The organism is Nonomuraea montanisoli, from assembly GCF_013363975.1.
In the GTDB taxonomy this organism is placed as follows: domain Bacteria; phylum Actinomycetota; class Actinomycetes; order Streptosporangiales; family Streptosporangiaceae; genus Nonomuraea; species Nonomuraea montanisoli.
The window spans coordinates 564819-621682 of the sequence record NZ_JABWGN010000003.1 but is presented as its reverse complement, the minus strand read 5'-3'; the positions used below and the strand labels follow the sequence as shown (position 1 = coordinate 621682).

46 protein-coding genes and 1 tRNA gene (2 of these 47 cut by a window edge) are annotated in these 56864 nt (G+C 73.6%); 26 read left to right on the top strand and 21 right to left on the bottom strand.

What is annotated here, in order from left to right; translation table 11 throughout:
- On the bottom strand, nt 1-506 hold the 5' portion of the coding sequence (locus tag HTZ77_RS09685) for a M23 family metallopeptidase (RefSeq protein ID WP_328808504.1). Its footprint begins 319 nt before the window's first position; the window shows 506 of its 825 coding nt (coding positions 1-506); its start codon is at nt 504-506; its stop codon lies off the left edge, out of view.
- A gap of 230 nt (nt 507-736) precedes the next feature.
- Here HTZ77_RS09685 and dnaG point away from each other — a divergent pair, with 230 nt between their 5' ends.
- Entirely contained in the window at nt 737-2578 is a 1842-nt protein-coding gene (gene dnaG, locus HTZ77_RS09680) for a DNA primase (protein WP_175589130.1), read from the top strand.
- A 391-nt stretch (nt 2579-2969) separates the two neighbouring features.
- Nucleotides 2970-4073 carry an RNA polymerase sigma factor RpoD gene (gene rpoD / locus HTZ77_RS09675; RefSeq protein ID WP_328808503.1) on the top strand — a complete coding sequence of 368 codons (1104 nt, stop codon included), beginning with the start codon at nt 2970-2972 and terminating at the stop codon, nt 4071-4073.
- Nucleotides 4074-4133: 60 nt separating this feature from the next.
- Here rpoD and HTZ77_RS09670 read toward each other — a convergent pair whose 3' ends face one another.
- The 7 genes from HTZ77_RS09670 to HTZ77_RS09640 are packed head-to-tail and all read right to left on the bottom strand — an operon-like array spanning nt 4134 to nt 12787.
- The gene (locus tag HTZ77_RS09670) at nt 4134-4961 is read right to left on the bottom strand and encodes a glutamate ABC transporter substrate-binding protein (RefSeq protein WP_175589129.1); all 828 of its coding nucleotides are present in this window, start codon (nt 4959-4961) and stop codon (nt 4134-4136) included.
- Nucleotides 4958-6391, bottom strand: coding sequence for a hypothetical protein (locus tag HTZ77_RS09665; RefSeq protein ID WP_175589128.1), 1434 nt, complete (start codon nt 6389-6391; stop codon nt 4958-4960). The genes HTZ77_RS09670 and HTZ77_RS09665 overlap by 4 nt, the downstream gene beginning before the upstream one ends.
- Nucleotides 6388-7068, bottom strand: coding sequence for an FHA domain-containing protein (locus tag HTZ77_RS09660; RefSeq protein ID WP_175589127.1), 681 nt, complete (start codon nt 7066-7068; stop codon nt 6388-6390). Before HTZ77_RS09660 ends, HTZ77_RS09665 begins: the two co-directional genes overlap by 4 nt.
- A complete protein-coding gene (locus HTZ77_RS09655; RefSeq protein WP_175589126.1) occupies nt 7068-8360 on the bottom strand; it encodes a vWA domain-containing protein in 1293 nt (430 codons plus the stop codon). Before HTZ77_RS09655 ends, HTZ77_RS09660 begins: the two co-directional genes overlap by 1 nt.
- Nucleotides 8353-9210 carry a PP2C family protein-serine/threonine phosphatase gene (locus HTZ77_RS09650; protein WP_175589125.1) on the bottom strand — a complete coding sequence of 286 codons (858 nt, stop codon included), beginning with the start codon at nt 9208-9210 and terminating at the stop codon, nt 8353-8355. The genes HTZ77_RS09655 and HTZ77_RS09650 overlap by 8 nt, the downstream gene beginning before the upstream one ends.
- The gene (locus HTZ77_RS09645) at nt 9201-11537 is read right to left on the bottom strand and encodes a serine/threonine-protein kinase (RefSeq protein WP_175589124.1); all 2337 of its coding nucleotides are present in this window, start codon (nt 11535-11537) and stop codon (nt 9201-9203) included. Before HTZ77_RS09645 ends, HTZ77_RS09650 begins: the two co-directional genes overlap by 10 nt.
- The gene (locus HTZ77_RS09640; RefSeq protein WP_175589123.1) at nt 11534-12787 is read right to left on the bottom strand and encodes a hypothetical protein; all 1254 of its coding nucleotides are present in this window, start codon (nt 12785-12787) and stop codon (nt 11534-11536) included. The genes HTZ77_RS09645 and HTZ77_RS09640 overlap by 4 nt, the downstream gene beginning before the upstream one ends.
- Before the next feature lie 176 nt (nt 12788-12963).
- Here HTZ77_RS09640 and HTZ77_RS09635 point away from each other — a divergent pair, with 176 nt between their 5' ends.
- Genes HTZ77_RS09635 through HTZ77_RS09625 form a run of 3 tightly spaced genes read left to right on the top strand, consistent with a single transcriptional unit; the run spans nt 12964 to nt 14899 of the window.
- Nucleotides 12964-13122: a hypothetical protein gene (locus tag HTZ77_RS09635; RefSeq protein ID WP_175589122.1), complete on the top strand. Its 159-nt coding sequence runs from the start codon at nt 12964-12966 to the stop codon at nt 13120-13122.
- A gap of 32 nt (nt 13123-13154) precedes the next feature.
- Nucleotides 13155-14429 (top strand): amylo-alpha-1,6-glucosidase, encoded by a 1275-nt coding sequence (locus tag HTZ77_RS09630; RefSeq protein ID WP_175589121.1) that lies wholly within the window; start codon nt 13155-13157, stop codon nt 14427-14429.
- The gene (locus HTZ77_RS09625) at nt 14426-14899 is read left to right on the top strand and encodes a hypothetical protein (protein WP_175589120.1); all 474 of its coding nucleotides are present in this window, start codon (nt 14426-14428) and stop codon (nt 14897-14899) included. The genes HTZ77_RS09630 and HTZ77_RS09625 overlap by 4 nt, the downstream gene beginning before the upstream one ends.
- 157 nt (nt 14900-15056) lie before the next feature.
- Here HTZ77_RS09625 and HTZ77_RS09620 read toward each other — a convergent pair whose 3' ends face one another.
- On the bottom strand, nt 15057-15368 hold the full coding sequence (locus HTZ77_RS09620) for a YtxH domain-containing protein (RefSeq protein ID WP_175589119.1): 312 nt from the start codon (nt 15366-15368) through the stop codon (nt 15057-15059).
- 126 nt (nt 15369-15494) lie between these two features.
- On the opposite strand from HTZ77_RS09620, the gene HTZ77_RS09615 reads away from it, so the two are divergent.
- A tRNA-Asn gene (locus HTZ77_RS09615) sits at nt 15495-15566 on the top strand.
- Between the two features lie 874 nt (nt 15567-16440).
- On the opposite strand, the gene HTZ77_RS09610 is transcribed toward HTZ77_RS09615, so the two are convergent.
- On the bottom strand, nt 16441-16965 hold the full coding sequence (locus HTZ77_RS09610; protein ID WP_175589118.1) for a hypothetical protein: 525 nt from the start codon (nt 16963-16965) through the stop codon (nt 16441-16443).
- A 674-nt stretch (nt 16966-17639) separates the two neighbouring features.
- Here HTZ77_RS09610 and HTZ77_RS09605 point away from each other — a divergent pair.
- Both HTZ77_RS09605 and HTZ77_RS09600 read left to right on the top strand, forming a co-directional pair.
- A complete protein-coding gene (locus HTZ77_RS09605) occupies nt 17640-18773 on the top strand; it encodes a nitric oxide synthase oxygenase (RefSeq protein ID WP_175589117.1) in 1134 nt (377 codons plus the stop codon).
- A 45-nt stretch (nt 18774-18818) separates the two neighbouring features.
- The gene (locus tag HTZ77_RS09600) at nt 18819-19592 is read left to right on the top strand and encodes an enoyl-CoA hydratase-related protein (RefSeq protein WP_175589116.1); all 774 of its coding nucleotides are present in this window, start codon (nt 18819-18821) and stop codon (nt 19590-19592) included.
- Between the two features lie 62 nt (nt 19593-19654).
- On the opposite strand, the gene galK is transcribed toward HTZ77_RS09600, so the two are convergent.
- A complete protein-coding gene (gene galK, locus HTZ77_RS09595; RefSeq protein ID WP_175589115.1) occupies nt 19655-20779 on the bottom strand; it encodes a galactokinase in 1125 nt (374 codons plus the stop codon).
- A 44-nt stretch (nt 20780-20823) separates the two neighbouring features.
- Between galK and HTZ77_RS09590 the strand changes: the two genes are divergently transcribed.
- On the top strand, nt 20824-21687 hold the full coding sequence (locus tag HTZ77_RS09590) for a 1-aminocyclopropane-1-carboxylate deaminase/D-cysteine desulfhydrase (RefSeq protein ID WP_175589114.1): 864 nt from the start codon (nt 20824-20826) through the stop codon (nt 21685-21687).
- Nucleotides 21688-21711: 24 nt separating this feature from the next.
- Here HTZ77_RS09590 and HTZ77_RS09585 read toward each other — a convergent pair whose 3' ends face one another.
- Together HTZ77_RS09585 and HTZ77_RS09580 are read right to left on the bottom strand one after the other, a co-directional pair.
- The gene (locus HTZ77_RS09585; protein ID WP_175589113.1) at nt 21712-22383 is read right to left on the bottom strand and encodes a DUF6766 family protein; all 672 of its coding nucleotides are present in this window, start codon (nt 22381-22383) and stop codon (nt 21712-21714) included.
- Nucleotides 22384-22485: 102 nt separating this feature from the next.
- On the bottom strand, nt 22486-22875 hold the full coding sequence (locus HTZ77_RS09580; RefSeq protein WP_175589112.1) for a hypothetical protein: 390 nt from the start codon (nt 22873-22875) through the stop codon (nt 22486-22488).
- A 136-nt stretch (nt 22876-23011) separates the two neighbouring features.
- Here HTZ77_RS09580 and HTZ77_RS09575 point away from each other — a divergent pair, with 136 nt between their 5' ends.
- The 4 genes from HTZ77_RS09575 to HTZ77_RS09560 all read left to right on the top strand — a co-directional run bounded on the left by HTZ77_RS09575 (nt 23012) and on the right by HTZ77_RS09560 (nt 32528).
- Nucleotides 23012-28261, top strand: coding sequence for a tetratricopeptide repeat protein (locus HTZ77_RS09575; protein ID WP_175589111.1), 5250 nt, complete (start codon nt 23012-23014; stop codon nt 28259-28261).
- A gap of 61 nt (nt 28262-28322) precedes the next feature.
- Nucleotides 28323-29099 carry a TetR/AcrR family transcriptional regulator gene (locus HTZ77_RS09570; RefSeq protein ID WP_175589110.1) on the top strand — a complete coding sequence of 259 codons (777 nt, stop codon included), beginning with the start codon at nt 28323-28325 and terminating at the stop codon, nt 29097-29099.
- Nucleotides 29096-31591 (top strand): PEP/pyruvate-binding domain-containing protein, encoded by a 2496-nt coding sequence (locus HTZ77_RS09565; RefSeq protein ID WP_175589109.1) that lies wholly within the window; start codon nt 29096-29098, stop codon nt 31589-31591. Before HTZ77_RS09570 ends, HTZ77_RS09565 begins: the two co-directional genes overlap by 4 nt.
- Before the next feature lie 79 nt (nt 31592-31670).
- Complete coding sequence (locus tag HTZ77_RS09560) at nt 31671-32528, top strand: N-acetylmuramoyl-L-alanine amidase (RefSeq protein WP_175589108.1); 858 nt, start codon at nt 31671-31673, stop codon at nt 32526-32528.
- Here HTZ77_RS09560 and HTZ77_RS09555 read toward each other — a convergent pair.
- On the bottom strand, nt 32513-33607 hold the full coding sequence (locus HTZ77_RS09555; protein ID WP_175589107.1) for a macro domain-containing protein: 1095 nt from the start codon (nt 33605-33607) through the stop codon (nt 32513-32515). The genes HTZ77_RS09560 and HTZ77_RS09555 overlap by 16 nt on opposite strands.
- A gap of 183 nt (nt 33608-33790) precedes the next feature.
- On the opposite strand from HTZ77_RS09555, the gene HTZ77_RS09550 reads away from it, so the two are divergent.
- Nucleotides 33791-35023: an FxsB family cyclophane-forming radical SAM/SPASM peptide maturase gene (locus tag HTZ77_RS09550; protein WP_175589106.1), complete on the top strand. Its 1233-nt coding sequence runs from the start codon at nt 33791-33793 to the stop codon at nt 35021-35023.
- 47 nt (nt 35024-35070) lie between these two features.
- On the opposite strand, the gene fxsT is transcribed toward HTZ77_RS09550, so the two are convergent.
- On the bottom strand, nt 35071-37578 hold the full coding sequence (fxsT, locus tag HTZ77_RS09545; protein WP_175589105.1) for an FxSxx-COOH system tetratricopeptide repeat protein: 2508 nt from the start codon (nt 37576-37578) through the stop codon (nt 35071-35073).
- Between the two features lie 204 nt (nt 37579-37782).
- Between fxsT and HTZ77_RS09540 the strand changes: the two genes are divergently transcribed.
- The 5 genes from HTZ77_RS09540 (at nt 37783) to HTZ77_RS09520 (ending at nt 42892) form a co-directional block, all read left to right on the top strand.
- Nucleotides 37783-37941: a hypothetical protein gene (locus tag HTZ77_RS09540; protein ID WP_175589104.1), complete on the top strand. Its 159-nt coding sequence runs from the start codon at nt 37783-37785 to the stop codon at nt 37939-37941.
- Between the two features lie 24 nt (nt 37942-37965).
- Nucleotides 37966-38877 carry an SIR2 family NAD-dependent protein deacylase gene (locus HTZ77_RS09535; protein ID WP_175589103.1) on the top strand — a complete coding sequence of 304 codons (912 nt, stop codon included), beginning with the start codon at nt 37966-37968 and terminating at the stop codon, nt 38875-38877.
- A gap of 19 nt (nt 38878-38896) precedes the next feature.
- Nucleotides 38897-40852: a tetratricopeptide repeat protein gene (locus HTZ77_RS48115; RefSeq protein WP_175589102.1), complete on the top strand. Its 1956-nt coding sequence runs from the start codon at nt 38897-38899 to the stop codon at nt 40850-40852.
- Nucleotides 40853-40959: 107 nt separating this feature from the next.
- Nucleotides 40960-42360: an MFS transporter gene (locus HTZ77_RS09525; RefSeq protein ID WP_328808502.1), complete on the top strand. Its 1401-nt coding sequence runs from the start codon at nt 40960-40962 to the stop codon at nt 42358-42360.
- A gap of 61 nt (nt 42361-42421) precedes the next feature.
- Complete coding sequence (locus tag HTZ77_RS09520) at nt 42422-42892, top strand: PPOX class F420-dependent oxidoreductase (protein ID WP_175589100.1); 471 nt, start codon at nt 42422-42424, stop codon at nt 42890-42892.
- 73 nt (nt 42893-42965) lie between these two features.
- On the opposite strand, the gene kstD is transcribed toward HTZ77_RS09520, so the two are convergent.
- A complete protein-coding gene (gene kstD / locus HTZ77_RS09515) occupies nt 42966-44771 on the bottom strand; it encodes a 3-oxosteroid 1-dehydrogenase (protein ID WP_175589099.1) in 1806 nt (601 codons plus the stop codon).
- Between the two features lie 232 nt (nt 44772-45003).
- Here kstD and HTZ77_RS09510 point away from each other — a divergent pair, with 232 nt between their 5' ends.
- On the top strand, nt 45004-45651 hold the full coding sequence (locus tag HTZ77_RS09510; RefSeq protein WP_175589098.1) for an adenylate kinase family protein: 648 nt from the start codon (nt 45004-45006) through the stop codon (nt 45649-45651).
- Here the strand turns inward: HTZ77_RS09510 and HTZ77_RS09505 are convergent, their stop codons facing one another.
- On the bottom strand, nt 45652-46716 hold the full coding sequence (locus HTZ77_RS09505; protein ID WP_175589097.1) for a zinc-dependent alcohol dehydrogenase family protein: 1065 nt from the start codon (nt 46714-46716) through the stop codon (nt 45652-45654).
- A 127-nt stretch (nt 46717-46843) separates the two neighbouring features.
- The gene (locus HTZ77_RS09500; protein WP_175589096.1) at nt 46844-47110 is read right to left on the bottom strand and encodes a DUF1876 domain-containing protein; all 267 of its coding nucleotides are present in this window, start codon (nt 47108-47110) and stop codon (nt 46844-46846) included.
- A gap of 213 nt (nt 47111-47323) precedes the next feature.
- On the opposite strand from HTZ77_RS09500, the gene HTZ77_RS09495 reads away from it, so the two are divergent.
- Together HTZ77_RS09495 and HTZ77_RS09490 are read left to right on the top strand one after the other, a co-directional pair.
- On the top strand, nt 47324-48166 hold the full coding sequence (locus HTZ77_RS09495; RefSeq protein WP_175589095.1) for a universal stress protein: 843 nt from the start codon (nt 47324-47326) through the stop codon (nt 48164-48166).
- 114 nt (nt 48167-48280) lie between these two features.
- Nucleotides 48281-48949: a CBS domain-containing protein gene (locus tag HTZ77_RS09490; RefSeq protein WP_175589094.1), complete on the top strand. Its 669-nt coding sequence runs from the start codon at nt 48281-48283 to the stop codon at nt 48947-48949.
- Nucleotides 48950-49118: 169 nt separating this feature from the next.
- On the opposite strand, the gene HTZ77_RS09485 is transcribed toward HTZ77_RS09490, so the two are convergent.
- A complete protein-coding gene (locus HTZ77_RS09485; RefSeq protein WP_175589093.1) occupies nt 49119-49769 on the bottom strand; it encodes a CBS domain-containing protein in 651 nt (216 codons plus the stop codon).
- Between the two features lie 396 nt (nt 49770-50165).
- Between HTZ77_RS09485 and HTZ77_RS09480 the strand changes: the two genes are divergently transcribed.
- A complete protein-coding gene (locus tag HTZ77_RS09480) occupies nt 50166-50693 on the top strand; it encodes a DoxX family membrane protein (protein WP_175589092.1) in 528 nt (175 codons plus the stop codon).
- A 59-nt stretch (nt 50694-50752) separates the two neighbouring features.
- Here the strand turns inward: HTZ77_RS09480 and HTZ77_RS09475 are convergent, their stop codons facing one another.
- Complete coding sequence (locus HTZ77_RS09475) at nt 50753-52873, bottom strand: glycoside hydrolase family 65 protein (protein WP_175589189.1); 2121 nt, start codon at nt 52871-52873, stop codon at nt 50753-50755.
- A gap of 153 nt (nt 52874-53026) precedes the next feature.
- Here HTZ77_RS09475 and HTZ77_RS09470 point away from each other — a divergent pair, with 153 nt between their 5' ends.
- Nucleotides 53027-54052, top strand: coding sequence for a universal stress protein (locus HTZ77_RS09470; protein ID WP_175589091.1), 1026 nt, complete (start codon nt 53027-53029; stop codon nt 54050-54052).
- Between the two features lie 12 nt (nt 54053-54064).
- On the opposite strand, the gene HTZ77_RS09465 is transcribed toward HTZ77_RS09470, so the two are convergent.
- A complete protein-coding gene (locus HTZ77_RS09465; protein ID WP_175589090.1) occupies nt 54065-54526 on the bottom strand; it encodes a cupin domain-containing protein in 462 nt (153 codons plus the stop codon).
- Nucleotides 54527-54635: 109 nt separating this feature from the next.
- Between HTZ77_RS09465 and HTZ77_RS09460 the strand changes: the two genes are divergently transcribed.
- Together HTZ77_RS09460 and HTZ77_RS09455 are read left to right on the top strand one after the other, a co-directional pair.
- Nucleotides 54636-55202 (top strand): TetR/AcrR family transcriptional regulator, encoded by a 567-nt coding sequence (locus HTZ77_RS09460; RefSeq protein WP_175589089.1) that lies wholly within the window; start codon nt 54636-54638, stop codon nt 55200-55202.
- Between the two features lie 299 nt (nt 55203-55501).
- Nucleotides 55502-56864 carry the 5' end (the start) of a CARDB domain-containing protein gene (locus HTZ77_RS09455; protein WP_175589088.1) on the top strand. Its footprint extends 1721 nt past the window's final position, so 1363 of the gene's 3084 nt are visible here — the first part of the coding sequence; it begins with the start codon at nt 55502-55504; its stop codon lies beyond the right edge, outside the window.

The window sequence follows — 56864 nt, the reverse complement described above, 5'->3', positions numbered from 1 at the left end:
CCGGCGGTCACCCGCGTCCCGGGCCTGACGCCGGCGGCCACCGAGTCGAGGTGGCCGCCGAGGTAGCGGACGCCGTCGTCGCCGACGACCGTGACGAAGCGGCCCTCCCGGTCCCGGCCCCGGTCGGTGGCCGCGCTCCACCGGTCGGCGGTGCTCACCTCGTCCACGACGCCGCTCGTGGGCGAGACGAACGTGCAGCCCTTGCCCGTCCAGATCGTCGTCTTCGGCAGCACGAGGAGCTGACGCTGGTAGCTGACCTGGCAGCCGGTCACCGGGAAGGCGTAGGTGAAGTCGGACAGCCGCGGCGGCGGCACGTTGATCGGGGACTTGCCCTTCGGCGGGTCCATGGACGCCTCCGTCGTGGCGTCGGGGCCGGGGATGGTCCCGGTGACGACGGGCGTCGGCCCGGTCGCGGCCGGCGGTACGGTCTCGGGCGACTGGGCGCTGACCCCCGCCACCCCGGTCGACTGGGCGCAGGCGCCGGTCAGCAGCAGTGCGCCCGCCACGACGGCCCATCGTCCTAGAAGCCCCGATCGCATGATCTCCACCCGCGTCACCGTATCCAGCCCGAGCTTTACCTTTGTAGCCGACGTGGACAACAGGCTGGACACGTTTTCCGCTTTCCGGGCGCTGAGGTGATATCACCCTTCCCATCACCACAAAACGGGTGGCTGCGCCGGGCCGATCGCGGTCGCCGGGGTGGGGTCTGTCCGCCGGTCGCAATAGACTCACCGGCGTGGCTGGCCGCATCCGTGACGTCGACATCGCGCTCGTACGCGAGCGTTCTCCCATCGCCGAGGTGATCGGCGAGCACATCCAGTTGCGCAACGCCGGCGGCGGCAACCTCAAGGGCCTGTGCCCCTTCCACGACGAGAAGACCCCGTCGTTCAACGTCACGCCCGAGCGCGGCATGTACTTCTGCTTCGGCTGCTCCGAGGGCGGAGACGTGATCACGTTCGTGGAGCGGGTCGAGCACCTGACCTTCGGCGAGGCCGTCGAGCGGCTGGCGCAGCGGGCCGGGATCCAGCTCCAGTACGAGCAGGGCGGCTACGTGCCGCGGCGCGACCACGGCGAGCGGGCGCGGCTCATCGAGGCGCACCGCGCCGCCGCCGAGTTCTACGCCGCCAAGCTCATGAGCCCCGACGCGGCGCCCGGGCGGCGGTTCCTGTCCGAGCGCGGGTTCGAGCGGGCCGACGCCGAGACGTTCGGCGTGGGCTACGCGCCCGCCGAGTGGGAGGCGCTGGCCCGCCACCTCATGGGGCGCGGCTTCACCGCCGAGGAGCTGATCAAGGGCGGGCTGGTCCGGGAGGGCCGCCGGGGGCCGATCGACCGGTTCCGGGGCCGGCTCGTCTGGCCGATCCGCGACGCGACGGGCGACGTCATCGGGTTCGGCGCGCGCAAGCTGCTCGACTCCGACGACGGGCCCAAGTACCTCAACACCCCCGACTCGCCGCTGTACAAGAAGAGCCAGGTGCTCTACGGCATCGACCTGGCCAAGCGGGAGATCTCCAAGCGCTCCCAGGCGGTGATCGTCGAGGGCTACACCGACGTGATGGCCTGCCACCTGGCCGGGGTGCCGACGGCCGTGGCCACCTGCGGCACCTCGTTCGGCGAGGAGCACATCAAGGTGCTGCGGCGCTTCCTGCTCGACCAGGCCGAGTTCCGCGGCGAGGTGATCTTCACCTTCGACGGCGACGCCGCCGGGCAGAAGGCCGCCCTGCGGGCGTTCGCCGACGAGCAGAAGTTCGTCACCCAGACGTACGTGGCCGTGCAGGCCGACGGGCTCGACCCGTGCGACCTGCGGGTCAAGCAGGGCGACGCGGCCGTGCGCGATCTGATCGCCGGGCGCGAGCCGCTGTTCCAGTTCGCCATCCGCAGCACGATCGCCCGCTACGACCTGCGCAGCAACGAGGGCAAGATCGCGGCGCTCGACGCGGCGGCGCCGATCGTGGCCGGCATCAAGGACCCCGGTCTGCGCAAGCGCTACGCCATCGACCTCGACCGGTGGCTGGGCTTCATGGACGAGCGGTTCGTCATGCAGCGCATCGCCGAGGTGGGCAACGCCCAGGCGGGCCGCCCCCAGCGCGCGCCGCGGGCCGCGCCGGTCGACCCGCACACCCGGGTGGAGGCCGAGCTGCTCAAGCTGGCCGTGCAGCGTCCGGCGCTGCTCGGCCCGCGCTTCGACGCGCTCGACGCGCAGGCGTTCACCGTGGCCGACCACGTGACGCTGCGCCAGGTGGTCGCGGCGGCGGGCGGCACGGCGACGGCCGGGCACGGCGGGCGCGAGTGGGTCGACCGGCTGCTGGAGCAGGCGCCGGACGAGGCGGCGCGGGTGCTGGTGACGCGCTTCGCGGTGGAGGCGATCCAGGCCGACGCGCACGTCGAGGAGCGTTACGGCGCCGCCATGCTGGCCGCCATCGAGGCCATCGCGGTCGACCGGGCCATCGCCCAGGTCAAGTCCCGCATCCAGCGGCTCAACCCGGTGGACGAACAGCAGGAGTACAACAAGCTGTTCGGCGAGCTGGTGGCGCTGGAGCAGCAGCGGCGGGTGCTGAGAGAACGCGCCGCCGGAAGCTGAGCGACCGCCGCCGTACGCGCACGGAGAACGCGTACGGCATCGATCGACACAAAGCCGAGCTGTTGTGAAGGAAAGTGTTATTCGCATCAGTCGTGCGTCTGCCGGTCATACCGGGCAAGACGCACGCCGGGCGGCCCCGCAAGGGGCGTCCGGGCAGGCCGCGGCACGGACGCCGCCCGTCATCGTCGCGGCGCCCCGTTACCCGGTCGCGTAATTGACTTTTCTTTCCTGATCAATCTCCGGCTAAACCTTTAATGGATCTCAATTCGGTAAGGGCGAGAGCCTTACCTTCGGTGCCAAAAATGGGTCTGCCATTTTATGGAAGCAATACTGCAGACTGTCTCCCGTGGGTGCATCGGTGCTGCCAAGCGGGCCGCCAACGATCGATCAGGTGGCGGACCTCGTCGCGAAAGGAAGAGAGCGCGGAAGCGTCACCGTCGATGACGTCGCAGCCGCGCTCGACCGGTCAGAGATGCCGTCCGACGCGCTCGAACGCGTCGTGCGCATGCTCGCCGAGAACGGCGTGGAGGTGCTCGAGCCCCAGGGCGACGACGACACCTCCCGCGCCGATGAGGAGGACGTGGGCAAGCGGGCGCCGACCAGCGATCTGGTCCGCATCTACCTGCGGGAGATCGGCCGCGTGCCCTTGCTGACGGCTGAGGAGGAGGTGGAGCTCGCCAAGTCGATCGAAGCCGGCCTGTTCGCCGAGGACAAGCTGGCCAACGGGGTGTCGCGCCTGGCCTTCCCGGAGTTCAGGGAGCTCGTGTGGCAGGGCACGAGGGCCAAGCAGCGCCTCATCGAGGCCAACCTCAGGCTCGTGGTGTCGATCGCCAAGCGGTACGTGGGACGCGGCATGCTGTTCCTGGACCTCATCCAGGAGGGCAACCTCGGCCTGATCCGCGCCGTGGAGAAGTTCGACTACACCAAGGGCTACAAGTTCTCCACCTACGCCACCTGGTGGATCCGGCAGGCGATCACGAGGGCGATCGCCGACCAGGCCCGCACGATCCGGATCCCCGTCCACATGGTGGAGACGATCAACAAGCTCGTCCGGGTGCAGCGCCAGCTCCACCAGGACCTCGGCCGCGAGCCCGTGCCCGAGGAGATCGCCAAGGAGATGGACCTCCCGGTCGACAGGGTGGTGGAGATCCAGCGCATCGCCCAGGAGCCCGTGTCGCTCCAGTCGCCCATCGGCGAGGAGGACTCCGACCTCGGTGACTTCATCGAGGACGCGGACGCGGTCGTGCCCATGGAGGCCGCCGCCTTCATCATGCTGCAGGACCAGCTCGACGACATCCTGGCGACCCTGTCGGACCGCGAGCAGCGCATCATCCAGCTCCGCTTCGGCCTGGCCGACGGGCATCCGCGCACGCTGGAGGAGGTGGGCAGGGAGTTCGGCGTCACCCGGGAGCGCATCCGGCAGATCGAGTCCAAGACCCTGGCCAAGCTCCGCCATCCGACCAGGGCGCAGATGCTGCGCGACTACCTGGACTGACCGTTCCAGGCGTACGAGGGGCCCGGGGGCGAACCCCCGGGCCCCTCGTACGTGTGACGGCTACGAGCACCCCTCGAACTGGGGGACCGCCAGCGTGGACAGGTTCAGGCCCGCCTTGCCGAACCAGTCGTGCAGCAGCCGCGAGGCCGTGCCGTCCTGGTACATCTCGGTGATGGCCCGGTTGACCTCCTCGCAGCCCTCGACGTCGCCCTTGCGCATGCCCACCCCGGTCCGCTGCTCGTTGAACTGGGCGTGGGCCAGCCTGAGGCCGGAGCCGTCCCGGATGGCCAGGCCGGCCAGGATGACGTCGTTGGTCGTGATGGCGTCCACGCGGTCCTGCTTGAGCGCCGCCAGGCACCCCGCGTAGTCGGGGAACGGCACCACCTGCGCGGCGACCTTGCGCTCGGTGACCACCCGCTGGGCGGCGTTGGAGCCCTTCACCTCGCAGATGCGCCGCCCCTTGAGGTCGCGCACGTTGCGGATGCCGCCCTCGTCGGGCCGCACCAGGATGTCCTGGTAGGAGATGTGGTACGGCCCGGCGAACAGCACCTTCTGCTTGCGGTCCATGCTGATCGTGTACGTGGCCAGCACCAGGTCGGCCTTGCCCGAGGTGATGGCCTGCTCGCGCTCGGCGGCGAGCACCGGCTTGAAGCGGACGCCCTTGCCGAGCTTGCGGGCGATGTAGCGGGCCACGTCCACGTCGAAGCCCTCGAACGTGCCGTCGGCCCGGCGGAAGCCCACCGACGGCAGGTCGGGGCGCACCCCGATGACGATCGTGTCCGCGTCGAGGACCGACTTCCGCCCGCCCGCGGCGCACCCGCCCGCCAGCAGCCCGGTGACGGCCAGCAGGGCGGTCAGGCCGAGCGCGACGGGGAAGATCCGCTTCATCGGTACTCCTTCAGCCGGGGCCAGACACCCGCGAGGATCAGCAGCGCGATGCCGCCGATCGCGAACGGGAGCAGCCGCCACAGGTCGTCCAGCGCCCGCTCGCCGTCGCCGACGGCCCGCCGGAAGGCGTCCTCGTGGCCGCGCGACAGGGCCACCAGGGCGCCGTCGTAGGTGTCGAACGCCTGCCGGACCTCCCCGAGCCGCGCCGCCACGGCGTCGTCGGCCCGCCCGGCCGCGGCGAGCGCCCGGAAGCCGGTGTCGGCCCGCTGGAACGCCTGGTAGGCGCTCAGCGTCCGCTCGCCGTCCTGGCCGCCGAGGCGGTCGCCCATGAGGCCGAGGTAGCCCGTCCTGGAGGCGGTCACGGCGGCGTGGTAGGCGTCGAGGTTGCCCGCCGGCAGGTAGAACACCGTCTGCGCCTTGTCCAGATAGGTGTGCTCGTAGGTGTCGGCCCGGACCTTGTCCAGCAGGTAGCGGCTCTGGTCGCCCTGCATGCTGTTGCTGATCGCCCGGGCCCGCGCCACGTTGAGCACCGGGTCGAAGCCCTGCGTCTTGGCCGCCCGCAGGTCACGCTCGTCCTGCCCGAGCACGCTCGCCCCGGCCACGAGCGCGACCGCCGTGGCCAGCGTGGCCGCCAGCAGCGCGAGCCCGAACACGCGCCGGAAGCGCCGCGCCAGGTACACCTGGAGCCACACCAGGCAGGCCAGCGCCACCAGCCCGGTCACGATCACCACGACCCGCAGGGCGGGCACGACGACGCTCTTCTCGTCGTACGTGCGGCGCACGATCGTGCCGCTCTCCAGGGTCAGGTTGTACGCCTGGGGGAGCAGGACCAGCCGCATCAGGTCGGTGGCCTGCCGGTAGACCGCGACGACCCGCTCCGGCGGGGCGCCGGCCGGGTGGCGGGCCTGGGAGTCGAGCAGCAGCGCCTGCCCGACCAGCCGCTCGTAGCGGCCGAGGCCGTCGAGCACCGACTGGACGGTGCGCCGCTCGGCGGGATCGTCGCCGGACAGCTCGAATGCCTTCATCAGCGCGTCGTCGGCCTCGGAGCGCCGCCGCTCGTAGCGGGCCAGCGCCTCCTGCCGCCGTTCGCCGTACCCCTGGCCCATGAGCAGCGCGTCGGCGATCTGCGCGTCCATGTCGCTCAGCCCGAAGTACAGGCCGGCGGTGGCGAGCACCTGGGGGCCGGCGTCGCGCCCGATGACGCGCAGGCCGTCGCGGGCGGCGGCGCTGCCCACCGCGAGCGAGCCGAACAGCAGCGCCAGGGTCGTGACCGTGACACCCGTGATGACCTGGATCCTGCGGGGCACGCTGCGGCGCCGTGGCGCGGGCGGCCGCACCGCCGGGAGCGTGCCGACCGGGGCGGGCGGGGCGGACGGCGAGGAGGTGGACGGCGGCGGGGCGGACGGCGGCGGTGCCTGGACGGTGGTCACGGCGTTCCCTCCCTGATCGTGATGACCGTCCACGCGCCCACGTGGATGCGGTCGCCCGGCCCCACCGGGACGGGCACGTTGACGGCGACCGGCTTGCCGTTGACCCGCGTGCCGTTGGCGGAGCCGGGATCGACGAGTGTCCAGGACCCGTCGTGCTGCGCGAGCAGCACCGCGTGCAGGTGCGAGACGCCCGGGTCCTCCGGCGGCCCGGTCAGGTCGATCTCCGGCTTGACGGGGCGCTTGCTGCTGCCGCGCCCGATGCGCACCTGCTCGCCGGCGAGCGGGAAGGAGCGTTCCGGGCAGTACGGCGGGAAGGCGATCGTGTGCGCGTCGGGACCGCCCTGGCCGACGACCTCCTCGTAGTAGGCGCGGTCGGCGCCGGTGACGGCCTCCCAGCGGGCCGCGACCACCGGGACGCGGGGCGGCGCGCTGCCGGAGTAGTCGTGGCCGCACACCTCGCAGTACTGGCCGGCGCGCGGCGTCCGGCAGACCGGGCACTCCTCCACCGGCCCCTGGCCCGCCCCGGAGGGCGCGGGCGACCCGCCCGGGGCGGCGGGCGGAGCGCCGGGGGAGCCGGCTGAGCTCGGGGCGGCGCCCGGGGAGCCGGCCATCCGGGCCCCGCAGACGTCGCAGTAGTCGTCGTCGCCCGAGGCGTGTCCCTGCGGGCAGGTGGCCATCAGGAGCCCTCCCCGCCCTGCCGCAGCCGGCTCGTGCGGACCGAGCCGGTGTCCAGCTCGATCTCGTCGGCCTTGTCCACGTTGCGGCGCAGCCGCGCCGTGCCGTCGCGCGGATCGACCTCGACGACCTTGTCCAGCAGCCGCGCCGTGTCCTCGCGGCCCGACTCGGCCGCGATCTGCCGGGCCTTGGCCAGGCGGGCGGTCGCGACGTCCACGTGGCCCGCGGCCCGCGCGCTCAGCCCCTCCTGGATCAGCTCGTGCAGCTCGGCCTGGCCGGTGTAGTGGGCGACCTTGCCGTTGATCCGGGTGGACTGGGCCAGGTCGTCGGTCCACTGGGCGAGCACGTTGCCGCTGGCCAGCACCTCCTGGGTGTCGGGACGCACCAGCTTCACCCAGCCGGCGCGGATCTCGGTGCCGATCTGGCCGGGCGGCACCTCCACGCACAGGTGGTACTCGCGCTCCTCCGCGCCCCACGAGCCGGTGGGGTAGTCGCCGGTCAGCGGGTTGACGTCGGCGCGCTTGCCGGTCAGGTCGAGCAGCGTGGGGGAGACCTGCTTGACGAACGTGAGGGTCGCGGTCTGCGGCACCCACACCCGCAGCGCCAGCTCGGCCACGGTCTTGCTCATCGACTCCTGGGTGATGCGGTTGAAGAAGGCCGACAGGTCGCTCTGGTTGCGGACGAAGTCGAACGTGCCGAGCAGCGCCTCGGACACCTTGCGCAGCTCGGCCGGCACCCAGTCGGAGCCCACGCCCAGGCTGTCGCACACGAACCGGCCCGAGCAGGCCGACAGGGCGCGGGCGAAGGCGTCGCTGCTCTCGTTGTTCTGCCCGTCGGTCATCAGCAGGGCGTGCCGGATCGCGTCGGGGTGCGCGTCGAGCAGGTCGCGGGCCAGCAGCAGCCACTCGCCGATGGACGTGCCGCCGTTGGCCGACAGCCGGCCGATGGCGGTCTGCGCCTCGGCGCGGGTGGCGCGCGAGGCCCGCGCCATCGTGCGGCCGCGCGGGTAGATCACGCGGGCCGTGTCGGTGCCCGCGATCACCGCGAAGTTCACGCCGTCCCGCAGCGCCTGCACGGCGCTCGCGGCGGCCTGCCGCGCCTCGCGGATCTTGCCGCCGCTCATGGAGCCGGACGTGTCCACGATGATCACTTCGGCGGCCTCGGCCGGCACGGACGTCGTCGTCGTGACCGTCCCGGTGGAGGAGACGGTGAGGATGGCGTGGACCTCACGCCCGTCGAGCGGCAGGTACTTGTTCTGGTCGATCTGGAGCGTGAAGGCGGGCTGGTCACCCATGCTGTCCTCCTAGGGGGATCAGGACGATGGTCACGTTGTCGTGGCCGCCGCAGCCGAGCGCGTGGCGCAGCAGCTCGCGGGCCAGGTCGAGGGGGCGGCCGTCCGGGTGGACGGCCGTGCCGGGGACGGTGTGGCCGTCCAGGTAGCGCCACAGGCCGTCGCTGCACACCAGCAGCGACCCGGGGCCGGGCGGTTCGAAGACGCGGACGCTCGGCTTCCAGTCGCCGGCGTCGGCGCCGAGCCACGCGGTGATCTCGCCGGTGGACGTCGCGTGGTCGTCGGTCAGCCGCACCGCGCTCACCGGCCCGGCGCCGTGCGGGAGCCAGTAGACGCGCGAGTCGCCGGCCCAGGCGAGCGTCGCCCGGCCTCCGGCGACGACCGCCGAGACGTACGTGCAGGCCGGGGCGTCGTCCGGGGAGGAGCCCAGCTTGGCCACGGCCTTGCCCGCCAGCGCGAACGCCTCAGCCGGGCCCGTCCCGCGCGCCAGCGCCGGGGCCGCGATCTCCACCGCCACGGCCGACGCCTCGTCGGCGCGCGGCGAGCTGCCCACGCCGTCGCACACCACCGCCACGGTCACGTCGCCGGCCTCCAGCAGCGCCATCGCGTCCTCGTTGCGGGCCCGGCGCAGCCCCTTGTGCGTGACCGCCGCCGCGCCGCCGGGCAGCGTGAGCTCCGCCTCGTCCCTGCCGGTGGGCTGACGCAGCCCGCACCGCTCGCAGTAGCCGTCGGCGTCCACCGCCTGCGCCCCGCAAGCGGCGCAGGCCGGGGCGCCCAGCTCGTGGCCGCACGCCTCGCAGAAGGCGTGCTCGGCCAGCACCGGGGCCGCGCAGAGGGGGCAGGTCACAGCCACGTCCGGGGGCGTACGGCGTTGGCCCGGTCGATGAGGTCGTGGCGTTCCTGCCGGGTGTCCGCGGCGACGGCCAGGCGGCGGAGGATGCCCTCCAGCCGCTCGCGCAGGCCGCGGTCGGTGAACGGCGCGCCCGCCACGGTGAGCCCGCCCGGCGCCCCGGCTCCCGCCCCCGCCCCTGCGGCGGCTCCTGGCCCCGCGGCGGCTCCCGGTGGCGCGCCCGAGGCGCGCAGCCACGCCAGCGCCGCCTGGAGCAGCTCGGCGGTCATCGCCTCGCGGCGGCGCGGGTCGAGGTCGGTCAGGTCGTCCAGCCGGTCGGCCGCCGCCGCCGGCTCCTCCGGGCGCAGCGCCTCGGGCCGCGGCGCCCGCGCGACCGACGCGACCAGGGCGAGCTGCGCGGCCACCCGGTGCGAGGACGTGGGCGGCACCTCGTCCAGCACCGCGGTCCGGCCCGCCCGGGCCAGCCCGAAGGCCGCGCTCACGTACCCGTGGTCGGTCCGCCACACGCTGTCGTACCAGGGGGAGGCGTCCTTCCCCGAGCACTCCAGCGCGAAGGCCAGCGCCAGCTTGGGCGCGCACTCGCCCGGCAGCGTGGACAGGCACGCGTCGAACAGCGGCACGGCCCGCGCCGCCTGCCCGAGCGCGAGCTCCCGCACACCGCGATACCAGGTGATCCGCCAGTCGCCGGGCAGCGCGCGCTCGGCGTCGTCGAGGGCCTGGGCGGCCCCCTCGGAGCCCTGCTCGGCGAGCAGCCGGGCCCGGGTGAGCCAGGTCTCGGGGGTCTGCGGCATCGCCGCCACCTGCGTGACGAGCTGGGCGGGGTCGCGCCCGACCAGGCCCGCCAGCGCGCCCGCCGCCGGGTCCTCGGGGTCGGCGAGCGGCACGGGCAGCGCCGCGGCCGCCGCGTGGGGGTCGAGCGGGTCGAACACCCGGCCGGTGTCGGCCGACAGCGCCGCGCCCGCCGCGAGCCGTTCCGGGCCGAACAGCGGCGACAGCGCCGGGTACGGGCGGCCGTCGGCGAGCGCGCTGACCTCGCGCAGCACGCCGACGAGCTGCGCCTCCATCTCCTCGGCGCTCTGGAAGCGGGCGGCCGGGTCGGGGGCGGTGGCCCGGCGCAGCAGCCGGATGAACGACTCGGTGCCGAAGCTGTCGGGCAGCGGCGTCTCGACGCCGTTCCTGGCCGGGCTGAACGACGGGATGGCCATGACCGCCAGCGTCCGCCCCACCGTGTACAGGTCGGAGGCCACCGACGCGGGCCGGGTGTCCAGCTCGGGCGCGTGGTAGCCGAGCGTGGCCCACGACGAGCCCGGCGGGGAGCCGACGCGCTGGACCGCGCCCAGGTCGATGAGCCTGAGCTGCTTGCCGACCCGGATCACGTTGGCCGGCTTCAGGTCGCAGTAGACCAGGCCCTGCTCGTGCAGGTACGCGAACGCGCGCAGGATCTCGCGGCCGTACATGAGGGTCTCGCGCAGCGGCTGCGGCCCCTGGCGGCGCAGCTCGTGCAGCGACTGGCCGCCCACGTACTCCATGACGATGTAGTCGAGGCCGGCCTGCCGCTGGAAGTTGAAGATCTTGACGATGTTGGGGTGGTCGACCGTGGTGAGGAAGCGCCGCTCGGCCTCGGCCGCCGCCAGCGCCTCGGCGTCGGCGGTGTTGAGCAGGCCCTTGAGCACCACCCAGCGGCCGTCGAGGTTCTCGTCGGCGGCCAGGTAGACCCAGCCGAGGCCGCCGTGCGCCAGGCAGCCCAGCACCCGGTACTGGCCGCCGACGAGGTCGCCCTTGGCGAGCTTGGGCGTGAACGAGAACTCGCGCCGGCAGTGCGGGCAGAAACCGGCGCTCAGCCCCGGCCGGCCGTCGCGCGAGCGGCCGATCGGCTTGCCGCAGTCGGGGTTGGAGCAGAAGCGCTTGTCCTCCGGCACCTCGGGGTTGGTCATGACGGCGGCGGCCGGGTCGCGGTAGGGCACCGACGGCAGGTCGGCCAGCTCGGGCAGCGCTCCCGCGCGGGAGCGGCCGGTGCTGACCGGGCCGGTGAGCGGGCGGCTGGGGGTGGGGGCGTCGTAACCGGGGGAGCCGCCGGACGGGGACGGCGCGGCCCCCGAACCGGCCCCTGAGCCCGTCCCCACGCCTGCGCCGGCCCCTGAGCCCGTCCCCGCGCCTGCGCCGGTCCCCGCGCCCGTCCCGGGTGTGCCCGCCCCGTGTGCGCCCGTGCCCGCTCCGGTCCCGGCGGACGGCCCGGATAAGGGGGCCGCCGCGGTCTCGGGGTGGCCGCACAGGTCGCAGTAACCGTCCTCGATCGTGCCCGTGCAGCCGGGCTGCCGACATCCGCTCATCGGCCACCTCCATGGATCGCGCGCTGGTACAGGTCGACGGCCTCGGCCGCCTTCGTCAGGTCGCAGGGCGCGGTCCACAACAGCAGCCGCGCCCGCTCGTAGAGCCGGATCGCCTCCGGGTCCTCCGCCGTGCCGCTGCGCACCGCCTTGGCCTGGCAGGCGCCGAGCCGGCCGCGCAGCTCGTCGCGCCTGCCGAGCAGGCCGTACATGGCCGCGGCCGTGGCCCGCGCCTGATCGGCGGCCTGGCGCGCCGCCTGCTCCAGGGCGGCCAGCCGCCGGGCCCGGGCGAGCCAGTCGTCGGCGGAGGCGTCGAGCAGGGCCAGCTCGTCGCTCAGGGGGTCCACCCGGCTCCGCGGCACGGCGCTCGCCGGCAGGGCGATCTTCACGACCACCGCGCCGTGGGCCAGCCGGGCCTCGCTCTCGGCGGCCCGCACCCTGTCCAGCGCGGCGGCCAGGTCCTCGCGCCGCCGGCCGTACTCGCGCCTGGCCCGCAGCGCCTCCTCCAGGTCCGTGCGGTGGGCGGCGAGGAGGCGGTCGATCCGGTCGAGGTCCTGGGGGGACGGCGGCGCGCCCAGGGGGTCCTCCAGGACGGACGTCCGCAGCCGCCTCAACTCCCCGGCCACGCCCGCCGTCTCGGGAGCCTTCGCCACGCCCGCCGCCTCGGGGGTCCCCGCCACATCGGCCGGTTCCGGGGCGTCCGCCTGCGCGGGCCCGCCGGATTCCGGCGCGTCCAGCTCCCGCCGGAGGGCGGTCACCTCGCGTAACAGCGCGTCGGCCGCGTCCAGCCGGGGCAGCGCCGCCGACCAGACGGCGTCGATGTCCGCCAGCACGTCCGTGACCTCCTGGAAGGAGGCGTCCATGCGGGCCACGGCCTCGTCGAGGCTGAGCCGCTCGTCCTGCTCGGGCAGCAGCGAGCGCTGCTCGACCGGCTTGACCGCGGCCTTCAGCACCACGGATGGACCGGCCAGCAGGCCCGTCAGGACGGCGAGCTGCTCCGAGCCGAGCCGCCCGCGCGACGCCCTGATCTGCTCGGCGTCGCGCAGGACGCCCCGGTAGGCGTCGTACAGCGTCCACAGCGCGGTCAGGGCGGCCTGGCCGGCGCCCCAGCGGCGCTGGGTGAGGCCCCGCAGCGGGGCGCCCTTGAGGAGTTGGTAGGTGGTGTGTGATTCGAGGTCGAGCAGGTGCCCCGAGATGCGGTCGCGCTCCTCGGCCCGGGCACGCAGCGCGTACTCGGCCCCTTCCCTGCTCATGGGTGGTCCCAGGCTCATCCCGCTCCCCCTGAAGAGGGTCCCCGATCCCCCGCTTTTACCGGCTTAACGGGAGGCGTGGTGGGTTGGTTCCGGCAACTGGGGGAGGTCCCTGACATGACCCTGATTGAACCCTGTGTCACCTGCAAGACGCTTAAAGGATCTTTTATCGTCAAAGCATGGGACGCATTCTTCTGATCGTCGCGGCCGTGCTCGCCGCGCTGGTGCTCATCGGCCCGCTGCTGGGTCTCGCCTTCACCCTGCTGAAGTGGGGCCTCATCGTCGGCCTCGTCGCCGCAGGCGTAATGCTTGTGTCAAAGTGGACGAAGAGGACATAGCTTCCGAACGCCGGGCGGCGCATAGTAAATGAATGGATGCGCGGCCAGCGGTCGACGACGCCGCGCTCGGGCGTGAGGCGCTGTCCGTGCTCGACGCGAACTGGACGGGGACCGCCACCGTGCCCGCGCCCGGCCTCTACCCCCACCAGTGGAGCTGGGACTCCGCGTTCGTGGCGATGGGCCTCGCCCGGCACCGCCCCGAGCGGTCCCGCGCCGAGCTCCTCAGCCTCCTCGCCGGGCAGTGGGCCACCGGGATGGTCCCGCACATCGTCTTCCACACGCCCGAGGCGTACTTCCCCGGGCCGTCCGTCTGGCGCTCGCACGACCACGACGCGGCGCCCCGCGTGCTCACCTCCGGTCTCACCGCGCCACCCGTCCACGGGCTCGCCCTGTGGTGGATCTACCGGCACACCGGGGACGTCGAGTTCGTGCGGCGCGCCTTCCCGTCGCTGGTCGCGCAGCACCGCTACCTCGCCGCCGCCCGCGACCTCGGCGGGGGCGGGCTGGCCGCGATCGTCCATCCCTGGGAGTCCGGGATGGACGACAGCCCGGCGTGGGACCAGCCGCTCGCCGCCCTGCCCGAGATCCGGTACGGCTACCGCAACCTCGACCTCGACGAACGCCACCCCGACAGCGACCACGACCGGTACGTCTGGCTCGCCCTGCGCTACCGCGACGCCGGCTACCGGGCCGAGTACCTGCGCGAGGACCACCCGTTCGCCGTCGAGTGCCCGCTGTTCAACGGCATCTGGCTGGCCTCCTGCCAGGCGCTGGCCGAGCTCGCGCCGCTCGTCCGCGCCGACCCCGCCCCGCACGCCGAGCGGGCCGAGCGGATCCGGAGCGGCCTGCTGGAGCGCCTCTGGGACGGTTGCTTCTATGCCCGCGACCTGCGTACCGACCGGCTCATCCCGGTCTGCACGGTCGGCGGGTTCGGGCCGCTGCTCGACCCCTGGCTGCCCGCCGAGCACGTCGGCGCGCTCGTCGACGTGCTCCAGTCGGCCCGCTTCATGGGCGCGACCGGCTACCCGGTGCCGAGCTGCGAGATCCGCGCGTCCCAGTTCGACCGCACCCGCTACTGGCGCGGGCCCTCCTGGGTGAACACCAACTGGCTGCTGCGCCGCGCCGCCTCCGTGCACGGCCTCGGCCCGCTGCGCGACCAGCTCACCGGCGGCACGCTGCGCCTCGTCCGGCAGGCGGGCTTCCGGGAGTGCTTCGACCCGTTCGACGGCAGCGGGCGCGGCTGCCGCGACTTCTCGTGGAGTGCCGCGCTCACCCTCGATCTGCTCGCCGATAACGTGGGGACATGAGCCTGCTGCGCCGCCTGCCCTCCGACGTCCGCAAGTCCCTGGCCACCGAGCCGGGGGAGCGGGTGCTCACCTTCGCCGGGTCCGACGGCGGCTACGTGGTGGCGACCGACCGCGCGCTGTTCCTGTCCGACGGGACGCGGGTGCCGTACGAGACGGTCGACAAGGCGTCGTGGGACGAGGAAGGACTGCGGGTCCTCACCATGGACGGCGCCTGGCACCGCGAGCGCATCGCCGAGCCGCGCCTGCTGCCCGAGACCGTGCGGGAGCGGGTCAACTCCACGATCATCGTCAACAAGCACGTGTCGCTGCCGGGGCGGGGCGGCGTGCGGCTGGTCGCCCGGCGCCGGCCGGGCGGCGACATGCTGGGCTGGACGCTCGTCTTCGACGACGGCCTCGACCCCACCGACCCCGGCCTGCGGGCACAGGCCGAACAGGCCCTGGAGGGCGTACGGCGGAGCATGGGGGTCTGAGGGGGGACCTCTCAGGACCCCGGGGACCTCGGGGATCACGGGCAGAGGGCCCGGGGCGGGCGCGTGGGCGGCCTGGAGGGGCCGCCGCACACGCCCGTCGATCTCCCGGAGGACCGGCCGTCCGGCGACCGGTGCGCGCGGGGACGCGCCCGTCCGGTCAGTAGGGGATGCCGGTCTCGTCGGGCTTCTTCTGCCGCAGGGTGTCCTCGGGCCAGCCGGTGCCCGAGTCGTGGTCGTGGCCGCCCAGGAAGGGGATCTTCTGCTGCAGCGTTCCACCGACCCGGTCGCGGGCCACACCGGCCACCTTCGACACCTGCGCGCCCATGACGCCCGCGGCCTCCTGAACCCTCGGGTCGTCGGCCACACGCTGGGCCATCTTCTTGATCTGCTCATACCGCTCGCGGCCCGCCCGGCTGCCGAGCACGTACCCGACGGCCAGACCGACGGCGAATGTCATTCGATATCGCATTTCGCACCTCCGCTGCCTCCGGGCCTACCCCGATGACGATGCGACACGCACTCCAGGAGTGCGCTAATCTAGTCCTGCGCCGAACGGAAGGGGCCGAAAAGCCCGCCGATCAGCGCGAACGAGCGATCCCGCGTAGCTCAACGGCAGAGCAGCCGGCTGTTAACCGGCAGGTTATAGGTTCGAGTCCTATCGCGGGAGCTGCGGTCAACCAAGAGGTTGGCAGTTCAGGCCCTCTCACCGGCAACAGGTGGGAGGGCCTGAGTCGTTCCGGGAGCCACTACCCGGTTTGATCACCGTTGCCGGAGACGGCATCCATGTACGATGACCGGCCTGATCCGGTGCCGGTAGACGGTCTGCGTGGTGGTGGGCGTCGAGTGGCCGACAAGATCGGCGATGCGTTCCACTGAGACATCCCCGTCGCTCAGGATGGACACGAAGGAGTGACGGAGCTCCCGAACCTTCCAGCGGTTCCGGTGCCCGCCCTTCTTGTGATCACCAGTAGGCCCCGCAGCACACGCATGGGGTCGAGCAAGGTCCCATCGTCGCGAGTGAAGACAAGACCGTGGTCCCCGGTGTCGTTGGAGTTCGTCGACCACGAGGGCGGGCAGGGCCAGGGCTCGTCGTGACTTCTTGGTGTCGACGGCGCTCCAGAGAAACTTGCGGGCCTCCTCGGGCGGATGCCGGTCAAGAGCGATGTGATGACGTACGCACCGAGCTTCTCGCCCTCACAAGCTCTGAGGAGCGCCACGGCCTGGTCTCGACCGCCCCTCTTGCCCTGACGGGGTCTCGCGCAGGGCCGAGACGTTACGGCCGACGAGTTCGCGCTTCTCGGCCATCCGGATCGCACGGGTCAGCAGTCCGTGGATCTGGATGATTGTCTTGGTGGGGAGGCTACGGCTCTTGAGCCCATGCGTGAGGAAGTCCTCGACGGCATCGTTGACCCGGTAGTCGGCCTTGGTCTTGATCCCCTTCTCGGCCTCATGCCGGAGCTTCTTGACCTTTGGCGCCGGCAGTTTGCCTGCCTGCTTCCGCTGTTCCTCGACAGAACGGTCTTGCCACTTGCGAGGCAGGACTACCGATGTCTTGCGACGAACGCGTCGCCCTGCGCCGTCGAAACCGAGGGAAACAGCAGCGATCCACGCGCGTTCTTGCTCGCGTCGAAGTAGATCAAGGCGGCCCCAAGAGCCGCACTATTTTTCTGGATCTCAAAAGTGCTGAGAAGCGTCACTCGTGGCCTTGACGACAACGGGGTCCTCAAGGAGCGCGGGCCATATCTGAAGGTAGTGGTCGTCGACGGCGTCTTCCGTGCCCTCCAGGTCCGGCCGGGAGAGGAGGAAGGGGGCACAATTTCCACGATGTCTTCGTAACCAGCGGGATCTGCCCCGGGGTCATGGCCGGCAATTGTCACGGTGAAGTTGGCCGGACCCCACTGGTGGGTGATGTGGAGGTTAACGCATCCCTGCTCAACCTCGATGAATCCAACGGACTGAGCCGGTGTATCGGCATATCCGCCGGGTTCCTTGTCCAACAGATGAGCGATACCACAATCCTGAACTTCGACCGTCAGACGTACGGTGCGGGTCTCATTGTTGATCATGATGGAAAGCGTGAACGCTACCACCGACAAGATTGTTCGGAGTCCCCGCGAGTGGGTCCTGCGTCGCAGCCGTGATTGGCTGAGCCACTCCAGATGAACGAACGTGAACAAGTCTGGACTCGGGCGACCCGACCGACCTCACATCCGGACCCCGTGACCTGATCCGCACGGCGGGAAGCTGGTTCGAGTCCTCTACCTGGAGACAGGTCAGGGGGCCTGAGTCGTTCCCGGAGCCCCCACGTGGTGGACTCGGCGCCGGTGGCCGGCCCGCGTGGTGGGGGGCCGTGGCGATGCCGGCGTGTTCGGCGGCGCGAACCTCAAAGCGTCCCGGGCGCTCACGGCGGCAAGCTGCAGCGCGCCCGAGCGACTGGTGGGCGCGCCATCCACCTGGCGGCACGCGACGTGGAGCGACGAACACGGCCACGGCGCCTCAGGGGCGCCTCGACGCACCTCCACACCCGTCAACCCGCCGAGCGGGAGGCCGATGGTTCACGCTTTGTAGCGGTAAGGTCACACCTTCTTGCATTTGCCGTGACAAGGCACGGGTGAGCCGCCAGGATGGGGTGGCCGCGGACAGGCCGACGGGCGGTGCGGAGAGGGGCGCCGCCGGCAGGAGCGTGCCGCCGACCCGGAATCGGCGGGGTGCTCCGTGAGAGAGAAGTGCTGGTTTCTGCGTGCGTACCTGGATCAGATCTCTCCGTCCCTTCGACTCGATCGCCGTGCAGACGCTCATCGAGCGGACCATCGACGTCCGCGAGGCCGAGCGCTTCATCAGGCTCTTCCACGCGGAGAACCCCGCCGCGGGACCCCCGCAGGCCCGGCTGCGCGAGGTGGCCGCCGACATCGCCCGGTACGGGACCTACGCGCACACCTTCGCCGAGCTGGAGTTCGGCGCCCGGGTGGCGTGGCGCAACAGCAACCGCTGCATCGGCCGCCTGTACTGGCGTTCGCTGCGGGTGCGCGACCGGCGGCAGGTCACCAGCGCCGAGGGCGTCGCGATCGAATGCGTGGAGCACCTGCGCGAGGCCGCCAACGGCGGCCGGATCCGGCCCACCGTCACGGTGTTCGCCCCGGACGTGCCCGGCCGGCCCGGGCTCCGGATCCTGAACGAGCAGCTCATCCGCTACGCCGGATACCGCACCGCCGACGGGCGGGTGGTCGGCGACCCGCGCCAGGCCGACTTCACGGACCTGGTCAGGGCGTCCGGCTGGCGCGGCGCGGGCGGCCGGTTCGACGTGCTGCCGCTGGTCGTGCGGTCCGGGCGCGGCGGGCCGCTGCTGTGCACCCTGCCGGGTGACGCGGTCCTGGAGGTGCCGATCGCCCACCCGCACTACCCGTGGTTCGAGGAGCTCGGGCTGCGCTGGCACGCCGTCCCGGCCATCTCGGACCTGTGCCTGGAGATCGGCGGGATCTGCTACCCGTGCGCGCCGTTCAACGGCTGGTACATGGGCGCGGAGATCGGCGCCCGCAACCTGGCCGACGTGGACCGCTACGACCAGCTCCCGGTGGTGGCGACCCGGCTCGGGCTCGACACCTCCACCGAGCGGTCGCTGTGGCGCGACCACGCGCTGGTGGAGCTGAACGTGGCGGTGCTGCACTCGTTCGAACGGGCGGGAGTGACGATGACCGACCACCACACCGAGGCGCGGCGCTTCCTCACGCACCTGGCGCGCGAGGAGAAGGCGGGACGCGTCTGCCCGGCGGACTGGTCGTGGATCGTGCCGCCGATCTCCGGCGGGGCGACTCCGGTGTTCCACCGCTACTACGACAATCCGGCGCTCACCCCGGCGTTCGTGCGTCACAAGTGACCCCGCGGCTTGCCTCTCGCGGCTAGAACATGATTCGGTTCACCTATGGACGAACTCGTGCTCTCCTCCACCGACCGGGGTGTGCTGACCTTGACCTTCAACCGTCCCGACCGGCTCAACGCGTGGACGGTCCCGATGGGGCGGCGCTACTTCGATCTGCTGGAGGAGGCCGCGAAGGACCCGGCCGTGCGGGCGATCGTGGTCACCGGCGCGGGGCGCGGCTTCTGCGCGGGCGCCGACTTCGGCACGCTGGACCGGATCCGCGACGGCAGCCACGACGAGGAGCTCGACCCGCGGCCGAACACGTTCCCCACGACCGTCGGCAAGCCGATCGTCGCCGCGGTCAACGGCGCGTGCGCCGGTCTCGGGATGGTCCACGCGCTCGTCTGCGACGTGGTCCTGACCGCCGACGAGGCCAAGTGGACCACCGCCTTCGCGCGCCGCGGCCTGATCGCGGAGTACGGCCTGGCGTGGGTGCTGCCCCGGCTCATGGGGCAGCAGCGCGCCATGGACGTCCTGCTGTCGGCCCGCGTCTTCAGCGGGCGGGAGGCGTACGAGATGGGGCTGGTCAACCGGTCGGTGCCGGGGGAGAGCCTGCTCGCCGAGGCCCAGGAGTACGCCCGGGAGCTGGCGGAGCACAGCTCGCCCGCGTCGATGGCGGTGATCAAGCGGCAGGTCTGGCACGACTGGGAGGTCACGCTGGCCGAGTCGGCCGCGAGCGCGTTCACCGAGATGGTCGCGTCGTTCGGCCGGCCCGACTTCGCGGAGGGCGTCGCGTCGTTCCTGGAGCGCCGCCCCCCGCAGTTTCCCGCACTGTGAGCCGGGCCGTGTGAGCCCGGCTCTGTCGGCCGGGCCCGGTGGGCCGGGCCCGGGCCGGCGGGTCAGGCGCGGCGACTGGCGCCCGGGCTCGGGACCGCGGGCAGGAAGCGCGGGGCGTGCCAGCCCCGCTCCGCGTACGCGGCGGCCACGCTCTCCTGGACGCTGTCGAGACGGTCCTCGGCCACCAGCGCGATCGCCGAGCCGCCGAAGCCGCCGCCCGTCATGCGCGCCCCGCGGGCCCCGCCCCGCACGGCCGCCTCGACCGCGACGTCGAGCTCCGGCGACGACACCTCGTACTGGTCGCGCAGCGACAGGTGGGAGGCGTTGAGCAGCGCGCCGATCTCCGTGACGGCGCCCGCCCGCAGCAGGCCGACCAGCGCCTCGACCCGGTGGTTCTCCGTGACGACGTGCATGGTGCGCTTGCGCTCGTCGCCCTGCAGCCGCTCCAGCGCGCCGGCCAGGTCGGTGACGTCGCGCAGCGCCTCGACGCCGAGCTTGCGGGCCGCCGACTCGCACTCGGCGCGCCGCTTGGCGTACTCGCCGCCCGCGTGCTCGTGGTGCACGCCGGTGTCGATGATGAGGATGCGCAGCCCGTGGGAGGCCAGGTCGAGGGGGATGGTACGGGACCCCAGCGAGCGGCAGTCGAGGAACAGCGCGTGGCCCTCCTGGCCGAGCGCCGAGGCGGCCTGGTCCATGATGCCGCAGGGCATGCCGACGAAGTCGTTCTCGGCCCGCTGCGACAGCAGGGCCAGCTCCATGGGCGTCATGCCGAGGCCGTGCAGGTCATTCAGCGCGCCCGCGACGGCGACCTCCAGGGCGGCGCTGGAGCTGAGCCCGGCGCCCTGCGGCACGTCGCCGTCGATCGCGATGTCGGCGCCCGGCACGGGCTCGCCCAGCCGGTCGGCCAGCACGGCGAGCACGCCGACGACGTAGCGGGTCCAGCCGCGCGCGTCCTCGTGGCGTTCGATCGTGATCGGCTCGCCGTCCGACTGGAGGGACAGCAGCCGGATCGTGTGGTCGCCGCGCGGCGTGACGGCGGCCGTGACGCCCCACGGCACGGCGAAGGGCAGGACGAATCCGTCGTTGTAGTCGGTGTGCTCACCGATCAGGTTGACGCGGCCGGGCGCGTGCCAGACCGTCCGCGGGTCCGCGCCGAACGCCGCGCGGAAAGCTTCAACAACGAGCATAACCAAACACTCCTCAACAATGGCCCGACCGTAGACTAGCGCGCGTGGAGGAGCTGCTGGATACAGGCCTCGGCTCGGTCCGGGTCTTCCTGAAGCGGGACGACAACAAGGCGCGCAAGCTGCGCTACAACCTCGGGCATCCGCGCGTGCTCACCTTCGGCGGCGCCTGGTCCAACCACATCCGGGCCGTGGCCGCGGCGGGGCTGCGCCACGGGTTCGCGACGATCGGCGTCATCCGGGGCGAGGAGCGGCTGCCGCTCAACCCGTCGCTCGCGTACGCGGCCTCCTGCGGCATGACGCTCGCCTACCTCGACCGGGGGACGTACCGGCGCAAGCACACGCCCGAGGTGGAGGCGGCGCTGCGGGAGCGGTGGGGCGACGTGCTGATCCTGCCGGAGGGCGGCAGCAACGCGGCGGCCGTGCGCGGCTGCGCCGAGCTGCCCCCGGAGATCGAGGCCGAGTTCGAGGCCGCGACATGGACCGAGTTCGAGGCCGCGACAGGGACCGGGGCCGAGGCCGGGACCGGCGGCGGGTACGACGTCGTCTGCTGCCCCGTCGGCACGGGCGGCACGCTGGCGGGCATCGCGGCGGGGCTGCCGGCGGGCCGGCGGGCGCTCGGGTTCGCGGTGCTGAAGGGCGGCGGGTTCCTGACGGCCGAGGTGGCGCGGCTCCAGCGCGAGGCGTACGGGCGGGTGTGGGACAACTGGTCGATCGACCTCGACCACCACTTCGGCGGCTACGCCCGTACGACGCCGGAACTGCGCGCCTTCGCCGCCCGGCACGGGGTCGAAGAGCTGTACGTGGCCAAGATGCTGTTCGGGATCGTGGCCCGGGCCCGTGGCGGCGGCTTCGCGCCCGGCACCCGGGTCGTCGCGGTCGTCACCGGCGAGCCCTTCCCACCGAGGTGAGCCGAGGTGAGCCGAGGTGAGGGGTCAGCCCTCGACGCTCGTCGCGCGGTGCGGCGCGCCGACCGGCTTGGACTCGGGCGAGCCGCGCTGGCGCAGGTAGATCGACAGCACCACCATCGACAGCACGGCCAGCAGCTCCGACTGCCAGTTCTGCAGCGAGCGGTTCCAGAACTCCGACGAGGTCACGTACCAGCCCCACGTGACGGGGTCGCGCAGGTCGGTGATCCGCTCGGAGTTGTAGGCCGCCAGCCCCGCCACCGACTGCGCCAGCCACGACAGCACGAAGATCGTCCCCATGACCAGCCCGAGCGAGTTGCTGTACATCCAGAGCCGCGCCCCGCGAGCGCGGGCCCAGCGCGGCGAGTTCTTCTCGGCGTGCTCGCCGACGAGCTGCTCGCGGTCGGCCTCCGGGCCCTCCTCGCCCGGCTGCTTCGACTCGGGCGAGCCCTTCTGCACCAGCCAGACGGTCAGCACGATGAACAGCAGGAACTGGAGGTACTCCGACTGCCAGTTCTCCGCCACGTCGACCGCGAACGACGACGACGTCACGTACGCCCAGACCGACACGGGCTGGAGGCCGTTGACCAGTTGCTCCTCGTTGTAGTGGATCGCCCCCGACCACGCCTGGCCGGCGAGCGCCAGCAGGAACATCACCAGGAACGCCAGTGACAGCGCGTTGTCCTTGATCCACCTCATACGTCCCCCTCAGGCGCGCTCACAGGTGCGCCAGCCCGATCGCGAAGAAGTAGACCAGGCCGATCGTGATCATCGCGAGCGTGAGCCAGAACATCAGCCGCATCAGTCCTCCACCTCGCAGTCGTAGGGGAGGTCGCGCCGGGGCTCGCACCCCGCCGCGGTGACCCGCCAGCCGCCGGAGAAGCGGTGCAGGAACACCGTGTCGCCCGCCATCCGCACCACGGCGTCGTCGCCCCACACCTCGACACCGGTGACCCGGCCGCCCGGGCCCAGCTTCAGCGCGGCCAGGGCCTGGGCGCACGTCTCGTCCGGGTCGGGCAGCTTCTCGGCCGTCGTGGGCGTGAGCAGGGCGCAGGCCGCCGCCTCCTGGTGCGCCGCCACGGCGGTGTGGAAGCGCGCCGCCGCGCGGGCGGGCGAGGCCGTGTCCACACCGCACCCGGCGGTCAGCGCCAACGCGAGCCCGAGCGCGGCCACCGCGAACGGAGATCTCATGGGCCCTCAGTTACCCCGGCGTACACGAGACATGCCAGGCCGTGACGGTCGCGCCGATCGGGCTGGGCCGAAACCGCTGTGACGTGGGTGACACCTGGGTAGTTTTTTCACTCTATTGAGTGACTTGGGAGTCGATATGACGTCAGAACAGCTCGCCGCGGCCATGAAGCGCTGGGAGGAGGGGGATCTCGGCGGAGCCGCCGTGCTGTTCCGGCAGATCGCCGCCACCGGCGACCCGGAGGCGTCCCACCTGCTGGCGTGCCTGCTGGAGGAGCAGGGCGACCTCGACGGCGCGGAGGCCGCCCACCGGTCGGTGATCCAGTCGGGCGATCCGGTGTTCGGTCAGCGCTCGGCCATCGCCATGGGCATGATGCTGGTCGCCGCCCGGGAGTGGCCGGCGGCGTACCGGGTGCTGACGATCGCCTCCGACGGGGCCGACTTCGAGGTCGCCGCGCTCGCCGACACGGCGCTCGTCCTCGTGCTGACCGAGCTGGGCGACGCAGCGGGCGCGACCGAGGCGCTGGAGCGGGCCCGCCGCTGCGACAGCCCCTCGGTGGCGGAGCTGGCCGACCGGCTGGAGCTGCCCGTCTTCGAGTGGGCCGACCCCCGTACGCCGTGGGAGCTGTACGAGCGGGCGGAGGACGAGGAGGACTACCGCGAGCTGCTGATCTGCGGCGACCCGGAGGTGGTGTCGCTGTCGGCGTTCCGGCTGTACCGGATCCACGCCGACGAGGGCGACTTCGCCGCGGCGCGGGAGGCGTGCGAGCACGCCATCGCGGTGGGCCACCCGGACCACCTCACGATGGCGTACAAGCTGCTCGGGGCGGTGCTGGTCGACCTCGGCGAGTACGCGGAGTCGGTGGAGGCGTACGCCAGGGCGGCCGAGGACCCCCGGCCGGACGTGCGCCTGCCCGCCCTCATCGAACAGGCCAAGGTCATCGCCCAGCTCGGCGACATGGCGGCCACGCGGGCGATCTTCGAGCGGGTGATCGCCAGCGGGCAGCGGGACTACGCCCTCGAGGCGCGGGCCTGCCTGGCGCAGCTCCACACCGAGGCGGGCGAGGTGGACGAGGCGCTGGCGGCGCTGCGGGCGGTGTTCGCGGCCGGGGGGTCGCCGTGGGCGTCGGTCAGCGCCACGCTCCTCGGCATGCTGCTGGAGCAGCACCCGGAGCGCCGGCAGCCGATCATCGAGCTGGCCGGGGAGGTCGCCGGGCATCCGGACCAGGACGCCGCGTTCAAGGCCGGGCTGCTGCTCGACCACGACGCCCGGCAGCGGCCGCGCGCCGACCCCGTCGAGGAGCGGGCGCTGCGCGACGTGGACGACGCGCTCGTGCTGCTCCAGGACGGCCGCCTGGCCGAGGCCCGCGTGCTGCTGCGCCGCGCCGCCGACTCGGGCGCGGGCACCCAGGCCGTGCGCGCCATGGTGGCGCTCGCCCAGGTGGAGCTGGCCCAGGGGGATCTCGACCAGGCCGACGAGCTGCTGTCGTACGTGGCGGAGGGCGACGACGTGGTGGGCGGGTTCACGGCCGCGTTCATGCTGCACCTGCTGCGGACGCCGGAGCCCTCGGGGGCGGGGGCGCATCCGGTGCTGCGGGCGATCCTCGACCACCAGCGGTTCGGACGCGAGGAGGGGCTGGCCGGCTACCGGACGGCCATGGAGCACCCCGACCCGGCGGTGGCGGCGATCGCCGCGGCGGTCCTCGCCCAGGTGCTGGCCACGACGGGCTACGACGTGTCGGAGGCGGGCAAGCTGTTCCGCACGGCCGCCGGGGCCGGGGACCCGCTGGCGCTGTCGTACGCGGCGCTGGTCTACCGGGAGATCCTGGAGAGCCGGGGCGAGGGCGGGGAGGCGGTCGAGCTGCTGCGCCGGGCCCGCGCGGAGGGGCACCCGGTGCTCGCCCCGTGGGTGGGACACGCGCTGGGCGGGCTGCTGGACGGGCACGCGGAGGGCCTGGGGGAGGCCCGCCGGGCGTACGGTACGGCGCTGGAGACAGGACACCGGGGGCTGCGGGCGGAGGCGGCGGGGGCGCTGCTGCGGGTGCTGGAGCTGCAGGGGGACCTGCCGGCGGCGGGCCGGCTGCACGAACGCCTGATCGTGGAGGGCGGGGAGGGGCGGGCGGCCCGGCACGCCCTGTTGCTGGGGCTGACGCGGGTCCGGCTGGACGACCTGGAGGGCGCCCGGGCGGCCTTCGCCCTGGTTCCTTCGGAAGGCGCGGTCCTGGGGGAGGAGGCGGGGCTCGGGCGATACGCGCGGTGCCTGCTGGACGGGGATCTGGCCGCGGCGGGACGCGCGCTCGTCCTCCTGTCCCCCGATGACGGAGGGGCGCCGGCCGCGCTGCTCGGGCTGGAGTGCGCGCACGCCTGGCGGCGCGCCGGGCGGGCGGCCGACGCCGACGCGTTGCTCGCCGTCCTGCTGGAGCACGGGCATCCGGAGTACCGGGAGCAGGTGGCGTGCCGGCTCGGCGCGTGGCGGGCGGAGGCGGAGGACTGGCGCGGTGCGCTGACGGCCTGGGAGAGCGCGGTCCGGGAGAGCCGTGGGTCGGCCGTGGTGGCGCTGACCGGCATGGGGCAGGCGCTGCACCGGCTCGGCGATGCGGAGGCGGCGGCCGAGACCCTGTCCCGGGCGCTGGGACAGGCGGCGGATGGGGCAGAGGGCGGCGTCGCGGGCGCCGGTGAATTCGAGGCGGGTGTCCCGGCCGCCGGTGAGGTTGAGGCCGACGGTGCAGGCGTCGGTGAGGTTGAGGCGGGCGTCGCGGGCGTCGGTGAGCCGCGGGCCGGCGTCGCGGACGCGGGTGAGGTGGCGGAGGCCGCGATGCTGCTGGCCCGGGTGCTGGCCGAGCTCGGGCGGGCGGAGGAGGCCCGCGAGCTGCTGGACGCGCTGACCGGTGAGGCGGCCCCGCTGTACCTGGCCGCGTTCCTGCGTGACGCGGGAGAGGCCGCGGCCGCCCTCGCGGTGGCGGAGGAGGCGGCGGGCGCCGTGCCCGAGGAGCTCGCCGGGTGGGCGGCCCGGGTGCTCGGCGCGGCGCGGGCGGCGGCGGGGGACCCGGGCGGGGCTCGGGCGGCGTTCGAGCGGGCCGCCGAGCTGGAACCGGACCTCGCGGGAGAGATCCTGCTGGAGCGTGCTGACGCGCTGGCCGGGGCCGGTGACGAGGAGGGGGCCCGGGCCGCCTGGCGGCGCGCGGCGGAACCGGACGGGAACCCGGTCGTGACGCTCACGGCCCGCCTGAGGCTCGGGCTGGCCACGCCGGAGGAACGCCCCGCGGCCCTGGCGGCCTCCGGCGACGTGGACGCCGCCCTGGCGGCCCTGGGAGAACTGACCGGCTCGACGCCTGCGGCGGGGGAGCCGTCAGAGTGCGACATGGGGGGCGTGCGTGGACGTGATCAGCGTGCGGAGGGCGTCGGCGGTGGCGGCCGGGGTGGTGATGCGGCCGGGGTGAGCAGGGCGTACGCGTTCGTGCTTGAGGTGGCCCAGGAGCTGGGCGGCCGGGCCGGTGAGGCGCTGTACCGGCACGTCGCCGAGCGCGCCGACACCGAGACGGCCGCCCGCGCGCGGCTCGGGCTGGCCGCGCTCCTGTCGGACGAGGGACGCCACTCCCACGCCGAGCTGTGGCTGCTGCCCGTCACCGACTCCACCGACACCGGCCTCGCGGGGGGCGCCCGGCGGGGGATCGGTGAGTCCACCGGTCCCGGGCTCGTCGAGGCCGCGTGGCGGGGGATCGCCGCGGCCCGGCACGGACGGGGTGACCTCGCCGGCGCCGCCGACGCCCTCAGGGCCGCGATGCCCGCCACCGCCGTCGCCCTCGCCGGCGTGCTCGACGACCTGGGCGACCCCGAAGGCGCCGGGCGGGCACTCGCCGCCGGGGCCGAGGCGGGCGACCTCGCCTCCCTGCGCGCCCTGATGGTCCACCTGGTACGCCACGAGCGCCACGAGGCCGCCGAGGCGGAGGCCCGGCGGGCGGTGGACACCGGCGACCCCGAGACCGTCGTCCTCGGCCACCGGGTACGGGGCGCATGCCTCCGGGCCGCGGGTGACCTGCGGGGCGCGGCGGCGGCCTGTCGCGAGGGAATCGGCGCCGGCTCTTCCGCGGTCGGCGTGGACGTCGTGGGCGGTGCGCGGGCCGATCTCGCCGCCGTCCTCGACGAGCTGGGTGACCTGGACGCGGCCGCGCGCGAGGCACGGCTCGCCATGGCCTCCGGTGACCCCGACGCGGTGGCGCGGGCCGGCCTGCTGCTCGGCGCCCGGCTGCGCGACGCGGGCGATCTCCAGGGCGCCGTCGAGGCGTTCGCCGCCGCCGCGGCCGGCCCGGCCGCGCAGGCCCGTGCCGCGACGGAGGAACTGGCGGCGACCGCCCGTCTGGCCCACGAAGGCGGCGCGCACGATCTGGCCGTGCGGGCCCTGGCGGCGATGAGGGAGGACGGCGCGGCGGCGGCGCGCGAGCTGGGCGCGAGCTGCCCGGACCCCGGCGCGGTCCGCGCCTACTACGAGCTGGCCGGCTCCGGCCCGTTCGTCGAGCTGGACGTCGCCGAGCGCCTCGCCGAGCTGGGGCGGACCGCCGAGGCGCGGGCGATGTTCGAGCGGCTCCATGAGCACGAGGACCCGGGCGTGCGGTTCGTGGCCGGGAGCAGGCTGCTCGCGCTGCTCGACGCCGAGGGCGACTCCGACGCCTTCTACAGCCTGGCCGAACGGCAGGCCGGCGACACCGACAGCCCCGCGGCGGGCGTGTTCGGCGGCCTGCTCGGCATGCTGCAGGAACGCCAGGGCGACACCGAGACCGCCCTGCGCACGCTGCGCGAGGCGGCCGCGACCGGCGAGCCCACGGCCCTCGCCCTGCTCGCCCAGGCCCTGGTCGCCGCCGGCGAGGTGGAGGAGGGCCGCAGGACCTACCGGCGGGTCCTGGACGCGGGCGATCCCGACCTGGCCGCCCGCGCCGTGATCGCCCTCGGCGAGACGTACCACGACGAGGACGAGACGCGGGCCCGCGCCTGGTACCTGAGGGGGCTGGACGCCGAGGACGGGCACACGGCGGCCGTGGCTGCCATGTACCTCGGCGCGCTGGCGAAGCGGGCCCGTGACTACCCCGAGGCGCTCGGCTGGTACCAGCGGGTGATCGACGCGGGTGACCCCGAGTCGGGCATGGCGGCGGCGCACCTGGGCGAGCTGTGCCACTGGCTGGGCGACCGCGACGGGGCGCTGCGCCACTACGAGCTGACCCTGACCCTCACGGACCTGCCCGACCTGGTGGCGGAGGCGGCGTTCCGGCTGGGCGAGATCCGGTACGAGCGCGGCGACCTCGCGACGGCCCGCCGCCTGCTGGAGAGGGCCGTGGCCACCGGGGACGCCGTCTTCGCGCCCCGGGCGGCCGAACTCCTGGCGAGGATCGGGTGACGTTGCGATGAATTGATTGACTGCATAGTCTTATCCAGTCACGAAACTGAGGTGAGACGACATGGTCAGGACGGGAAGGCCCCCGCAGGATCCGGCGAGCAGGCTGGAGCGGGCGCACCGGATCCTCGACGCCGCCGCGGAGCTGATCCTGCGCTGGGGCTACGACAAGACGACGATCGACGACGTGGCCCGCGGCGCGGGCGTCGCCAAGGGCACGATCTACCTGCACTGGAAGACGCGGGAGGCGCTGTTCGCCGCGCTGCTGCGCCGCGACCGGGTGGACATGCTGCAGGAGGTGGCCGCCGCCGCGCCCGCGACGCTGCGCGAGCTGGTCCGCGAGCTCGCCGCCGGCCTGCTGCGCCGGCCGCTGATGACGGCGCTGATGACGGGCGACTCCGAGGTGCTGGGCAAGCTCGTACGGCAGAAGCGGCTCGGCACGGCCGACGCCTCCCAGGCCCTGGCCGGGCAGATGGCCGCGTTCGAGGACTACCTGGCGGTGCTCGGCCGGCACGGCGCGCTGCGTCCCGGCCCGACGCCGGGGGAGCGGATCTCCGTGCTGAGCGCCGTGCTCTACGGGTTCCTCATGACGCGGGGCATGCTGCCGCCTGGGTCCGAGCCCGCGGAGGAGCGGCTGCCCGACCTGATCGCCGAGACCGTGGACCTGGCCATCGGCTCGGGGACGCCCCTGGACGAGGAGGGGGCGAGCGCCGTGCGGCAGGCCACCGCCGGCTACGTCGCCGGCATGCGCGAGATCGCGCTGACCAAGCTGGCGGCGTCCCTCGACATCCCCCAAGAAGACCTCGTGGCGCCGGCGGGCGCAGAGGGGAGCCGGGCATGAAGGCCGTGCTGCCGTTCGACGACGAGGGCGCCGACCTGGAGACGGTCGGCGGCAAGGGCGCCTCGCTGGCGCGGCTGAGCCGCGCCGGGCTGCCCGTGCCCGGCGGGTTCCACGTCACCACGGCCGCCTACCGGGAGTTCACCGCGGGCTTCCGCGAGCAGGTCGCCGAGGCCGCCGGACGCCGCGACGCCGCCCGCGTCGCCGAGCTGTTCGCGCGGCACGAGATGCCGCCCGGCCTGGCCGCCGAGATCCGCGCCGCCTACGACGCGCTCGGCGACGGGCGGGCCGTCGTCGCCGTCCGCTCGTCCGCCACCGCCGAGGACCTGCCGGACATGTCGTTCGCCGGCCAGCAGGACACCTATCTCGGCGTCGAGCGCGACGGGCTGCTCGACGCGGTCAGGCGCTGCTGGGCGTCGCTGTGGAACGAGCGCGCCGTCGCCTACCGGGAGCACAACGGCGTGCCGCACGAGGACGTGGCGCTGGCCGTGGTGGTGCAGGAACTCGTCGACGCCGACGCGGCGGGCGTCATGTTCACCGCCGACCCCGTCACCGGCGCCCGCGACCGTACCGTCGTCAACGCCTCCTGGGGGCTCGGCGAGGCCGTCGTCGGCGGCCAGGTCACCCCCGACACGGTCGTCGTGTCGGGCGGCGCCGTCACCGAGACCCGGATCGGCGACAAGGCCGTGATGACCGTGCGCGTCCCCGGCGGCACCCGGGAGCAGCCCGTGCCCGCCGAACTGCGCCGGCGTCCGGTGCTGGACGACCGGCAGGCCGTACGGCTGGCGGAGCTGGGGGCCCGGATCCAGGAGCTGTACGGCACGCCGATGGACGTGGAGTGGGCCCGCCGCGACGGCGAGCTGTTCGTTCTCCAGGCGCGGCCCGTCACGAACCTCGCCCCCGAGGTCGAGGAGTGGAACGACAGCCTCAAGGGCGGCGACCTGTGGACCGCAGGCAACCTGGGCGAGGCCATCCCCGACGTGATGACGCCCGCCACCTGGTCGTTCGTGCGGCTGTTCATCCACGAGGCGATGCACGCCTCGACGCTGCCCGGCTTCGATCTGGTCGGCAACATCGGCGGCCGCTTCTACATGAACCTCAGCGTGACCTTCTCCATCGCCCGGGCCCTCGGCATGGGGAGCCGGCTCGGCGCCGTGGAGCAGGTCTTCGGCAAGCTGCCGCCCGGCCTCGACGTGCCGCTGCTGTCCACCTCGCGCTGGGAGATCATCAGACGGACGCTGCCCATGGCGCTGAGCCTGCGCCGCCGCGTGCGCGACAACCTCACGGGCATGCCCGCGTTCCTCGCCACCTCCCGGCGGCGGTGCGAGGAGCTGCGCGCCCGGATCGCCGCCACCGCGACCGGCCCCGAGCTGGCCGCGCTCTGGGCGGACGAGATCGAGCCGCACGTCGTCACCGCCTGCCGCATGCTGGAGGCGGCCGGCCGCCAGGGCGGCGCGACGCTCGTGTGGACCCGCGACAGGCTGCGCCGCATGGTGGGCGAGGTGGAGGCCGAGGCCATGCTGACCGGCGCGGGCGCCGACGGCGAGCTGGCCAGCCTCGGGCCGGTCACCGGCCTGGCCCGGCTGGCCGCCGGCGAGATCGACCGCGACACCTGGGCCAGGACCTACGGGCACCGCGGGCCGCACGAGTTCGAGGTGTCGATGCCGCGGCCCGGCGAGGACCCGGCCTGGATCGACGCGGCGCTGGCCGGCCTGCGCGACGCCACCGCCGGCACGCGGGCGCTGCTCGAACGCCAGGGCGAGGCCCGCGACGCCGCCTGGGAGCGCTTCGCCCGCCGCTACCCGCGCCGGGTGGCGAGGATGCGGGAGCGGGTCCGCCGCTGGAACCGGGTGGTGCGCGACCGTGAGGCCACGCGCTCCGAGGTCATGCGGGCGTTCTGGGTGCTGCGCGCGTTCGTGGTGCGCGCCGGCGAGCTGACCGGGCACGGCGACGACCTGTTCTTCCTCCACCTGGAGGAGATCCTCGCCGTGCTGCGCGGCTCGTCCGGGCCGCTCGGCCGCGTCCCGGTGCGTCGCGCCACGTACGAGCGGTACGCCGCGCTGCCGCCGTACCCGGCGCTGATCGTCGGCCCGTTCGACCCGGTGCGCTGGGCGGCGGACCCGGACCGGCGCGCCGACGTGTACGACGCGCGCGGCGCGTCCGCGCCCGCCGCCGACACCGTGACCGGTTTCCCCGGCGCGCCGGGCGTCGTGGAGGGCGTGGTGCGGGTGCTGTCCGGCCCCGAGGACGGCGAGCGGCTGCGGGCCGGCGAGATCCTGGTCACGACGCTGACGAACGTGGGGTGGACGCCCATGTTCCCGCGGGCGGCGGCCGTCGTGACCGACATGGGGGCGCCGCTGTCGCACGCCTCGATCGTGGCCAGGGAGCTCGGCATCCCGGCCGTGGTGGGCACCGGCAACGCCACCATGCGGCTGCGCGACGGCGACCGCGTCCGCGTGGACGGGGAGCGGGGGACCGTCGAGCTGCTGCCCTGATCCCCACCGGACGGGGATCTTCCGAATACGGGCGGAACGCAGACCGGGGCGTGCGGCGGCGGCCGGTACGGTACGAGGCATGCGCGCCGATGGGACGGCACCGGCGATCGCCGCCGCGCTGGTGGCACTGGCCACCGCGTGCGGCGGCGCGAGCCCGCCCGCCCGCGAGGCCGCCACGCCGCCCGGCACGCGCTCCCCGGGCGCGCGGGCGCCGCTCACCGAGCCGCAGGGCGAGCGGGCGACGCCCACCGGGCCCGAGGGCGAGCGGGCCGCGAAGCCGCTGGCCGGGAAGGTCGTTGTGATCGACCCCGGCCACAACGGCGGCAACGCCGCCCACCCCGCCCAGATCAACCGCCAGGTCGACATCATCACCGGGCGCAAGCCGTGCAACACCACCGGCACCAGCACCGACGCCGGATACCCGGAGCACGCCTTCACCTGGGACGTCGCCCGCCGCCTGCGCCCGCTGCTCCAGGCCGAGGGCGCCAAGGTGGTGCTCACCCGGCCGGACGACAAGGGCGTCGGCCCGTGCGTCACCGAGCGGGCCGCCATCGGCAACAAGGCCAGGGCCGACGCCGTCCTGTCCGTCCACGGCGACGGGGCCGTCTCCTCCGGCCACGGCTTCCACGTGATCCTGCCCGGCCTCGTCGCCGGCCACAACGACGCCATCATCCGGCCGTCCCGGCGGCTGGGGCTCGACGTGCGCGACGACTTCCACCGTCTCACCGGGCTGCCGTTCGCCACCTACACCGCCAGGAACGGCCTGTCGGTCCGCACCGACCTGGGCGGCCTCAACCTGTCGGCGCGGCCCGCGGTGTTCATCGAGTGCGGCAACATGCGCAACCGCGGCGACGCCGGCAAGATGTCCGACCCGCGCTTCCGGCAGCGCATGGCCGCGGCGCTCGCGGCCGGGATCACCCGCTACCTCAAGGGATGAGCGGGGCCCTTTCCGCCGCCCCGAGGGCGCCGTTTCGCCCTCGGCCGGGTGAACGCCGGCCGCAGCCGCTCGCACTCCTCCAGCGCCCTCTCGCAGGCCGCCAGCTCGGCGTCGGTGTGGGCGAGCAGGTAGACCGAGCGCGTCCGCGGCTCCGGCGGGCCCGACAGGTGACCCACGATGGCGTTGACCATCGTGCGGACCGTGGCCTCGATCGGAGCGCCGCCCGTGCCGGCCCCGAGGATCGGCAGCAGCACCGACCCCGCCCCGCGCTCGCCGTCGCGGACCTCCCCGGCCCGCGTCAGGGCGTTGCGCACGCAGGCGGCCAGGTTGCCGACCTGGCCGTATCCGGCGCCCGTGCCGTGCACGGCCGCCGCGTGGACCACGCCCATGACGCCGTACCGCTCGGCCAGCCCGTGGGCGCCCGTGACGACCGCCGTCCCGGGCTCCACCGACGGCTGGCCGCCGAGCCGCTCGCGCAGCTCGTCGGCCACCAGGTCCTCCACGACCCGGCCGGTCACCGGGTCGCGCCGGGCGCCCTCGTACCGGATGATCGCCGAGATGGAGGTCTCGTGGAACCGGCACATCTGCATGTCCGTGTTCTCCGAGTTGACCCAGACGTCCACGCCCTTGACGCCGCGCAGGTCGCCGGTGATCACGACGAGCCGCCGGTCGGGGGCGCCGTCCAGGACGTACTCGTACGTCCTGGTCTCCTCGATGGGCGAGGGCAGCCGCAGCCGCGCCCGCAGCTCCTCGGCCTCCCGCGTGCGCCCGGCCAGCTCCGCGCGCAGCCGGTCCACCGTGGCGGCGGCCCGGGAGGTCCGCGTGCCGTACCACCACAGGAACACGAACAGCGCCACCGCGCCGGTCGCGGTGGCGCCCTTGACCCCGGCCGAGAACTCGCTCTGCGGGAAGAAGGAGAAGATCAGCAGCACCGGGAACAGCGAGATCAGCAGCCAGGACACCACGTAGGCCCGCTCGGAGCCGCCCCCGTCGCCGCGCCGCGAGCGCCAGGCGTAGGCGCCGAGACCCACGAGAAGGCTGAACACCGCCGTGGCGAGAACCACCGGCTCCGCTTTCATCTGCGCCTCCCACCCGGATATCGGAACGGCACTATCCGGTTTTTGCGGACCGTACGAGTAAACGCCCGCGCGACGGAAACAGCGATTCACTTTAATCCCGGCGGGATGCCGGTATCCATTCATCCGCGGTCCGGTTACCATCGGTATTTGCTCATGCTTTCGGGCTCACGGGAGTGTTTCTCGATGAATTCCGGCGCGGCGCGGCCAGGGCGTGAGTGGCCCGCCACGCTCGACGTCGACGGGCTCGTCGCGGACGGCTGGCGTCCCCGCCCCTTCCAGCAGTTCCTGCTCAAGATGCACAGCAGGTGCAACCTCGCCTGCGACTACTGCTACGTCTACACGCTGGGCGACCAGAGCTGGCGCTCCCAGCCGATGGTCATGTCGTCCGCCGTCGTGGCCGCCGCCGCCCGCCGCATCGCCGAGCACGCCCGCGCCCACGGGCTCCGCTCCGTCCGGGTCATCCTGCACGGCGGCGAGCCGCTGCTGGCCGGGTACGCGCACCTGGCCGACACGATCCGCGTCATCCGCGCCGAGGCGGCCCCCGACGTGCGCGTGGACGCGGCCGTCCAGACCAACGCCGTGCTGCTCGACGAGAGGGCGCTGAGCGCCTTCCGCGAGCTGGACCTCAAGGTCGGCGTCAGCCTCGACGGCAGCCCGCGCGCCCACGACCGCAACCGCCGCCACGCCGACGGGCGCGGCACCCACGCCGCCGTCGCCGCCGCCCTGCGCCTGCTGACCCGCCCCGCCTACCGGCACCTGTACGCGGGGCTGCTCTGCACGATCGACCTGGCCAACGACCCCCTGGAGACGTACGAGTCGCTCATCGCGTTCGACCCGCCCGTGATCGACCTGCTGCTGCCGCACGGCACCTGGGAGTCGCCCCCGCCGGAGCGCACCCCCGACCAGAGCCGCGCCCCCTACGGCGACTGGCTGATCGCGATCTTCGACCGCTGGTACGGCTCCGACCGGGACGAGACGGTGGTCAGGCTGTTCCACGAGATCATCCGGCTGCTCCTCGGCGGCGCGTCGGCCAGCGAGGCCGTGGGGCTGACGCCGGCGACCCTGGTGGTGGTCGAGACCGACGGGACCGTCGAGCAGACCGACTCCCTCAAGGCCGTCGGCCACGGCGCCGCCGCGACGGGGCTGAACATCGCCGACCACCCGTTCGACGAGGCGCTGCGGCACCCGGGCATGGTGGCGCGGCAGCTCGGCTGGGCCGCGCTGGGCGAGGAGTGCCGGGCGTGCCGGTTCGGGCGGGTGTGCGGGGCGGGGCTCTATCCGCACCGCTACCGGGCGGGGACCGGGTTCCGCAACCCGTCGGTGTACTGCGCGGACCTGTACCGGCTGATCGGGCACATCCGCTCCCGCGTCGTCGCCGACCTGCGGCGACCGCCCGCGTCCGCCGAGAAGGCGTGACGGCGGATCGGGGGACGCGATGGGGGGCCGCACCGTCCGCGGGCTTCTCACAGGGGCGGCGGGTCGAAATCCATGTTCGCGCGCCCGCGCTCCAGGATCTCCCTGCGGTGGTCGGAGGTGCGCTGGTCGCGGTGCAGGCGGGCGCGCATCGCGGCGTCCAGGCGGCCGGCCTCCTCCTCCCGGCCCAGGGCCCGCAGGTCGAGGACGAGATTGTGGGTGGCGGAGAAGGTGATGTAGTGGTCCTCGTCGAAGTGCCGCGGCAGGTCGCGCACGACCTCCCGGCCGCGCCGCTCGGCGGCGGCGTGGTCGCCCAGCGCGGCCAGGTCGCTGGCGAGGTTGATGGTGCAGCTCAGCGTGTAGTCGTGGTGGGGCCCGAGGCCGGCGTGCAGCGCCTCGCGCACCTCCTCGTTGACGGCCAGGGCCTCGTCCGGCCGATCGCGCAGCCGGTAGAGCAGCGCGAGGTTGAGCCGGCAGCCGAGCGTGTAGGGATGACCCGGCCCGTAGATCTCGGCGTACCGGGGGACGGTGTCCCGCGTCATGCGGAACGCCTCCTCCAGCTCGCCCAGCCGTCTCAGGGCGTTGGCCAGGTTGACGGCGGCGGCCAGCGTGTCGGGGTTGCGCGGGCCGAACAGCGTGCGCAGCCGTGAGTGCGTGAGCTCCGCAAGCTCCCGCGCCTCGCCGAGGCGTCCCGCCATCCGCAGGGCGATGGACAGGTCCTTGCCCGCCTTCAGCGTGAGCGGGTGGTCCGGGCTCAGCTCGATGCGCCCGTAGTCGTACGCCTCCGCGCCGATGTCGCAGGCGTCGGAGAAGTCGCCGCACAGCCGCACCACGCGCGCCAGACCGGTCATCGTGTTGAGGATGTCCCACCGGCTCGCCCCGCCGGCGCCGCTGGTCTGCTCCAGGTAGGCGTGCTCGTGCGCCTTCCGCGCGGCCGGGTAGTCACTGGTGAGGGCGTAGTCGAGCGCCAGGTTGCCGATCACGCGCAGCGTGCGGGGGTCGTCCCGGCCGAACACCTTCTCGTGGAGCTCCCTGGAGGCGGTGTCGCCCTCGGCGGCCTTGGTGAACTCGCCCCGGGCCCGCAGGTTGGCGCCGAAGGTGTTGAAGACGCCCAGCGTCTCCTCGTCCTCGGCGCCGAGCGTCTCGCGCATGAGCGCCAGCGTCCGCTCGTTCAGGGTGTAGGACGCGTCGTACTCGCCGAGCTGCCAGAGCACGTTGCCCAGGTGCCGGCGCACCTTGAGCACGTCGGGGTCGCCGGGGCCGGAGTTCTCCGTCCACTTCTCCAGCAGCTCCTCGGCGATCTCCCGCGCGGTGCGGTAGTCGCCCCGCCGGTAGAGGTAGCGGATGACCCTGATGGCGAACCCCCGGACCGCGTCGTCCTCGCAGTCGGCGACCAGGGACGGCCGCAGGTGGCCGACCAGCTCGGCCCAGCGGGGCCAGGTCGTGTCGTCGTCGGGGTCGTGCGGGGCGCCGTTGGCCAGCAGCCGGTGGACGACGTGCCGGGTCCGCGCCTGCTCCTCGGGTTCGAGGTCGTCGCGCAGCAGGGCCTGGATCAGCCGGTGGACCTGGAGCGTCCTGCTGTCGGAGTCGATGCGGGCCAGGGCGAAGCGGTTGAGCTCGCCGATCGACTTGCTGAGCTCGATGGGGCTGGACAGCAGCTCGCCGAGCCGGGGCGGCAGCGCTCCGCGGCCCGGCCGGAACACGTCGCGGGGGATGGGCTCGGGGCCGAAGAAGGCGCAGCAGCGCAGGATGTCGATGGCCTCGGGACGGCGCGCCTCCAGGTGGGTCACCGACAGCCGCCAGGCGGCCGTCATGGACGTCGGGTACTCCGTCGGCCGGCCGAGGGCCAGCAGCTCGCGCGTGTTCTCCCCGAGCTGGTCGAGGTAGTCCTCCACCGAGATCGCCGTCTGGGCCATCAGCAGGCTCGCCTGCTCCAGCGCGAGCGGGAGGTCGCCGAGCGCGTCGGCGACCCGGTCGGCGTCGCGGGGGGCGATCCTGGGCAGGCGCTTGGTCAGGAACTCGACGCTCTCCTCGCGGGCGAAGACGTTGACCGACACGGTCTCGGCCGCGGTGTCCCAGCGGGTGTTGCGCGAGGTGATGAGGACGTGGCCGTTGGCGGGGATGTAGCCCTTGACGGACTCGGGCTGGTCGGCGTTGTCGAAGACCAGCAGCCACCGGTTGTACGGGTCGCCGCGCTCCAGCGCCTCGCGGACCGCCTCGGCCGACTCGTCCACGCCCACCGTGTCGGCGTGGGCGACGCCGAGGCGCGGCGCGAGCGCCGCCAGCGCCGGCGGCACCAGCGCCTTCTGGTCGGCGGTGATCCACCAGACGACGTCGTAGTCGCCCCGGTAGCGCCAGCAGTACTCGATGGCGAGCTGCGTCTTGCCCACGCCGCCGAGACCGTGCAGCGCCTGCGGGAGGGGGACGACGGCGGTCACCTCGCCGATGCCCCGGCGGATCTGCGCGAGCAGCTCGCCCCGGCCGGTGAAGTTGCGGTTTCGGGGCGGCACCTTGCCCCAGACCTCGGGAGCGCGTTCCGGTGTCGTGTGATCGCCCACCGAGACCATCTGGAACCTCCCGGGGTCTGGAAGATTATTTTCCGATACCGCGATCCTAAAGGTTGAACAGCGCGGCGTCGCGTCACAGAATCGCATATGGCGATGGGACGATCGCAAGGGTGGGATCATCTCCATTCACCGGTCACATATCGCGAGATAAGGGCGACCGAATACGGCGCCCGGACCGTCCGCAGGGAGAAATGCATGAGTGAAGAGTCGTCCGGAGCGGCTGTTCTCATCGAGGTCCCGGATCTGCCCTTCGAGGATCTTCCGGGCTTCGGCAACCCCAGGCTGATGCGCGCGCTCGAACAGCGCCGCGCGAGGAGCGAGGAAGCGGTCGCCGCGTTCAACTCCGCCGTGTGAGCGGAGGCGGCTCCCGGGCGAGTGATGGCGGAGATCGAGTGGCGGGACGGTGAATGGGATCGGCTGGTCGATCAGTTGATCAAGGGTGACTGCGTGCCTTTCGTGGGGGCCGGCGCCAGCGCCGGCGTCCTCCCGGACGCCAGAAGCCTGAGCCGGCGGCTGGCGGAGAAGTACAAGTACCCCTACGACCGGCCGGACGACCTGACCGAGGTGACGGACTACCTCGTGTGGTGGTTCGGAGGGGACGTTCCGTACGTGAAGTCGCTGATCTGTGAGGAGTTCCGGGCGGGGGCGGAGGGCATGGGCGCGGGGCTGGAGCCGTACGCGCTGCTGGCGGAGCTTCCCCTGCCGATCTTCATCACCACGAATTACGATGATTTCTTACTAAAAGCACTCGCCCGGGCCCACAAAAAGCCAAATATCGCTATTTGTCCGTGGCATGACCAGATCGACCACAGCCAGGAACTGCTCAGCAGCGAGGCGGGCTGGAACCCGCGCCCCGATTCGCCGCTGATCTACCACCTGCACGGCAGCATGCGCCAGCCGCAGTCGATCGTGCTGACCAACGACGATTACGAGGAGTTCATCACCAGCCTGGTGGCCGATCGCGACATCATTCCGCCCGTCATCCGCGCGGCCCTGACGACGCGATCACTGCTGTTCATCGGTTACGGAATGCGCGACATGACCTTCCGGACCATCTTCAACGGCCTGCAGCGGGTGTTGCCGGGAATGGTCCGGCGCCGGCACGTGAGCGTTCAGCTTCCGCCGCTGGGACACCGGCCTGAAGGGGGCTCCGGTCCCTCCATGATGCAATATCAGGCGGCTCGCTTCGACAAATGGCGCATTTCCATCTACTGGGGGACAATCGACGAATTCACGGGGGAGCTTAGGCGGCGATTGGGACGACATGATGACACCCCGCAGCAGAGCTGAGCAGCAGGGAGGGCCGTACGTGGGGCCGCGCGCGTTCCGGCCCGAGGACCGTCACGTCTTCTTCGGGCGGGCGCGGGAGGCGCGCGAGCTGGCCGACCACTGGCAGGCCAACTCGCTGACCTTCCTGAGCGGACCCGCCGGCGCGGGGAAGACCTCGCTGCTCCAGGCCGGCGTCATGCCGCTCCTCGATCCGGACGTCGTGGACGCCCTCGCCGCCGGAGGCGTCTCCGCCGGCGCGCGTGTCCCGGTCGTGCTGCGGGGCGGGTCCAACCCCTACGTCTTCGCCGTGCTCTCGTCCTGGCTGCCGTACGAGGATCCGTCCCGGTTGTCCGACGTGACGATCCCCGGCTTCCTGGCCCGGCGCCGCGTCCGCCGCGACCAGTACGGCGACCCGATGCCCACGCTGATCGCCGTCGACCGCGCCGAGGACCTGCTGGCCCCCGGTCGCGATCCGGCGGCCGGCGAGGAGTTCCTCGCCCAGCTCGCCGCGGCCCTGGAAGGCGATCGTGACCTCCGCGCGCTCGTCGTGGTCCGCGAGGACGGCCTGCCCACGTTGCGGAACCGGCGCGAGAAGGTCTTCCGGCAGGCGGCCGAGTACGCCGTCGAGGCCCTCGAACCGGCGGCGGCGGAGGCCGCCGTCCGCGGCCCCGCGCAGGCCGCCGGACGCCGCTTCGCCAAGGGCGCGGCGGAGCGGCTGGTCGAGGACCTGCTGACCGTCCGGCGGATCACCCCGCTGGGCGACGAGATCGAGGAGCGGCTGCCCCTCGTCGAGCCGTTGCAGCTCCAGGTGGTGTGCTCCGCGCTGTGGAGCGCGCTGCCTGCGGACGCCGCCGTCGTCACCACCGATCACGTACGCGAACTCGGAGACGCCGGGCGTTGCCTGGCCGACTTCTACGACACCGTGATCGAGGAGGTGGCCCGCGAGACCTACGACGGTGACACGGAGCGGCTGCGGGCGCGGCTGCGCGAGGTGTTCGTCGACGAGAAGGGCGGCCGCAAGGACGTGGTGGCCGGACCGGCGGAGAGCACCGGGCTGCCGGACGCGGTCGTCAGGGCGCTGGCCGGGCGGCACGTGCTGCGGCTGGAGGAACGGCCGCAGGGCGGCAGCCGCTGGCGGCTCTCCCACGACCACCTCGTCCGGGCGCTGACGCGGGGCCTGGAGAGCCGGGCGGCGGCCGGGCCGACGGACCCGGCCGAGTACCGGCGGCTGGCCGAGCGCGCCCTGGGTGACGGCGACCTGGAGCGCGCCCGGGCCTACGCGCGGACGGCCCTGCGGCACTGCGGGCCGGACAAGCGGCAGCGGGCGGACGTGGAACAACTCCTGGCGGACATCGCCTACCGCGACGACGATCTCGACGCCGCCGTGGACCACTACGGGCGGGCCTCCGTCCTGCTCCAGTCCCTGCCCGGCGCGGAGGGCCAGGTCGCCGGGGTGCTGACGGCCATCAGCCAGATCAAGATGGCGCAGGGACGGTTCGAGTCGGCGCTGCGCGACCTCGGGGCCGCGGCCCTGCGGCGCCCCGGTGACGCGGGCGTCCAGGTGGAGCTCGCCTGGGTGATGTGGTGCTCCGGGCACGCGAACGGCGCCGTGGACCTGCTCGACGCCGTGCTGGCCGAGGAGGGGGACGAGCGGCGGGCGCTGCGGGCGCGCGGGGAGATCATGGCGGACCTGGGCCGGCCCGCACGGGCGTTGCGCGACCTCAGGCGGCTGGACTGGGGCTACTCGCCGTCCGCCCGGTCGGCGTACGCGCTGGCCCTGGCACTGGACGGGCGCGTGGACGAGGCGCTGGACCTCGCACCGCCGATCGAGCACGAGACGAGCGTGATCGTGCTGCTGCGGGTGGCCCGGATCCGCGCGGCGGCGGGGCGGCGGGCCGAGGCCGCCGACCTCGCCGGCCGTGCCCTCGCGGAGGGCGTGCGACCGCCCCTTCCCCGGCCGCTGGTCGAGGTGGCCGAACGCCTGTTCCGGGGCTGAATCCCCTGGCTAAATCAGCGATCCCGGAATCGACAAAGCTTGCTCTGCATTAGCATTCAGCGGTGAGTCCTGACCCGTTACCGCCGGGACCCGACGAAACTCGCTCCATGGTTCCTGCCGGTATGAAGGGCAAGGTGAGGAGACGAGGACCGTTGGCGGTTCTTGTCGCTTATCCCGGTTTCCGGCGGCTTTGGCTGGGTTCGGCCGTTTCCATGGCCGGCACCCGGGCGCTCGGCGTGGTCTATCCGCTGCTCGCCGTCCTGGACGGGCGCTCTGTCGTGTGGGCGGGATGGGTGGTGTTCGCCTGGACGGTGCCCACGTTGCTCTACATCCCGGCGGGCGCTCTGGTCGATCGCTGGGACCCTCGGCTGGTGCTGCGGTGGAGCGAGGTGATGCGGGGCGTGGCGATCGCCAGTGTCGCCCTGGCCCTCGCGTGGGGATGCCTCGGTATCGGGCACCTGCTCGCCGTCGCGTTCGTCGAGGCCGCTTTCTCGGTTTTCTCTTCCCTCGCAGAAACCGCCCTTATTTCGGCGATAGTCCGCAAAAGGGATATTGGGAATGCGATGGCCGTCCATGAGAGCAGTGTGCACATCGCGGTGCTCACCGGACGTCCTCTCGGCGGCCTGTTGTTCGGCTGGGCGCCGGCCGTCCCGCTCGCGGCCAACCTGCTGATGATCGGCGGCTTCCTCGTGGCTCTGCGGGGGCTCGGGTCGTCGTTCACCTCGCGCGACCGGGCGCCGCTGATCGAGGAGATCCGGCGCGGGATCACGGTCATGCGGAGTCACGCCTTCCTCCAGGTCGCCACCTGGATGACCGCCGCCACGAACATGATCTTCCAGGCGCTCGTCATCGTGTTCATCGCCTCGGGCGTGGACCACGGCACCTCGCCGCTCGTCACCGGACTGGTCCTGGCCGCGAGCGGGGTGGGCGGGCTCATCGGCTCCCTCGTCGCGCCGCGGCGCGGCCGGATCGCCTCGTGGCTCGGCGGCAGGACGGCCCGCCGGCCGATCGTCGGCAAGGTCACCGACCACGCCGGGCTGACCCGCCGTGGCCGCTCCACGCTGGTCCTGCACGCCTGGCTGTGGGTGCTGTCGCTCACGCTGATCGCCTTCACCGACACGCCGGCCTTCTTCGCGGCCGGCCTGGTCGTCATGGGGGCGGCGGGCGGGCTCAGCAACGTGACGATCAAGACGGCGACGGGCCGGAGCCATCCCGATCTCATCGCCCGCGTCACCGGCTTCTCCCGGCTGGTGAGCTACGGGGCGTCCGCGGTCGGCCCGCTGTTCGGCAGCGTCCTGCTCATGGTCCTCGGCGTCCATCTGACCGTGTTCGCGCTGCTGGGGCTCACGCTGCTGATCGCGTCGCTCGTCACGTGGGTGCGCCGCCTGCGCCGCAGCCTGTCTCCCCGCTGGGAGGCCGGGCCCGGGCACGCGGGAGCCACGCGGCCGCCGGCGTCCCGTGGGGCCGCCAAGGACGCCGTGTACGAGCCGCAGCAGGTCACCGTCTGAGAGCCGCGACCGCGCCCGATAGCCTGGCCGCGCCCTGGACACGTACGAGGGAGAGGCCCCGATGGCTCCGAACATCGCGACCGCGCGCCGCGTCGACCTGCCCGAACTGCTGGAGTTCCTGCGCCCCCGGCACCACGGGCTGCTGGCCACCACCCGCGCCGACGGACGGCCCCAGCTCTCGCCCGTGAGCTGCGGCGTGGACGGCGAGGGCCGGATCGTGGTGTCCACCTATCCGGAGCGCGCCAAGGCCCGCAACGCGCGGCGCGACGAGCGGACGTCCATCTGCGTGCTGTCCGACGACTGGAACGGCCCGTACGTGCAGGTGGACGGGCGGGCCGAGGTGCTGGACATGCCCGAGGCGCTGGACGCGCTGGTCGACTACTACCGGTGCATCGCGGGTGAGCACCCCGACTGGGACGAGTACCGGGCGGCGATGAGGCGGCAGGACAAGTCGCTCATCCGGCTGCACATCGAGCGCTGGGGGCCGATCTCGACGGGCGGGTTCCCGGGGCGGCTGGTCGCGGACGACTGACCCGGCGACGCGTCACGGCCGCCGCCCGCCTGAGGAGAGCGGGCGGCGGAAAGGCGGGGCAGGGCGGAGCGGGTCAGCCGGCGGCGATGTCGTTGGCCGCCACGTACCCGAACGTCATGGCGGGCCCCAGGGTCGAGCCCGCCCCCGCGTAGCTGTGCCCCATGACGGCGCCACTCGCGTTGCCCGCCGCGTACAGGCCCGCGATGACGGACCCGTCGGCCCGCAGCACCCGCGCCCGCGCGTCCGTCCGCATGCCGCCCTTGGTGCCCAGGTCACCGGGGACGATCTTGAACGCGTAGAACGGCGGCAGCCACAGCGGTGCCAGGCACGGGTTCGGCCGGACGAACGGGTCGGCGTAGTAGCGGTCGTAGATGCTGTCGCCGCGGTGGAAGTCGGCGTCGCTGCCCGTGAGCGCGAACCCGTTGAACCGGCTGACCGTCGCGCGCAGCGCCGCCTGCGGGACGCCGATCTTCTGGGCGAGCAGCTCGACGGTCGCCGCCTTGAACACGGCCCCGCTGTCGTACCAGGAGTCCGGGAACGGCAGCAGCGGCGCGATGTCCTTGAACAGGTACTTGTTGCGGTAGTTCTGGTCCACGATCAGCCAGGCCGGGATGTGCGGGGACGACGGCGTGTTGCGGTCGTACATGACGTGCACGACGTCGCTGTACGGCGCGCCCTCGTTGACGAAGCGCTCGCCCTTGCCGTTGACCAGGATGCAGCCGGGCAGGGTCCGCTCGGCCAGGCAGAAGTACGGCTCGCCGGGCAGCGGGATCGCCGGGCCCCACCAGGAGTCCTCCATCAGGTCGAGCGCGGCGCCGGCGCGCTCGCCGGCCCGGATGCCGTCGCCGGTGTTGGACGCCGCGCCGACGGTCCAGTCGGTGCCGATGGGCTGGCGCTGGAACTCCGCGCGCATCGCGGCGCTGTGCTCGAACCCGCCCGAGCCGACGATGACGCCGCGGCGGGCCTTGACCAGCGTCTGCGTGCCCTCGCGGGTGACGAGCACGCCGGTGGCGCGGCCGTTGTCGATGCGCAGGTCCACGAGCGGGGTGTCGAGCCAGACCGGGACGCCGGCCTGGAGCAGCCCGGCGCGCAGCCCGCCGGCCAGGGCCTGGCCCATGGTGAGGGGCTTCTCGCCGCGCAGCGCGGCGGCGGTGCCGCGGGCCAGGCAAGCGGCGCTGACCTCCAGCCCCTTGGGGTTGACGGCGGCCAGCGTCAGCCACTTGTAGTCGGCGCTGAAGACGACCAGGCCGGCCGGGGTGGGGATGTAGGAGGGGTTGAGGCGGGCCAGCTCGGCGCCGAGGACGCGGCCGTCGAGCTGGTCGGGCTCGACGGATCGGCCGTTCGGCATGCCGCCGGGGAACTCGGGATAGTAGTCGGAGTACCCCTCCATGAAGCGGAAGCGCAGCGGGCTGTTGCGCATGACGAACGAGATCATGGCCGGGCCGTTGGCCAGGAACGCCTGCTGCCGCGCGGCGGGCACCGTGTCGCCCACGACCCGGGCGAGGTAGGCGGCGGCCTTGGCCGGGGTGTCGGGCACGCCGGCGGCCAGGATGACCTCGTTGTTCGGGATCCAGATGCCGGCGCCGGAGCGCGCGGCGGATCCGCCGAAGACGGGCGCCTTCTCCACGACGACCACGCTGAGGCCGCGCTTGACGGCGGTCAGCGCGGCGGTCATGCCGGCGGCGCCGGCTCCCACGACCACGACGTCGTACTCCGCCTCCGCGTGGGCGGGGGAGGGGCGGCCGAGGGCGGCGCCGGCGACCAGCGCGCCGCCGGCCAGGGCGGCGCCCCGGAGCAGGGTGCGGCGGCTGGGCCCGGGGACCGCCGGAGGCTCGGGGGTGATGGGCTGGGGGGTGGGGTCCGTGCTGGACTCGGGCATGCTGGATCCGATCCCTTCCAGGTGCGTACGCCGCGACGGCGGAGAGCTCGCCGGCGGCAGCCGGAGGAACAACCGCGATGGCACCTCGCGCCCGGTGCGAACGCTACGGACGAGCTGGGGATGTGGCCCCCGTCACAGCATGAAGCATGCGCTTGGTTGGTTCCGCTGTCAACACGAAGCGCGTGCGGTCCCCGGTGACACGTCCGCCGCTCCGGGCGTCCGACAATGGGACATGCGCAAATACGTGATCATGGGTGTGCAGGGGAGCGGCAAGGGCACCCAGAGCAAGCTGCTCGCCGACGACCTCGACCTCACCCACATCAACGTCGGCGACATCTTCCGGTGGCACGTCAAACAGCACACCAAGCTCGGCGCCCAGGTCCGCCGCATCGTGGCCGCGGGCGAGCTGGTCGGCGACGACCTGGTCGAGGACGTGGTCCGCGAACGCCTCCAGCAGCACGACTGGAACTACGGGTTCGTCGTCGACGGGTTCCCCCGCAACCGGCGGCAGGCGGAGTTCTTCCTGGAGAGCTACGACATCGACGGCGTGATCCACCTCGACCTGCCCGACGAGGAGGTGCGGCGGCGCGTGCTGGCCCGGCGCCTGTGCTCCCGCTGCGGCATGGACTACAACCTCATCGCCCACCGTCCCGAGGTCGAGGGCCGCTGCGACGTGTGCGGCGGCGAGCTGGTCGCCCGCGAGGACGACACGCCGGAGGCGCTGGCCCGGCGGCTGCGCGACTACCACGACAAGACCGACCCGGTGCTGGAGCTGTTCCGCGGCAAGGAGTACGTCACGACCGTGGACGCCCGGGGCGAGAAGGCCGCCATCCAGCGCACCGTACGCGAGCGCCTCGGCCTGCCTCCGTACCAGCCCTGATCAGGGGGCCGCTGGGGCGGCGCGTGACAGGACCACCTTGAGCGCGCCCGTCGCCCGCGGGTCGGCGAACGCCGCGTAGGCGGCGTCCATGCCGTCCGGCGCGTCGAGCGCGAAGCGGTGCGTGACGAACGCCTCCGGGTCGAGCCGTCCCGCCGCGACCATGGCCAGCAGGTCGGGCGTGGAGAAGGTGTCCACGAGCCCCGTGGTGATGGTGACGTTCCGGATCCACAGCTCCTCCAGGTGGAGGGTCGCGGGCGCGCCGTGCACGCCGACGTTGGCGACGTGACCGCCCGGGCGCACCAGGCGCGCGCACAGCTCGAACGTCTCCGGCACGCCCACGGCCTCGACCGCGACGTCCGCCCCCAGCCCGTCGGTGAGCGCGGCCACCGCGGCGGCCGCGTCCTCGCCGGGGCCCACCAGGACGTCCGCGCCGAGCCGCCGCGCCGCCTCCAGCCGCGCCGGGGCCAGGTCCACCGCCACGATGTGCCCCGGCGTGAACAGCCGCGCCGTCATGACGACGGCCAGGCCGATCGGCCCGGCGCCGACGACGACGACCGTGTCGCCGGGCCGTACCCGGCCGTTGAGCACGCCCACCTCGTACGCCGTCGGCAGGATGTCGGCGAGCATGAGCGCCGCCTCGTCGGAGACCGTCTCGGGCAGCCGGTGGACCGAGGTGTCGGCGAACGGCACCCGCACGTACTCCGCCTGCGTCCCGTCCACCAGGTGGCCGAGGATCCAGCCGCCGCCGCCCAGGCACTGGCCGTACGAGCCGGTCCGGCAGTAGCGGCACCGGCCGCACGCGGAGATGCACGACACGAGCACGCGGTCGCCCGCCCTGAGCGTGGAGACCCCGTCGCCCGTGGCCGTCACCGTGCCGACCGCCTCGTGGCCGAGCACCCGGCCCGGCTTCACCTCCGGCACGTCGCCCTTGAGGATGTGCAGGTCCGTGCCGCAGATCGTGACCGCGTCCACGCGCACCACCGCGTCCGACGGCTCGGCGACGGACGGGTCCGGGACCTCCTCCCAGGAGCGCCTCCCGGGGCCGTGGTAGACGAGCGCCTTCATCGGGCCACCTTCCCTTCGTCCTCCTCTCCCACGCTCGTCCCGCCGCGGGGCGGGCCGCCAGGGACGAAGGTCCCGGCGCGCCGGTGGCCTTCGCCTCCGGGCAGCCCGGGGCGCGCGCCCGGGGGCGTCAGCGGACTTCGGCGGGGCCGCCCAACTCCGCGACGTCCCGGGCGGCGTCGCCCAGGAGCTTGTCGGCCAGGTCCATCAGGGCCCGGCCCGCGGCCAGCTCGTCCCCGATCTCGGGGACCGGACGGTCCGCCGGGTTGCGCCGGGCCAGCCCCACGCTCTCGTGCCATGGCGTGCCGGTCGCCGACAGGACGGCGCGCGCGAGCGTCCGCTCGTCGCCCTCGTCCTCGCTGATGTAGATCTGTACGGTCCATTGCTTGGCGTTCATCGCCGCCTCCTCGCCTCTCGCCGGGCGTTCCCCCTCCCTGCGAGGCGTGCCCGGCGGGGGCCCGTCGAATCACCCCTGGTCAAGACGCCGATGCCCGGGTACGGCCGCGCGATCGCCCCTCGGGATGCCGTTCGGCCCGGGCGGTCGGGACCAAGGGCCCTGCCGCCCGGCCACGTGCCCGCGATGCGATGGGGATGGACAGGGAGGCAGATCATGATCATCGTAGGTGTCGACGGCTCCGCGCCCGCGCGCGCCGCCGTCGAGTGGGCGGCGGACGACGCCCTGCGGATGCACCAGCCGCTGCGCATCGTGCACGCCGTGGACCGCTCGCCGTACCAGATCGCGAAGTTCCCCACCGCCGAGTGGCCCGACGCGCTCATCCGCGGCGGCGAGAAGGCCCTGGCCGAGGCGCTCGCCGTGGCGCACGAGCGCCAGCCGTCCGTCGAGGCGACCACGCGGCTGCTCGAAGGCACGCCCGCGCAGGTCCTCCAGGACGAGGGGCGGGACGCCACGGAGATCGTCGTCGGCAGCCGCGGGCTCGGCGGGTTCGCCGGCGCGCTGCTCGGCTCGGTCAGCGGCCACGTCGCGGGCCAGGCCCCCTGCCCCGTCGTCGTGGTGCGCGGCGAGACGGGTCGGCGGCACGACCTCATCACGGTCGGCGTGGACGACTCGCCCGCGTGCGAGCCCGCCCTGCCGTACGCCTTCGAGCAGGCCAGGCTGCGCGGCAGCGCGATCCGCGCCGTCTACGCCTGGAACATGCCCGTGTACGCGTTCGCGCCCGGCCCCCACGACATGGACGCCATCCGCCAGGCCGCGTGCGAGGTCATCGACGAGCACCTCGAACGGTACAAGAAGGAATACCCGCAGGTCAGCGTCACCGAAGAGGTCCGTGCGGCGCACCCGGTGGACGCCCTGCGCCGGGCGTCGGCCGAGAGCGACCTCCTGGTGATCGGCTCCCACGGGCACGGCGCGCTGGCGTCGGTGTTCGTCGGCTCGGTGCGCCGCGGCGTCCTGCACCACGCGCAGTGTCCCGTGGCGGTCGTGCGCGCCCGCTGAAGGTCCCAGGTCCGCTCGGAACCAGGACCAAAGGCACAAAGAGGCGGGACGTCGGCCGGTGACGCAGGAGCGGCCCCGCGAAGCATCGTCAGACGCGAAAGCGAGGTGGCATCCATGTCCATCACCGTGAAGGACGTCATGGGCCGTATGGCCATCGCCGTCCGGGAGGACGCGCCGTTCTCCGACATCCTCACCGCCATGAGACTCGGCGCCGTGGGCGCGGTCACCGTGATCGACGCCGACCGGCGGCCGGTGGGCATCGTGTCGGAGGACGACCTGCTGCTCAAGGAGGCCGGCGACGGACGGAGCGGCATTCCCCTGTTCGGGGCCCGCCGCCGGCGGCGGGAGCACGAGAAGGCGGCCGGGGTGACGGCGGCGCAGCTCATGACCGCGCCCGCCGTCACGGTCACCCCCGGGACGCCGGTGCGCGACGCGGCCCGGTCGATGCGCGACAGGCGGATCAAGCAGCTCCCCGTCATCGACCCGGTGACCGGCCGCGTGATCGGCACGCTTCACCAGCGGGACGTGCTGCGGGTCTTCACCCGGCCGGCGGCCGAACTGGAGGCCGACGTGCTGGCCGCGCTGCCGGACCCCGCGGACACCGGCGGGGACCTCTCCGTCGAGGTGGACCGGGGCGTGGTGACGATCCGGGGCCGCGCGGGCTCCGTGTCGCAGGCCGCCGCGACGGCCGAGGCGCTGCGCGCGGTGGACGGCGTCGTGGACGTCGTCTCGAAGCTGGACGTCGCCCCGGAGGACCGGCTCATCGTGCCGCCGCTGCTGTAGGACTCTCCCGCGCTCCGATGCCAGGCGGCGCCGCGGCCGTGAACCGGCCCGCCCGCAGGGCACTCGGCCACCTCGCCGGCGGCGAGACCACCACGAGGCCCACTCCCAAGGGTCTCGCCGCCGGGCTCCTTCCCGCCGCGCCCGCGACTTCCGGGGCGCCTCGTCTCGATCACCTCAGATGCCTGACCCGGACGACGCCGGGCACGGTACGGGCCAGCACGTCGGCGACGTGCTCGGCGAGCACGTCGCCGGGCCCGGAGGCCCGGATGGCTCCGGACGTTCCGGGGGAGAGGGGCGGTTCGGGGGCCGGGCGCAGCTCGGCGACGCCGTCGCGCACGGCCACCTCCCAGAACGGGCCGTGCGGGTAGTGCTCGCGCAACGCGGCCGCCACCTCCGCCCGCAGCTCCTCGTCGGGACGGGCCAGCATGCGCATCAGGTCGCGGCGGCTGACCATGCCGACCACGCGGTGGCCGGCCAGCACGGGCAGGCTCTTGACCTGCTTGCCGACCATGAGGTCGATGGCGGCGGTCACGTCGGCCGTCTCGCTGACCGTGACCACCGCGTGGGTCATGACCTGCCACACGAGCGCCGGCGGCGGGCCCTGCCCGCCGGGCACGGGGCGGGCGCTGGCGCGCGGGTCCGGCTGGAACTCGCCGCGCAGCAGATCCAGCTCGGACACCACGCCCACCAGCCGCCCGGCGTCGTCCAGGACGGGGGCGGCGGTGATGTCGTGCTCGTACAGCACGCGGACGGCCTGGCGGATCGACGTGGTGCGGCCGACCGTCACGACCGGGCCCGACATGACCTCCCGGACCAGCATGGCTCCCCACCCTTCTCGCCGGCGGCGCACCCGTCACAACCCGGCCCGCGTCGCGCCCGAAGGGACCAAGGTCCCGGCGACCCCGGCCCCTGATCTTCAGCGCGCACGCGGCGGGGCGATGGGCCGTCACCTCCGCCTGAGGCTTGATTACCCTCCTGAGCTGCGAAGACCCCCCTTCTTCCGGACGACTCCGACACCGGCCGGCAGAGCGGACGGGCGCGCCGGTGTCGTGGTCCTCCCGCGCGAGGGTGCACGGTGTCAGACCAAAGTCCCGGCGGGGAGGGGCTGGAAGGTCCCGGCGTACGGGACCTTACGGCTCTGCCCGGGAAGCGCCCGGTCCGATGTTCTGGAGACGTACAAGAGAACATCCTGAACCGGCAATGAAAGGGGGCCGTCATGGCCACCACGCTCCCCAGCACCGCCCCCCGCGCTCACACGGCCGAGACGGCGCACCGTCCCGTCGACTACGTCTGGGCGATCGCCCGGATCTCCCTCGGCTGGGTGTTCCTGTGGGCGTTCCTCGACAAGACGTTCGGCTGGGGTTTCGCCACCCCCGCCGCGAAGGCCTGGATCGCGGGCGGCAGCCCGACGACCGGGTTCCTCAAGGGCACCGGCGAGAACGCGCTCGGCGGGGTCTTCTCGGCGCTGGCCGGACAGGTCTGGGTGGACTGGTTGTTCATGGCCGGCCTGCTCGGCGTCGGCCTGGCCCTCACCCTCGGGGTGGGCACCCGGATCGCGGCCGTCAGCGGCGGCCTGATGCTGGTGCTCATGTGGGCCGCGGAGCTGCCCCTGACCACCAACCCCTTCATGGACGACCACATCGTCTACACCATCGTCCTGGCCGGTCTGGCCCTGTCGGGCGCCGGCGCCACCCTCGGCCTGGGCAACCTGCCGATCGTCCGGCGTCACCCGATCCTCAAGTAGATGCCGCGCCTCACGTAGATGCCGCGCCCGCCCCGACCACGGGGCGGGCGTTCCCGCGTTCACCCCGCGGAGCGGCCGAACAGGCTGAGCACCCCCGCCATCGCGCCCAGGTGGACGCCCTCCGCCGTCGTCCCGCCCTGGACGTCCCGCACGTCGCTGTTCAGCGCCTCCACCAGGAACGGCTCGGAGGCGCCCGGCCGGACCCGGGCCAGCACCCCGGCGTGCACCACCGCGCTCAGCGTCGAGCCGTGGCAGGTGCGGGCCAGGTAGTAGTCCACGGTCCGCGCCGCGGCGGCGGCGTCCCAGGCGTACCCGAGGCCGGCGAGCAGCCGGGACAGCTCCTCCTCGCCCAGCACGTGGAACAGCATGAGCACGTCGGCCTGCTTGGACGCCTTGTAGCGGTTCGGGGTGTCGCCCTCGGCCTCCAGGATGCGGTCCAGCCGCCGGATGTCGCCGTACCCGCGCCGGTAGCGGTCCCAGTCCAGCTCCAGCAGCTCGCCGTACCCCTCGAACTGGCTGATGACGCCGTCGTGGAAGTCCACCCGCATCCCGTGCGCCAGCTCGGCGAAGCGGTCCAGGTCGGCGGCGGTGAGGCCGCCCGCGTCCGCGACGGCGGGGGTCTCCAGCACCCGGCGCATCAGCCAGGCCGTCATCACGTTGGTGTAGGCGTTGTTGTCGATGCCCGGCTCGGCGCGGTCCGGGTAGCCGTCGTGGTACTCGTCCGGGCCCATCACGCCGCGGATCGCGTACCGGTCGCCCTCCCGTACGGCCAGCGAGGCGAAGAAGCGCGCCACCTCCGCCATCAGCTCGCCCCCGAACCCCGCGAGGAACGCGGCGTCCCGCGTCGCCCGGTGGTGCCGCCACACGTTGACGGCGACGGCCAGGCCGACGTGGCGCTGCAGGTGGGAGTTGTCGGGCAGCCAGCGACCCGAGCGGGGGTTGTAGTGCAGCTCCGGCGTCTCCTCGCGGCCGTCGCCGCCGCTCTGCCACGGGAACATCGCCCCGGCGCGCCCCTCCCGCGCGGCGGCCCGGCGCGCCGCGGGCAGGCGCCGCCACCGGTACCTCAGCAGCGCCTCGGCGACGCCGGGGAAACGCGGCGCCAGGTACGGGAAGACGAACAGCTCGTCCCAGAACACGTGCCCCCGGTACGCCTCGCCGTGCAGGCCCCGGGCGGGCAGGCCCACGTCCAGGTCGGTGATGTGCGGCGAGGCCGTCTGCAGCAGGTGGAAGGCGTACAGGTCGAGGATCTGCCGCACCTCGGCGTCCCCGCCCTCGACCCGGGCCCGCGCCCAGAGCCGCTCCCACGCGCCGGCGTGCCGCTCCAGCAGCTCCTCGAAGCCGGGCGCCCGCAGCGCCGCCGCGCGGGCCGCCTCGGCGGGGGCGCCGATGGCGCGGTCACGGGAGGTGTGGACGGCCACCACCTTCTCCACCCGTACGGCCTCGCCCGCGTGCGCGTGGAGGGTCAGCACGTCGGCCACCCACGCCCGCCGGGTGACCGCGGCGCGGCGCGCGCCCGGGTGGCCGGGCGCCGTCGTACGGGCCGCGAGCGCGATCTCCACGCGCGACGTCGCGGTACGGGCCAGCAGCTCGACGACCCCGTCCGCGGAGGAGTGGGCGGCCAGCGGCACCAGATGGCGGCCGTTCAGCTCGCGGTAGCGGGCGACGCCCGCGTTGACCACCCGCCCGTCGAGCGCCGAGCGCACCTCCAGGAGCCCGTCCCAGTCCTCGGGGGTGACGGTGACGGCCAGCGCGGCCAGGTGCGGGTCGTCCATGGACACCAGCCGCCGCTCCTCCACCACGGTCGTGCGCCCGTCGCCGTCGCGCACCCGCACCAGCCGGGTCAGGACGCCGCGCCGCAGGTCGAGCCACCGCCGGCAGGCCAGGATCCGGACGCCGCCGCCCGGCGCGAACCACTCGCCCCCGGCGGGGCGGAACGTCAGGGGCAGCCAGTTGGGGATGTTGACGACGTCCTCGTTCGTGACGGTACGGCCGGCGACGTGCGACTCCAGCCGGTCGTAGCAGCCCGCGAGGTAGGTGCCCGGGTAGTGGACGCCGTCGGCCTCCGCCTCGGCCGCGGCGCCCCGGGTGGCGACGTACCCGTTGCCCAGCGTGGTCAGCGCCTCCCGCAGCCCTTCGGTGGCCGGGTCGAAGCCGTCGTAGGCCAGCACCCAGGGATCCACGTCGCCTCCCGCGCGGTCGACGTCGCGCCATGACACGTCCTGAGGCGTCTCCTACCCTCTCGCCCCTCCTCTCCCGCAGGGATGGTGCGTCGTCGCTGGTCGGCGGGGTAGGGGACCAGGGACTGCGGGCTCGCGGAGAGCGGGGAGAGCGTCATGAGCGGGGTGATCGTCGCCGGGACGGACGGGTCGGCGGGGGCCGCCGCGGCCGTGCGGTGGGCGGCCGACGACGCGTCGCGGCGCGGGCTGCGCCTCCACCTGCTGCACGTCGTGACTCCGGGCTTCGCGGGAGCCCTCTCCCGGGCCGAGGAGGGGGAGCGGCTGCTCGCCGAGGCGGCACGGGTCGCCGCCCGGTACGCGGGCGCCTCCGTGGTGACCACCGAGCTGGCCGAGGGGCGGCCGGACGAGGTGCTGCGCGAGCGCGCGGCCGGGGCCGCCGAGGTGGTGGTGGGCAGTCACGGGGCGGGCGTGATCCCGGGCATGCTGGTGGGGTCGGTGCCGCTGCGGGTCGCGGGGCATGTGGCCGGCGTCGTGGTGGTGACCCGTCCTCGGCCGGCGCCGGGACCGCCCTCCGGCGCGGCCGGCGTCGCGGCTGGGAGGTTCGAGGATCCGTACGGGACGGGGTTCGACGATCCGTACGGGACGGGGTTCGACGATCCGTACGGGACGGGGTTCGACGATCCGTACGGCATCGGGTTCGGCGATCTGGGCGGCGGGCAGGTCGGGCGGATCGTGGTGGGCGCCGGTGAGGAGTGGGCGGGCGAGGCGGGGGAGGGGTGTCCCGAGCTGGAGTTCGCGTTCGAGCAGGCCCGGCTGCACGGCCGCCCGCTGCTGGTCGTCCACGCCCACCCGGAGCACGCCACCACGCGACGCCCGCCCGAACGCGGGGCGCCCGCCGGGACGGGCTCGGGCGGCGGCTCCCTGGGGGTGCGGACCGTGGACGTGGCGGAGTGGCGCGGGCAGGAGCGGCTCGCGGACCGGCGCGAACGCTACCCGGACGTGACGGTCACCTGCGAGGTCACCCGCTGCCCGCCCGTGCCGGCCCTGGTGGCCGCCTCCACCCGGGCGGCGCTGCTCGTCGTCGGGTCCAGGGGGCTGGGGCCGGTCGGGTCGCTGCTCCTCGGCTCGGTCAGCCGCAGCGTCCTCCACCACGCCCGCTGCACCGTCGCCGTCGTCCGCTGACCGCCCCCGCGATCAGGGGGTCTCGTAGGTGATGCCGTGCCGGGCGGCGACGCGGTTGAGCTCGACCGGGTCGAAGGCGCCGCCGGTCGTGACCGCCGGTCCGGCCTCGACCAGGTCCTCCACGTAGCACTCCCAGCCGCCGGGCGAGGAGATCTGGATCACGCGGGGCGGCGGCGACGACCCCTTGCGCAGGGCGTGCGGCACCCCGTGCGGCAGCAGGACGAACCCGCCCTTGCCCAGCCGCTCGGTCCGGTCGTCGAACTCCACCTCCAGCACGCCGTCGAGCACGTAGACGCACTCGTCGGCCTCATGGTGGACGTGCCGCGGGATGTCCCGGGCCAGGGTCGTCTCCAGCAGCGACAGCCGCCCCTCGGTGTCCTCGGTGCGCGCCTTCACGGCGAACGCGGGAGGCACGGGGATCCGGCCCGGCCGCGCCTCGCCGGGGTGGAGCAGGATGAAACGGTCCTTCGACATGGGGGATCCCTTCGCGCCGCGGGTGCCGCGGCATGTGGAACAATGGGGAACACAATCGGAATCCGGAATCCGGATTCCGGAAAAGACTCTAGCCAGAGGACGGGCCCCGATGTCAACACCGCCGCCCCGCCGCAAGCCGCGCACCGACGCCGAGCGCAACCGCGCCCGCGTCCTGGAGGCGGCACGGGCGCTGTTCGCCGAGCACGGCCAGGACGTGCAGATGGCGGAGGTGGCGCGGGTCGCCGAGGTCGGCATCGGCACCCTCTACCGGCACTTCCCGACCCGCCAGGCGCTCATCGAGGCCGCCGCGGAGAGCCGGTCGGGCGAGCTGCTGGACCACGCGCGGGCGCGCTGCCTCGGCGAGGCCGACCCGGCCCGGGCGCTCGCCCTCTTCGTGGAGCACGTCGGCGAGGTGCTGGCCGCGGACCGCGGCATGTCGCAGGCCATCGAGGCCGTCGTGGGCACCACCGAACCGCAGGGGCGGACGGGGGAGGCGCTGAGGGACGTCGCCGGCGAGCTGGTCGAACGGGGCAGGGCCGCGGGCGCGTTCCGGGCGGACGCCACGACCTCGGACGTCAACATGATCGTCTGCGGTCTCGCGTCGGTCATCCGCAACGAGGCCGGTGACTGGCGCCGCTTCGCCGAGATCGCCCTCGCCGGCCTCAGGCCCCGCTAACCCCGCACCCTGCCGACTCCACGCCCCGGCGACTCTCGCCTCGCTGATCATCACCCACCTCGGCGGGTACTCCGGGCTCTACCTCGTCTCGGCGCTCGTCTCCGCGCTCGGCGCGGTGCTCACTCGGCGCGGTGCTCATCTGGCGGGTCAGGTCCGTGCTGTGACCGGTACGGTGCGGGATATCCCGGCACCGGCCCAATTCCCGGCAAAGGCTCATCCGAGTAGAGGGCTACTCATGCGCCGGACCTGCCCCGTCCCCATCCTTGCCACAGTCCCATCAGATGGCAGGGGGAAATGTCATGCATCCTCACTCCGGCGTGGCGGTCCGGGCCAGAGCGCTCGCCGTCCTCGCCGCGCTGCTCCTCGTCACGGCCGGCCTGGCGGCGCTCGCCGCGCCGGCCCGCGCCTCGACCGACGTCCGGCTGAAGCTGTCCATCACCTGGATCCAGCAGGGCGAGAACCCCGACGACGACGGGGGCGACGGCGACTACTTCCCGGAGATCCGCATCGGCGACGGGCCGCTGCTGCGCAAGCCGTACGTCCAGGACGACGTGTTCAACCCCAGCAACTTCCCCGACCCGTGGGTCTTCACCCAGGACACCACGGTGCCCGACGACCGGACCACCGTGCCGATCCTGGTTCGGCTGTGGGACTACGACGACGGCACCAACTTCGGTGACGACCACATGGACATCAGTCCCGGCAACCAGGACGACGACCTCGACCTCAAGTACGACATCGGCACCGACACCTGGACGTCCCCCGAGGACGGCATCACCCCCGGCCAGGAACGCATCACGGGCGACGGCGACCCGAACTTCCCCGACACCAACGACGGCGTCGCCATCACGATCGGCATCAAGATCGAACGGCTGAGCCCGCTGCCCGACACCGACGGCGACGGCATCTATGACGTCATCGAGCGGTTCGGCGTGCGCGACAAGGACGGGTCGATGAAGTTCGACCTCAAGGCCATGGGCGCGAACCCGTGCCGCAAGACCGTCGTCGTGCAGATCGACTTCATGACCGGTGCCGCCGACGGGCACAGCCACCAGCCGAAGGACGCGGCGATCGAGGAGGTCAAGCGCGCCTTCGAGGACGCGCCCGTCGATCCCGTGTCACCCTGCCCGTATCCGGGCTTCACCACCACACAGGGCGTCGACTTCGTGCACATCGCGGGCACGTCCGTCGCCGAGAGTGCCGTCATGGGCCTGGACGCGAACTACCGCGCCGCCCGCGACGCGAACTTCAGCAAGCTTCTCGCCCCGTACGCTCACTACGCGATCTTCGCCCACCAGCTGACGGCCGGCGGCTTCAGCTCGGGCCGCTGCTGCGAGCCGAACCGGGGGAACAACAAGGACTTCATCGTCACCCTCGGCGGCTGGCGCACGGTATGCGTCGCGCCCGGCGACAACGGCAAGCTCGACACCACGCCCGCCTCCACGGACGCGAAGATGGGCGAGGACCTGCTCGTCGGCTCCAACCGCACCTGCGACACCGACGCCGACCCGCGCACCGACGACCGGCAGATCCTGAAGAAGGGCACCGGGGCCGCCGACGCGGACGTGGGGACCGTACGCGACCAGTCCGGCAGCATCATGCACGAACTGGGGCACGCGCTCGGTCTGGCCCACGGCGGCGCGGACCGTACCAACATGAAGC

Excerpts from the sequence above, each read along its gene's own strand:
- HTZ77_RS09670 (WP_175589129.1), bottom strand. The coding sequence starts at position 4,961 with ATGAAGCGGATCTTCCCCGTCGCGCTCGGCCTGACCGCCCTGCTGGCC.
- HTZ77_RS09585 (WP_175589113.1), bottom strand. The coding sequence starts at position 22,383 with ATGAGGTGGATCAAGGACAACGCGCTGTCACTGGCGTTCCTGGTGATG.
- HTZ77_RS09565 (WP_175589109.1), top strand. The coding sequence starts at position 29,096 with ATGAAGGCCGTGCTGCCGTTCGACGACGAGGGCGCCGACCTGGAGACG.
- HTZ77_RS09640 (WP_175589123.1), bottom strand. The coding sequence starts at position 12,787 with ATGAGCAGGGAAGGGGCCGAGTACGCGCTGCGTGCCCGGGCCGAGGAG.
- HTZ77_RS09535 (WP_175589103.1), top strand. The coding sequence starts at position 37,966 with ATGGCGGAGATCGAGTGGCGGGACGGTGAATGGGATCGGCTGGTCGAT.
- HTZ77_RS09570 (WP_175589110.1), top strand. The coding sequence starts at position 28,323 with ATGGTCAGGACGGGAAGGCCCCCGCAGGATCCGGCGAGCAGGCTGGAG.
- HTZ77_RS09600 (WP_175589116.1), top strand. The coding sequence starts at position 18,819 with ATGGACGAACTCGTGCTCTCCTCCACCGACCGGGGTGTGCTGACCTTG.
- HTZ77_RS09470 (WP_175589091.1), top strand. The coding sequence starts at position 53,027 with ATGAGCGGGGTGATCGTCGCCGGGACGGACGGGTCGGCGGGGGCCGCC.
- HTZ77_RS09510 (WP_175589098.1), top strand. The coding sequence starts at position 45,004 with ATGCGCAAATACGTGATCATGGGTGTGCAGGGGAGCGGCAAGGGCACC.
- HTZ77_RS09630 (WP_175589121.1), top strand. The coding sequence starts at position 13,155 with ATGGATGCGCGGCCAGCGGTCGACGACGCCGCGCTCGGGCGTGAGGCG.
- kstD (WP_175589099.1), bottom strand. The coding sequence starts at position 44,771 with ATGCCCGAGTCCAGCACGGACCCCACCCCCCAGCCCATCACCCCCGAG.
- HTZ77_RS09610 (WP_175589118.1), bottom strand. The coding sequence starts at position 16,965 with ATGATCAACAATGAGACCCGCACCGTACGTCTGACGGTCGAAGTTCAG.
- HTZ77_RS09480 (WP_175589092.1), top strand. The coding sequence starts at position 50,166 with ATGGCCACCACGCTCCCCAGCACCGCCCCCCGCGCTCACACGGCCGAG.
- HTZ77_RS09660 (WP_175589127.1), bottom strand. The coding sequence starts at position 7,068 with ATGGCCACCTGCCCGCAGGGACACGCCTCGGGCGACGACGACTACTGC.
- HTZ77_RS09525 (WP_328808502.1), top strand. The coding sequence starts at position 40,960 with ATGGTTCCTGCCGGTATGAAGGGCAAGGTGAGGAGACGAGGACCGTTG.
- HTZ77_RS09560 (WP_175589108.1), top strand. The coding sequence starts at position 31,671 with ATGCGCGCCGATGGGACGGCACCGGCGATCGCCGCCGCGCTGGTGGCA.
- HTZ77_RS09460 (WP_175589089.1), top strand. The coding sequence starts at position 54,636 with ATGTCAACACCGCCGCCCCGCCGCAAGCCGCGCACCGACGCCGAGCGC.
- HTZ77_RS09520 (WP_175589100.1), top strand. The coding sequence starts at position 42,422 with ATGGCTCCGAACATCGCGACCGCGCGCCGCGTCGACCTGCCCGAACTG.
- HTZ77_RS09490 (WP_175589094.1), top strand. The coding sequence starts at position 48,281 with ATGTCCATCACCGTGAAGGACGTCATGGGCCGTATGGCCATCGCCGTC.
- HTZ77_RS09505 (WP_175589097.1), bottom strand. The coding sequence starts at position 46,716 with ATGAAGGCGCTCGTCTACCACGGCCCCGGGAGGCGCTCCTGGGAGGAG.
- HTZ77_RS09575 (WP_175589111.1), top strand. The coding sequence starts at position 23,012 with ATGACGTCAGAACAGCTCGCCGCGGCCATGAAGCGCTGGGAGGAGGGG.
- HTZ77_RS09635 (WP_175589122.1), top strand. The coding sequence starts at position 12,964 with ATGGGACGCATTCTTCTGATCGTCGCGGCCGTGCTCGCCGCGCTGGTG.
- HTZ77_RS09620 (WP_175589119.1), bottom strand. The coding sequence starts at position 15,368 with ATGCGATATCGAATGACATTCGCCGTCGGTCTGGCCGTCGGGTACGTG.
- HTZ77_RS09550 (WP_175589106.1), top strand. The coding sequence starts at position 33,791 with ATGAATTCCGGCGCGGCGCGGCCAGGGCGTGAGTGGCCCGCCACGCTC.
- galK (WP_175589115.1), bottom strand. The coding sequence starts at position 20,779 with ATGCTCGTTGTTGAAGCTTTCCGCGCGGCGTTCGGCGCGGACCCGCGG.
- HTZ77_RS09625 (WP_175589120.1), top strand. The coding sequence starts at position 14,426 with ATGAGCCTGCTGCGCCGCCTGCCCTCCGACGTCCGCAAGTCCCTGGCC.
- HTZ77_RS09540 (WP_175589104.1), top strand. The coding sequence starts at position 37,783 with ATGAGTGAAGAGTCGTCCGGAGCGGCTGTTCTCATCGAGGTCCCGGAT.
- HTZ77_RS09655 (WP_175589126.1), bottom strand. The coding sequence starts at position 8,360 with ATGGGTGACCAGCCCGCCTTCACGCTCCAGATCGACCAGAACAAGTAC.
- HTZ77_RS09645 (WP_175589124.1), bottom strand. The coding sequence starts at position 11,537 with ATGAGCGGATGTCGGCAGCCCGGCTGCACGGGCACGATCGAGGACGGT.
- HTZ77_RS09555 (WP_175589107.1), bottom strand. The coding sequence starts at position 33,607 with ATGAAAGCGGAGCCGGTGGTTCTCGCCACGGCGGTGTTCAGCCTTCTC.
- HTZ77_RS09580 (WP_175589112.1), bottom strand. The coding sequence starts at position 22,875 with ATGAGATCTCCGTTCGCGGTGGCCGCGCTCGGGCTCGCGTTGGCGCTG.
- HTZ77_RS09495 (WP_175589095.1), top strand. The coding sequence starts at position 47,324 with ATGATCATCGTAGGTGTCGACGGCTCCGCGCCCGCGCGCGCCGCCGTC.
- HTZ77_RS09500 (WP_175589096.1), bottom strand. The coding sequence starts at position 47,110 with ATGAACGCCAAGCAATGGACCGTACAGATCTACATCAGCGAGGACGAG.
- HTZ77_RS09465 (WP_175589090.1), bottom strand. The coding sequence starts at position 54,526 with ATGTCGAAGGACCGTTTCATCCTGCTCCACCCCGGCGAGGCGCGGCCG.
- HTZ77_RS09485 (WP_175589093.1), bottom strand. The coding sequence starts at position 49,769 with ATGCTGGTCCGGGAGGTCATGTCGGGCCCGGTCGTGACGGTCGGCCGC.